45 protein-coding genes and 1 pseudogene (1 of these 46 running past the window's edge) are annotated in these 57,671 nt (G+C 59.6%); 20 read left to right on the top strand and 26 right to left on the bottom strand.

Annotation, left to right across the window (positions count from 1 at the left end; genetic code table 11):
* Positions 1 to 855, top strand: the 3' portion of a protein-coding gene (locus tag ACR1XU_RS21055; RefSeq protein WP_170808180.1) for a glycosyltransferase. 411 nt of this gene lie to the left of the window's left edge; 855 of the gene's 1,266 nt are visible here — the last part of the coding sequence; its start codon lies off the left edge, out of view; it ends in the stop codon at positions 853 to 855.
* A gap of 42 nt (positions 856 to 897) precedes the next feature.
* Complete coding sequence (locus ACR1XU_RS21050) at positions 898 to 2,010, top strand: formylglycine-generating enzyme family protein (protein ID WP_480915681.1); 1,113 nt, start codon at positions 898 to 900, stop codon at positions 2,008 to 2,010.
* Between the two features lie 13 nt (positions 2,011 to 2,023).
* Here the strand turns inward: ACR1XU_RS21050 and ACR1XU_RS21045 are convergent, their stop codons facing one another.
* The 5 genes from ACR1XU_RS21045 to ACR1XU_RS21025 all read right to left on the bottom strand — a co-directional run bounded on the left by ACR1XU_RS21045 (position 2,024) and on the right by ACR1XU_RS21025 (position 7,874).
* Positions 2,024 to 3,553 (bottom strand): GMC oxidoreductase, encoded by a 1,530-nt coding sequence (locus tag ACR1XU_RS21045; RefSeq protein ID WP_480915680.1) that lies wholly within the window; start codon positions 3,551 to 3,553, stop codon positions 2,024 to 2,026.
* Between the two features lie 18 nt (positions 3,554 to 3,571).
* Positions 3,572 to 4,543 carry an NAD-dependent epimerase/dehydratase family protein gene (locus ACR1XU_RS21040; protein WP_480915679.1) on the bottom strand — a complete coding sequence of 324 codons (972 nt, stop codon included), beginning with the start codon at positions 4,541 to 4,543 and terminating at the stop codon, positions 3,572 to 3,574.
* A 94-nt stretch (positions 4,544 to 4,637) separates the two neighbouring features.
* Positions 4,638 to 5,381 (bottom strand): polysaccharide deacetylase family protein, encoded by a 744-nt coding sequence (locus ACR1XU_RS21035; protein WP_170808184.1) that lies wholly within the window; start codon positions 5,379 to 5,381, stop codon positions 4,638 to 4,640.
* Between the two features lie 3 nt (positions 5,382 to 5,384).
* A complete protein-coding gene (locus ACR1XU_RS21030; RefSeq protein ID WP_480915678.1) occupies positions 5,385 to 6,824 on the bottom strand; it encodes a protoporphyrinogen/coproporphyrinogen oxidase in 1,440 nt (479 codons plus the stop codon).
* A gap of 132 nt (positions 6,825 to 6,956) precedes the next feature.
* On the bottom strand, positions 6,957 to 7,874 hold the full coding sequence (locus ACR1XU_RS21025) for a glycosyltransferase family 2 protein (RefSeq protein WP_170616935.1): 918 nt from the start codon (positions 7,872 to 7,874) through the stop codon (positions 6,957 to 6,959).
* Between the two features lie 270 nt (positions 7,875 to 8,144).
* Here ACR1XU_RS21025 and ACR1XU_RS21020 point away from each other — a divergent pair, with 270 nt between their 5' ends.
* Positions 8,145 to 9,620 (top strand): lipopolysaccharide biosynthesis protein, encoded by a 1,476-nt coding sequence (locus ACR1XU_RS21020; protein WP_480915677.1) that lies wholly within the window; start codon positions 8,145 to 8,147, stop codon positions 9,618 to 9,620.
* A gap of 53 nt (positions 9,621 to 9,673) precedes the next feature.
* Here the strand turns inward: ACR1XU_RS21020 and ACR1XU_RS21015 are convergent, their stop codons facing one another.
* A complete protein-coding gene (locus ACR1XU_RS21015; protein WP_480915676.1) occupies positions 9,674 to 11,179 on the bottom strand; it encodes a PepSY-associated TM helix domain-containing protein in 1,506 nt (501 codons plus the stop codon).
* Positions 11,180 to 11,407: 228 nt separating this feature from the next.
* Here ACR1XU_RS21015 and ACR1XU_RS21010 point away from each other — a divergent pair, with 228 nt between their 5' ends.
* A complete protein-coding gene (locus ACR1XU_RS21010; protein ID WP_480536754.1) occupies positions 11,408 to 12,406 on the top strand; it encodes a glycosyltransferase in 999 nt (332 codons plus the stop codon).
* Complete coding sequence (locus ACR1XU_RS21005) at positions 12,403 to 14,454, top strand: glycosyltransferase family 39 protein (protein WP_480915675.1); 2,052 nt, start codon at positions 12,403 to 12,405, stop codon at positions 14,452 to 14,454. The genes ACR1XU_RS21010 and ACR1XU_RS21005 overlap by 4 nt, the downstream gene beginning before the upstream one ends.
* A 24-nt stretch (positions 14,455 to 14,478) precedes the next feature.
* On the opposite strand, the gene ACR1XU_RS21000 is transcribed toward ACR1XU_RS21005, so the two are convergent.
* The 6 genes from ACR1XU_RS21000 to rfbF form a co-directional block, all read right to left on the bottom strand.
* The gene (locus tag ACR1XU_RS21000) at positions 14,479 to 16,515 is read right to left on the bottom strand and encodes a B12-binding domain-containing radical SAM protein (RefSeq protein ID WP_480915674.1); all 2,037 of its coding nucleotides are present in this window, start codon (positions 16,513 to 16,515) and stop codon (positions 14,479 to 14,481) included.
* Between the two features lie 104 nt (positions 16,516 to 16,619).
* Complete coding sequence (locus tag ACR1XU_RS20995; RefSeq protein ID WP_170617056.1) at positions 16,620 to 17,021, bottom strand: GtrA family protein; 402 nt, start codon at positions 17,019 to 17,021, stop codon at positions 16,620 to 16,622.
* Positions 17,018 to 17,896: an NAD-dependent epimerase/dehydratase family protein gene (locus tag ACR1XU_RS20990; protein ID WP_480915673.1), complete on the bottom strand. Its 879-nt coding sequence runs from the start codon at positions 17,894 to 17,896 to the stop codon at positions 17,018 to 17,020. The genes ACR1XU_RS20995 and ACR1XU_RS20990 overlap by 4 nt, the downstream gene beginning before the upstream one ends.
* A complete protein-coding gene (locus ACR1XU_RS20985; protein WP_480915672.1) occupies positions 17,896 to 19,128 on the bottom strand; it encodes a methyltransferase domain-containing protein in 1,233 nt (410 codons plus the stop codon). The genes ACR1XU_RS20990 and ACR1XU_RS20985 overlap by 1 nt, the downstream gene beginning before the upstream one ends.
* Positions 19,125 to 20,210, bottom strand: coding sequence for an NAD-dependent epimerase/dehydratase family protein (locus ACR1XU_RS20980; RefSeq protein WP_480536750.1), 1,086 nt, complete (start codon positions 20,208 to 20,210; stop codon positions 19,125 to 19,127). The genes ACR1XU_RS20985 and ACR1XU_RS20980 overlap by 4 nt, the downstream gene beginning before the upstream one ends.
* Positions 20,192 to 20,965, bottom strand: a complete 774-nt coding sequence (rfbF, locus tag ACR1XU_RS20975) for a glucose-1-phosphate cytidylyltransferase (RefSeq protein ID WP_170617050.1) — start codon at positions 20,963 to 20,965, stop codon at positions 20,192 to 20,194. The genes ACR1XU_RS20980 and rfbF overlap by 19 nt, the downstream gene beginning before the upstream one ends.
* A 657-nt stretch (positions 20,966 to 21,622) precedes the next feature.
* On the opposite strand from rfbF, the gene ACR1XU_RS20970 reads away from it, so the two are divergent.
* From ACR1XU_RS20970 to ACR1XU_RS20960, 3 genes are all read left to right on the top strand, one after another.
* Positions 21,623 to 23,122 (top strand): NAD(P)/FAD-dependent oxidoreductase, encoded by a 1,500-nt coding sequence (locus tag ACR1XU_RS20970; RefSeq protein ID WP_170617048.1) that lies wholly within the window; start codon positions 21,623 to 21,625, stop codon positions 23,120 to 23,122.
* A gap of 420 nt (positions 23,123 to 23,542) precedes the next feature.
* Positions 23,543 to 25,507, top strand: coding sequence for a hypothetical protein (locus ACR1XU_RS20965; RefSeq protein ID WP_480915671.1), 1,965 nt, complete (start codon positions 23,543 to 23,545; stop codon positions 25,505 to 25,507).
* Between the two features lie 65 nt (positions 25,508 to 25,572).
* On the top strand, positions 25,573 to 26,382 hold the full coding sequence (locus ACR1XU_RS20960; RefSeq protein WP_170682287.1) for an FkbM family methyltransferase: 810 nt from the start codon (positions 25,573 to 25,575) through the stop codon (positions 26,380 to 26,382).
* 50 nt (positions 26,383 to 26,432) lie between these two features.
* Here the strand turns inward: ACR1XU_RS20960 and ACR1XU_RS20955 are convergent, their stop codons facing one another.
* Genes ACR1XU_RS20955 through ACR1XU_RS20945 form a run of 3 tightly spaced genes read right to left on the bottom strand, consistent with a single transcriptional unit; the run spans position 26,433 to position 29,936 of the window.
* Positions 26,433 to 27,458, bottom strand: a complete 1,026-nt coding sequence (locus tag ACR1XU_RS20955; RefSeq protein WP_480915670.1) for a glycosyltransferase family 2 protein — start codon at positions 27,456 to 27,458, stop codon at positions 26,433 to 26,435.
* On the bottom strand, positions 27,455 to 28,966 hold the full coding sequence (locus ACR1XU_RS20950; RefSeq protein ID WP_170808194.1) for a hypothetical protein: 1,512 nt from the start codon (positions 28,964 to 28,966) through the stop codon (positions 27,455 to 27,457). The genes ACR1XU_RS20955 and ACR1XU_RS20950 overlap by 4 nt, the downstream gene beginning before the upstream one ends.
* Positions 28,967 to 28,973: 7 nt before the next feature.
* Positions 28,974 to 29,936 carry a UDP-glucuronic acid decarboxylase family protein gene (locus tag ACR1XU_RS20945; protein WP_170682311.1) on the bottom strand — a complete coding sequence of 321 codons (963 nt, stop codon included), beginning with the start codon at positions 29,934 to 29,936 and terminating at the stop codon, positions 28,974 to 28,976.
* A gap of 243 nt (positions 29,937 to 30,179) precedes the next feature.
* Here ACR1XU_RS20945 and ACR1XU_RS20940 point away from each other — a divergent pair, with 243 nt between their 5' ends.
* Positions 30,180 to 31,097 carry a VPLPA-CTERM sorting domain-containing protein gene (locus ACR1XU_RS20940; RefSeq protein ID WP_480814000.1) on the top strand — a complete coding sequence of 306 codons (918 nt, stop codon included), beginning with the start codon at positions 30,180 to 30,182 and terminating at the stop codon, positions 31,095 to 31,097.
* A gap of 65 nt (positions 31,098 to 31,162) precedes the next feature.
* Here the strand turns inward: ACR1XU_RS20940 and ACR1XU_RS20935 are convergent, their stop codons facing one another.
* From ACR1XU_RS20935 to ACR1XU_RS20920, 4 genes are all read right to left on the bottom strand, one after another.
* Complete coding sequence (locus ACR1XU_RS20935; RefSeq protein WP_170682284.1) at positions 31,163 to 32,032, bottom strand: glycosyltransferase family A protein; 870 nt, start codon at positions 32,030 to 32,032, stop codon at positions 31,163 to 31,165.
* Positions 32,013 to 32,843 carry a CpsD/CapB family tyrosine-protein kinase gene (locus ACR1XU_RS20930; protein WP_480915669.1) on the bottom strand — a complete coding sequence of 277 codons (831 nt, stop codon included), beginning with the start codon at positions 32,841 to 32,843 and terminating at the stop codon, positions 32,013 to 32,015. The genes ACR1XU_RS20935 and ACR1XU_RS20930 overlap by 20 nt, the downstream gene beginning before the upstream one ends.
* A 31-nt stretch (positions 32,844 to 32,874) precedes the next feature.
* Positions 32,875 to 34,344, bottom strand: coding sequence for a GumC domain-containing protein (locus ACR1XU_RS20925; protein ID WP_170617032.1), 1,470 nt, complete (start codon positions 34,342 to 34,344; stop codon positions 32,875 to 32,877).
* Between the two features lie 73 nt (positions 34,345 to 34,417).
* Complete coding sequence (locus ACR1XU_RS20920) at positions 34,418 to 35,194, bottom strand: ExeA family protein (RefSeq protein WP_480442077.1); 777 nt, start codon at positions 35,192 to 35,194, stop codon at positions 34,418 to 34,420.
* Between the two features lie 749 nt (positions 35,195 to 35,943).
* Between ACR1XU_RS20920 and ACR1XU_RS20915 the strand changes: the two genes are divergently transcribed.
* The 5 genes from ACR1XU_RS20915 (at position 35,944) to xrtD (ending at position 43,231) form a co-directional block, all read left to right on the top strand.
* Positions 35,944 to 36,633: a sugar transferase gene (locus ACR1XU_RS20915; RefSeq protein WP_480442079.1), complete on the top strand. Its 690-nt coding sequence runs from the start codon at positions 35,944 to 35,946 to the stop codon at positions 36,631 to 36,633.
* Positions 36,634 to 36,700: 67 nt separating this feature from the next.
* On the top strand, positions 36,701 to 39,160 hold the full coding sequence (locus tag ACR1XU_RS20910) for a tetratricopeptide repeat protein (RefSeq protein WP_480915668.1): 2,460 nt from the start codon (positions 36,701 to 36,703) through the stop codon (positions 39,158 to 39,160).
* Positions 39,161 to 39,274: 114 nt separating this feature from the next.
* Positions 39,275 to 39,889 (top strand): polysaccharide biosynthesis/export family protein, encoded by a 615-nt coding sequence (locus ACR1XU_RS20905; RefSeq protein ID WP_170682281.1) that lies wholly within the window; start codon positions 39,275 to 39,277, stop codon positions 39,887 to 39,889.
* Positions 39,890 to 39,901: 12 nt separating this feature from the next.
* On the top strand, positions 39,902 to 41,479 hold the full coding sequence (locus ACR1XU_RS20900) for a hypothetical protein (protein WP_480814003.1): 1,578 nt from the start codon (positions 39,902 to 39,904) through the stop codon (positions 41,477 to 41,479).
* Between the two features lie 132 nt (positions 41,480 to 41,611).
* The gene (xrtD, locus tag ACR1XU_RS20895) at positions 41,612 to 43,231 is read left to right on the top strand and encodes a VPLPA-CTERM-specific exosortase XrtD (protein ID WP_480915667.1); all 1,620 of its coding nucleotides are present in this window, start codon (positions 41,612 to 41,614) and stop codon (positions 43,229 to 43,231) included.
* Positions 43,232 to 43,290: 59 nt separating this feature from the next.
* Here xrtD and ACR1XU_RS20890 read toward each other — a convergent pair whose 3' ends face one another.
* Both ACR1XU_RS20890 and ACR1XU_RS20885 read right to left on the bottom strand, forming a co-directional pair.
* Positions 43,291 to 44,547, bottom strand: a complete 1,257-nt coding sequence (locus ACR1XU_RS20890) for a glycosyltransferase family 4 protein (protein WP_480814004.1) — start codon at positions 44,545 to 44,547, stop codon at positions 43,291 to 43,293.
* On the bottom strand, positions 44,534 to 45,796 hold the full coding sequence (locus tag ACR1XU_RS20885) for a nucleotide sugar dehydrogenase (RefSeq protein WP_170682279.1): 1,263 nt from the start codon (positions 45,794 to 45,796) through the stop codon (positions 44,534 to 44,536). Before ACR1XU_RS20885 ends, ACR1XU_RS20890 begins: the two co-directional genes overlap by 14 nt.
* A 423-nt stretch (positions 45,797 to 46,219) precedes the next feature.
* On the opposite strand from ACR1XU_RS20885, the gene ACR1XU_RS20880 reads away from it, so the two are divergent.
* The 5 genes from ACR1XU_RS20880 to ACR1XU_RS20860 are packed head-to-tail and all read left to right on the top strand — an operon-like array spanning position 46,220 to position 51,483.
* Positions 46,220 to 47,716 carry an oligosaccharide flippase family protein gene (locus tag ACR1XU_RS20880; RefSeq protein WP_480814006.1) on the top strand — a complete coding sequence of 499 codons (1,497 nt, stop codon included), beginning with the start codon at positions 46,220 to 46,222 and terminating at the stop codon, positions 47,714 to 47,716.
* Positions 47,717 to 47,773: 57 nt separating this feature from the next.
* The gene (locus ACR1XU_RS20875; RefSeq protein WP_480915666.1) at positions 47,774 to 48,838 is read left to right on the top strand and encodes a glycosyltransferase family 2 protein; all 1,065 of its coding nucleotides are present in this window, start codon (positions 47,774 to 47,776) and stop codon (positions 48,836 to 48,838) included.
* 5 nt (positions 48,839 to 48,843) lie between these two features.
* Positions 48,844 to 49,779 (top strand): sulfotransferase, encoded by a 936-nt coding sequence (locus tag ACR1XU_RS20870; RefSeq protein ID WP_480915665.1) that lies wholly within the window; start codon positions 48,844 to 48,846, stop codon positions 49,777 to 49,779.
* On the top strand, positions 49,779 to 50,801 hold the full coding sequence (locus ACR1XU_RS20865) for a lipid II:glycine glycyltransferase FemX (RefSeq protein ID WP_480915664.1): 1,023 nt from the start codon (positions 49,779 to 49,781) through the stop codon (positions 50,799 to 50,801). Before ACR1XU_RS20870 ends, ACR1XU_RS20865 begins: the two co-directional genes overlap by 1 nt.
* 1 nt (position 50,802) lies before the next feature.
* Positions 50,803 to 51,483 (top strand): polysaccharide deacetylase family protein, encoded by a 681-nt coding sequence (locus tag ACR1XU_RS20860; protein WP_480915663.1) that lies wholly within the window; start codon positions 50,803 to 50,805, stop codon positions 51,481 to 51,483.
* On the opposite strand, the gene ACR1XU_RS20855 is transcribed toward ACR1XU_RS20860, so the two are convergent.
* Entirely contained in the window at positions 51,475 to 52,398 is a 924-nt protein-coding gene (locus tag ACR1XU_RS20855; RefSeq protein WP_480536782.1) for a sulfotransferase domain-containing protein, read from the bottom strand. The two genes, ACR1XU_RS20860 and ACR1XU_RS20855, sit on opposite strands and share 9 nt — an antisense overlap.
* Position 52,399: 1 nt before the next feature.
* Entirely contained in the window at positions 52,400 to 53,641 is a 1,242-nt protein-coding gene (locus ACR1XU_RS20850; RefSeq protein WP_480915662.1) for an O-antigen ligase family protein, read from the bottom strand.
* Positions 53,642 to 53,692: 51 nt separating this feature from the next.
* On the opposite strand from ACR1XU_RS20850, the gene ACR1XU_RS20845 reads away from it, so the two are divergent.
* Positions 53,693 to 54,898 (top strand): capsular polysaccharide synthesis protein, encoded by a 1,206-nt coding sequence (locus ACR1XU_RS20845; RefSeq protein WP_480915661.1) that lies wholly within the window; start codon positions 53,693 to 53,695, stop codon positions 54,896 to 54,898.
* Between the two features lie 12 nt (positions 54,899 to 54,910).
* Here ACR1XU_RS20845 and ACR1XU_RS20840 read toward each other — a convergent pair whose 3' ends face one another.
* The 3 genes and pseudogenes from ACR1XU_RS20840 to ACR1XU_RS20830 form a co-directional block, all read right to left on the bottom strand.
* Positions 54,911 to 55,807, bottom strand: coding sequence for a hypothetical protein (locus tag ACR1XU_RS20840; RefSeq protein ID WP_480915660.1), 897 nt, complete (start codon positions 55,805 to 55,807; stop codon positions 54,911 to 54,913).
* Positions 55,808 to 55,839: 32 nt separating this feature from the next.
* Entirely contained in the window at positions 55,840 to 56,631 is a 792-nt protein-coding gene (locus ACR1XU_RS20835; RefSeq protein ID WP_170817325.1) for a sulfotransferase family 2 domain-containing protein, read from the bottom strand.
* 160 nt (positions 56,632 to 56,791) lie between these two features.
* Positions 56,792 to 57,671: pseudogene (locus ACR1XU_RS20830) on the bottom strand (hypothetical protein); the annotation flags it as partial.

The raw sequence follows: 57,671 nt of genomic DNA, 5'->3' as shown, positions 1-57,671 counted from the left end.
TGTCCCACCCATGTTCTGTGGCGGCACGGGCGCGAGCTGTGCGAGGATCGCCAGTGCCTGCGCTGTGTGCTGAATTACAAACGCCCGCCGCAGCTGTGGCGGTATACCGGCGCGCTGGACCGGGCGCTGGATCATATGGATCTGATCATCGCCAAAAGCGAATTCAGCCAGACCAAGCATCGCGAATTCGGATTGCGTCAGGACATGCAGGTGCTGCCCTATTTCCTGCCCGATCTCGACCAGGACGCGCTGCCGGAACCGGCCACGCATGAGCGTCCCTATTTCCTGTTTGTCGGACGGCTGGAAAAGATCAAAGGGCTGCAGGACGTGTTCCCGGCCTTCGACCGCTACCCGGATGCCGACCTTCTGATATTGGGCGATGGCGACTACGCGGATGAGCTGAAAAAACAGGCTGCGGGCAATGACCGGATCAAATTCCTGGGCCGAAAGACGCCTGAGGAGCTCAACGCCTATTACCGCGGTGCTATCGGGCTGATCGTGCCGTCGGTTTGCTATGAAACCTTTGGCATCATCCTGATCGAAAGCTTCCGGTTGGGAACGCCGGTGATCGCCCGCCGCCTGGGGCCGTTCCCCGAGATCGTCGAACGGGCGGGGGGCGGATCGCTTTTCGAAACCCGGGACGATCTGATCGCCGCCATGCGCGCGTTGCAGCATCAGCCGGATCGCCGCGCGGCGCAGGCCGCCGCTGCACGCAAGGCTTTCGTGGACATCTGGCATGAAGCCCCGGTGCTTGAAGCCTATGGTGCAGCGCTGGCACGCGCGGCGCATGAGAATGGAAATCAGGCGCTGGCCCGTGCGCTGGAGGCGGGGGCCTTTGAAACCGGAACCGGATAGTCGGACAATTACAAAGTTGCCGGGCCGTAAGGGGGGATTTTTATGCAGCTCAATAACGCTTCGAACACACGGGATGGCGGGTCCTGGCTTGGACGTATCGTCCGATGGACGCTGCGGTTGTTTGGGACAATGCTGTTCGGGGTTCTGCTGATTGCACTGCTTGCGGTCGTCGTTGTTGCGGCGGTCGTGATCGCCAATACGGCGGTGCGCGATCTCAATACCACCTTACGGAAAACCGAAGAGCACGAGGAACTGCCCGAGCCGGATCTGTCGGGGATCCAAAGCGCAGCCCTTTTTGCAGCCGCCCAGTTTTTTCCGCTGCGCCAGCCCGGGGATGAGACGGTCGGACCGGGGCGTGTTTTCCGCGACTGTGCCGACTGCCCGGACATGGTCGAGATTCCCCGGGGCTATTTCCTGCTAGGCTCTCCGATTTTTGAGGACGGGCGGTTTGTGCATCTTTTTGATTACCCGCCGCTTCGGCGCCAGTTGAAGCATGCCAACAGGGAAGGTCCGCGACGCCTTGCCCGTATCCCGCGCCCTCTGGCGTTTTCGCGCTATGAAATCACCTATGGACAGTGGCAGCAGGCCCAGGCGGACCCGGACTGGCAGACGATCACCGGGCGCGAACCCTACTCTCCCGACCTGGGGGTGGATTATCGGCCCGATCAACCCATGACTATCGTCGACTGGAGCGATGCAAAGGCCTATGCCGCATATCTGAGCGCCAGAACCGGCCAGACCTATCGCCTGCCAACGGATGCGGAATGGGAATATGCCGCCCGGGCGGGCACAGTCACCCGGTTTCCATGGGGAAACGATATCGGGAAGAACAACGCCGCTTGTGTCAACTGCTCGTCCATATGGACCGAACGCGGGCCGGGGCCCGTTGGCCTTCACCCGCCCAACGGGTTTGGATTATATGACATGCACGGCAATGGGTTCGAATGGGTCGAGGACTGTTTCGAAGATTACCATGACCCCGTAAAGATCGACGGTTCCGCTTTTGTCGAGGACGAAGAGTGCGAGTTCCGGACAATTCGCGCAGGCGGTCCGTCTGCACCGGCATGGCAGAACCGTTCCGCGTTTCGTGTCGGCCCGCATTATTATAACCGAGGCCATGGGCATGTGATCCGTCTGGTGCGGGAACTGGATTGACCGGGTTATGATCTCAGGGGGCCAGTGTCCCGATGCGATGGGCGTTGGCCATGACCGAGAAGGTGATGGTTGTGGCCGGGATGCTGGGCAGGCTTGAGGCATCGACCAGATGCACCCGTGACAACCCGTGCGGCCGCCCAAGGATGTCGGATTGTCCGGACACGGGCGCCTTGGCCATCGGGACCGAGCCGCCAACATGAAAGCTTGATCCCACATCACCCGGACGCCGGGCGAAGCCAAGCGGGACAAGCCCCGCCAGCTTCAGGGTTTGGGCCAGCCGGGATGTTGCCCGTTCCATGACTTTTTCGGTTTCGTCATTGCCCTGCACGGTCGGGGCCAGCCGTCCGTCTGCGGCCAGTGTCAGGTCGATCCGGGCGGAATGGGCCGAGTGCAGAAACGCTTGTGCCACGACCAGCCGTTGCGCCAGCCGCCGCCACAAAGGGGCCGATCCGGGCAGTTTAGAGCCATAAGTGCTGATCAGATCATGGGCGTAGAACTCGTTCCAGGTGTAGACCTGCGCATGGACCAGATGGGGCGAGATTTCGTGGTCATCAAGTTCAATAAAGATCTGCGGCAGAGTGTGATAGGGCCTTCGGTCCGGACGACGCGGCGCGCGCCAGCGGTGCAGGCTGGGCAGAAAGAAATGCTGGCTGTCCTGCAGTTGCAGCCGCGCTGCCGGGTCCGGAGACGACGCCAGCATCAGCCGTGCCGTTTCAAGAACCCCGGCGGCGACAAAGATGCGGTCGGCTTGCAGGGTTTCGCCATCGTCCAGCGTGACCGTGACCTGATCGGGGTGTTCATCGAAGCGGCGGACAAGGCCGGTGCGGTATTGAAAGGCCGAGTGGTGGCGCAGAGTGTCGAGCGTTTGGCCGGATGCATAGATCAGCCTCCAGGGGCAGCCATGCAGGCACTGGCCGCAATACCGGCAGCCGGTCCCGACAGCCAGCCGCGCAGCTCCGGCATGGGCACCCAGTTCCGTCAACCGGGTTTTGCGCCGATCCAGATGCGCCAGCAGCCGCTCGGCCTGGGGCGACGGGGGCAGGGGCGCGCGTTCCTGCATGGAAAGGGCGGGGAACAGGGTTTGCAATGCGTCCACCCGACCACTTATGGGAAGGAATTCCGCGACCGAGCGGTAATGCGGTGACAGGTCATCCATTCCGATCGGCCAGTCTGCGATATCTTCGGCGCGGTTGGGCAAAACCGCCGACCCCCAGAGGTTGGACAGCCCGCCTGTGGCGTGCGAGGCGCGCAACCCGATCCGCTCGGGCGACACCAGCGTCTCTGCCCCCGGAACCATGGCGAAATCCGATCCGAACCGGCGCACCTGTCCGGGCGGGGTGTCGAATTGCGGCGCCTGCCAGCTCTGTACATCGGCAGCGGTCCAGGTATCCGGGTCTTTGGCGGCCAGCCTGTCGCGCCGTTCCCGGGCGGGGGCGTCCAGCCGGCGGCCCCCGTCCAGCATCAGAACCTGACGGCCCCGGCTCAGCAGGGCCATGGCCACGGACACGCCCGACGGCCCCGAGCCGATGACCAGGTCAGTCACGGGACAGGACCTGACCGCTCATGCTGAAACCGGATGCTTCATTTCGGCGACAATGTCATCGATGATCTGCTGCAGCGTCCGCATCGGACGGAACCCGGTGACCCGCTGCAGTTTCGAGACATCGGGCAGGCGGCGCTGCATGTCCTCGAACCCTTCGGGGTAGACCGTGTCGTAAGGCACGCACTGGATTTCCGAAGCAGACCCGGTTGTCCGGATGACCTGTTCGGCCAGAGCGCGGATCGTGACTTCCTGATCGGTGCCGACATTGAAAACATCGTCGCGCGCTTCGGGAAGCGTCATCAGCCGGCACATGGCCTCGACCACATCGGCCACATGGCCGAAACAGCGTGACTGCTCGCCGGTGCCGTGCACCATCAGCGGCGCGCCTTCCAGCGCGGATTTCACGAAGTTCGGCAGCACCATGCCATAGCGCCCCGTCTGCCGCGGGCCGGTGGTGTTGAAGAACCGCAGGATCGTGACCGGAAGGCCGGATTCACGCGCATGGGCCAGCGCCAGAAACTCGTCCAGTGTCTTGGCGCAGGCATAGGACCAGCGCAGGTTGCGGGTGGCACCGATGGTCAGATCACCCTCTTCCTGAAACGGGAAGTTCGTGCTTTTGCCGTAGACCTCGGAGCTGGAGGCGATGAAGGTATGCGTCTTGTCCACCAGCGCGGCATCCAGCACGTTCTCGGTGCCTGCAACATTGGTCAGGATCGACCGGCTGGGTTCGTCCATGATCAGCTTGACCCCGACAGCCGCCGCCAGATGGAAAACGATATCCGCCGGGCCAACCAGATCGGCCACCAGCTGACGGTCAAGGATGCTGCCTTCGACAAAGGTAAAATCCGGGTGATCGGCGACGGCACCAAGGTTGGACATCAGCCCGGTCGACAGGTCATCAAGAACAGTGACGGCATGACCATCCCCGATCAGCCGTTCCGTCAGGTGAGAGCCGATGAACCCGGCGCCTCCGGTAATCAGAATATGCATATGTTCGTACCTGTCACTTGTTGAGAACCGATATGCCGGATCGTACATCCCGCCCTGCGCATCCGGCCATAGCCGCAGGTGGAAAAAGACCTGTTCACCACGGGTTCCCGCGTATTGCCGCGCGCACGCCCCGCATCAGTTTGCGCGCTGCAAGATACGGCCCGCCGCGCCCGTCAAGATGCGCCCGCCAGCGGGCAATGTCGGTGAAATAAAACATCTCGAGCCGGGGCAGGTCGTGGATGTCATCCTTCGGCCCGGCAACGCCCAGCCTTGTGCCGACCGACGTGTCGTAATGCAGCGCGATTTGCCGGCGCACGCTTGTGCTTGTCGCACCGTAAGGCGGCGCGAAATGCCGGATGGGCTGGTCCAGCCGGGCGGCGATATCCTGTCCCGATCCCGAGATCTCTTCTTCCAGCGTTTCCGGATCCAGCGCTGCAAGATTGGGGTGGTTGATGCTGTGCGCGCCAAAACGGACGCCTTCACCGGCCAGGGCTTCAACCCGGTCCCAGCCCATCAGGGGGCGGGCGGGGATGTTGCCTCCGGCCCAGCTGTCGGTGCCGCCCATCAGGCCCGATGGCAGATAGACGATCGGACAGAAGCCGTGATCGCGCAGGATCGGCCATGCGGTATCGGCGAAATCTTCAAACCCGTCATCGAAGCTGATGATGACCACGCGGGGGGCAGGCGGGTTGGCCAGCGCATCCGGCGTCACCACCGGCAGGCCCGATGCGGCCAGCGCCTGCATCTGCGCGGCAAAGATGTCGGGCGCGATCGAGGTGGGCCCCGGCGCATCCGAGATCGAATGGTACATCAGGATATCGGCCTGCCAGGCGGACATGGGTCAGTCTTCCACCACATGGGTGGCAAAGAGCTCGCGATACCGGTTCCATTTCGCGCGATCGACACTGCCTTTGCCGTCGATGCAATCCGCCGCGCCATAGGCCATGGCAAAGGCGTGGTGCGTATTGTCGTGGGCAAACAATCCCTGCCTTCCAAATACGAGCAGTCCGTCCAGATCCGAGAGCCACTGATCAACCGTATCGAACCGCGCCTCGTAACCCACATCGTAAACCGGATAGGCATGGCTCAGCCGCCGGGTTTCGCAGCGGCGCACCGGTACCGTGACGGGCAAGCCCAGCTGGCCCAGCCATTTGGTGAACTCCTGCCCCAGCTCTTCGTCGGACATGGACCACCATTTTTCATCCGGGTCGCAGGGCAGTTCGGCACACAGCACGGTAACGCCTTTCGGCTCGCCACTGGCGTTGTAGTTCTTGGGTTCCGACATTCGGCTGATCGGGATCGAGAGTTCCGGGAAATAATGCGCGTCGAACTCGGTGAACTGGTCGGTTTCCAGCACCAGATACAGCAGGATCATGCCCCTGAAGCGGATCGCGCGGGCAGCCTCGACCACTTCCGCCGGAGGGGCGTCGATCAGGCGCGTCAGCCCGGTCAGCGGAATGGTCGACAGGATCAGATCGCCGGTCAGGTGCCGCTCGCCATCTTCGTCGCGGATCGTCAGGCCGGTGATGCGGTTGCCGTCCCGGTCGATGGCGGTGATTTCGGTGTTGAACAGGAAGGTGGCGCCATTTGCGCGCGCGCTTTCCAGCATCGCGCCCGAGATTTGTCCGAACCCCTTGCGCGGGTAAAAGAACCGCCCCGCAGTTTCACTGCGCAGCCCCGGCAGCAGGCGCAGCATCTTCATCAGGATCTTGCCGACCGAACCGCTGCCGACCCGCCGTTCGGCCAGTGTCACTGCCAGTTTCTCGGGGTCCAGCCCCCAGAGCTTGCGCACGTAGGGAAAATAGAAATTGTCCGAAATCGTCGGCCCCAGCCCGTCGTAAAGCACGGTCGAGAATGTCTCGGGCCCCGTGCTTTTCTTGCGAAACGGCTTCAGTACCATGTCCCCGATCAGCGATGCGGCAAAGGGTTTGGGCAGACGCATCAGCGCATCGGTCAGTTTCAGCGGGAAGTGAATCCATTTGCCGCCCAGCCGGATACGCCCGTGTCGGGGGCGCAGCAGCAGATCATCGCCCAGCAGTGTTTTCACATCGGCCAGAACCTCGGGCTCTGCAGCCGGGTGAAACCGGTGCGAGCCATAATCGCAGATCACGCCTTCGATCGGGAACGAGGCGGAGTTGCCGCCCGCGATGGCGGCGCGTTCGATCACCGTGATGCGGGCCTGGCCAGTCAGGGCATGGGCTGCGGCCAGACCGGCAGGTCCGGCACCCAGAATGATGATATGAGGCTTGTCGCCCCCTTCGGGTCGGGAAACATCCGTCACTTGCACTTTTCCTTTTGGGAATTTTTCGGAACGCCAAACCGCATTCCGGACATTGTCAGACCAAGAGCCGATCCGGCGATCCGGGTCAGCCAGCGCTGTCGGGTTGAATCGAAACGCATTCTGCCGCTCACCTCACGGTCTGAGATGCAGCCGCGAGATCATGTCGGCGATCAGCCCCAGCGACCAGATCATGATCGCCGCCAGGAACGAGAACACCGCCGTTTCGCTGAGGTTCCAGTACGTGATGTCGATCAGAAGCTTCACCACGCCCAGAACAAAGAACGCCAGTCCCAGCGGGATGAAAACGCGCAGCGGGTTGAACAGCGTGCTGATGCGCAGGATCAGGATGATGAAGTTCAGAAAGTCGATCGGCCGGATCTTCGATTTACCCACCCGTTTGCCATATTCGATCGGCGTATAGATCATCCGCTTGCCGTTCGATGTCATGCACAGCGTGATGGTGGTGGTGAAGGAAAAATTCTGCGGCAGCAGCGGCAGGAACGGGATCAGCTCGGATTTGCGGAAAACGCGCAGGCCCGAGTTGAGGTCGTTGATCTTGCGCTCGGCCAGGAACGAGGCAAAGGCGAACAGGAATTTCTTGGCCGGTCTGCGCAACAGCGGCACGTTCTTCATCGCAGCCCCCCGGTCGCCCACGACCATATCCTGATCGCGGCACATGGCCAGCATGCCTGGCAGATACCGCGCGGGGTAAGTGCTGTCGGCATCGAGAATGGCCACATATTCATGCTGCGCCATCCGCACACCGCGCTTGAGGCTGGCGCCATAGCCGGAATTGACGTCGTTATAGGTGACGGTGGCACCGCTGGCCTTGGCCTCGGCGCGGGTGTTGTCCTGGCTGGCATCATCGACCACGATGATCTCATAAGGAATACCCAGCGGTTCGAGATGCGCCCGCACATCCTCGACGGTATGGCGGACGGCGTTTTCCTCGTTATAGGCGGGGATGACCACGCTCAGGCTCATGCCCGATGTGTCCGGCGCACCGGTTGTAGCGTTGTCCGGGGTGATCTGCTCGGCAACCTTGTTCATGAAAATGGAAACCCTTTACGTACTTAATATATTCTGCCCGTTCCCATCCGCATGATATGTGTGGCATCCGGAGCGCTACGAGCCTAATTCCCTCTGTCATCTATAGTATTCAAACACAGATGAGCTGAACATAGACAAAAAATTTGACCACATTCGATCGTTTCAGCGTCAGGTTTTGTATTTATTCTTACTGCGTGCAGCAGGTGTGAATGTACTGAGACAGATATCCCCCCGGCAGGCGGCCGGTTTCGGGCGATGGGAAGGAAACTGATGTCAGGGCGGCAGAGTTTCAGCAGCGGAGTTGCCTGGATGTCGGCCGGTATCTGGGTCGAGCAGGCGTTCAACTTCATCATTTTTGCCATTCTTGCCCGCATATTAGGGGTCGAGGCCTTTGGCTTGCTGGCGATGGTTGCGGCGTTTGTGCTGTTTTCCGAATTCCTGGTGCGCGAGACGATCTCGGACATTCTGCTGACCCATGATGCCCTGTCACCCGAGCGGCTGAATTCGGTTTTCTGGCTGTTGGCGCTGTTGGGGGCAGTTCTGACAATTGTGCTTTATCTGGGCGCGGTGCCGGTCTCGAATTTCTACAATGAACCGGTTGCGGGAAGATTGTTGATCGGATTGTCCCCGACAATACTGATGATCTCGCTGACGGCGGTGCCGGTGGCGATCCTGCGCCGCGAAATGCGGTTTCGGGTTCTGGCCATCCGTGCGGCGCTGGGGGCGGCGGTCGGCGGGGTCGTGGGCATTGGCATGGCACTGGCGGGATATGGGGTCTGGAGCCTGGTCGGCCAGCGGCTGGCGATGACGGCCACCAATATCGTGATGGCCTGGGGCGCGGTGTCGTGGCGGCCGGCCTTTGACGTGTCACGGGATCACATGCGCGCCATCCTGCATTTCAGTCATCGGATCCTGGGACTGCGCGCGGCGGAACTGGCTGCGGTGCAGTCGCCCGCGGTGATCATCGGCGCGATGCTGGGGCCGGTGCAGGCGGGGTATTACGCGATTGCCTGGCGGGTGATCGAGATTGCCTCGTTCCTCATGATCACTCCGCTGCGTACCGTCGCGCAGCCTGCATTCGGAGCAGTGGCGCGGGGGGGCGGTCGGGCTGCCGATCTGCTGCTGGATGTCATGCGTCTGACCGGGTTTGTGGCCTTCCCGGCCTTTGCCGGGCTCGCGGTTCTGTCAGAGCCCGCGCTGGTGTTGTTGTTCGGCCAGAAATGGGCCCCGGCGGCCCCGGTTCTGAGCCTGATGTCGGTGTTCGGCATGTACCTGTGCGTCGAAAAGGTACAGCAGACCTATTGCCTGGCCGCGGGGCAGGCCGGGCGTCTGGCGGTTCTGTCCTGGGTCGAGGTCGTGCTGGCCGCAATCGTGATCGCGGCAACCGCGTCTTATGGCCTGACGGTGGTGACCGCAGGTTTCGTTCTGGTCTTTCTGTTGGTCTGGCCGTTCAAGTTCGCCAATCTGGGACAGATCGCCGGATTGCCCGCCCCGCTTCTGATGCAACAGCACCTGGCACCGCTCCTGCTGTCGGCGGGAATGGCGATTTCGGTGCAGGGGGTGGTCTGGAAGCTGGGGGACGTCTCCGGAGTCCTGATCCTGCTGGTCGGAACCCTGACCGGGATTGCGGTCTATTGCCTTCTGGCCTTCCTGTTTCAGCGCAACAGGCTGCACCTGTTGGTATCGATGCTGCGGCCGGGCGACGATGTGAATCGGGAATCCGATATCCGTGAGGCGGAAGGATAGAAAGCCCGGTCAGGTATCTGTTCCGACAAGTGAGGAGGGGCGGAAAGCCGCCCCTACCACAGCGGCTGCCCCAGCCGGAAAGTGACGGTCTTTTCGGTTCCATCCGGTTTTTGCAACCGGGCGACAATGTTGTTTTCCACCTCCGAGGGGGTCATCCGGAAATGGCCGCTGATCCTTTTGCCGCTTGGCGCAAGATCGACCGGCTGTGCCTCGCCTTTGTTGATTACTACCACAGCGGCACTGACATCCGGCTCGCCGATGCGCAATTCGATATCGAGGGGCGTATCGCGTCTGAGCGGTGCCCGCATGATCAGCCGGGCGACCGAGACGGGGGCATCGACCGGATAGGCTCTGGTCTTGTCATAGGTGTCGGGGCCATAGCGGTAGAAGGCGGTGAACAGAATGCCCGCCAGCAGCAGTAGATAGCCCCACCGGGTCCATCCCAAGCCACGCCAGATGCGCCGGAACGGGCCATGATGTGCCGCTTGGGGGGCCAGCCGGGCGGCAAAAATCAGGGCACCGGTATAGGCAAGGCCGGTGGCGATCAGCCCGAGTATGACCCACAAGGCCATTGAAAACGCGCCGCCCCAGGTGCCGAAATGAAGCATGTTCATCAAGGGCCGCCAATAGGCGAACACTCCGGCTTCGCCCGGGGCCGAGGTGCTCAGGACGTCAAGCGTCACAGGGTCGATCGACACGCTGGTTGTTCCGAAAAGTTTCGAAGATCCCTCCACATACCCGGCAAACACGAGGCCATCGGTCTTCTTGCCGGGCAGGAACATGTTGATCGGCTCGAACCCGGGCAGGGCGGCGCGGGCACGTTCCTCGGCCTGATCGATGAGGGCCGAATTGAAATTGGCGGGCAGGGCCGTATCGCGGGGGGTCGGCGGTTGCGGTTTCGGCGCTGAGCCTTCAAACCCCAGGGTACCCAGCAGGAAATAGAAACTGCTGACGGCGACCAGGACCAGCATCGGCGCCGACCAGAGCGCTGTCAGCCGGTGCGTGCTGCCGGCCCAGGCCCGGAAACCACCCGACCTGCTGGGCCATCGGAAAAACCCTTTCCAGAAGCGCCGGTATGTAATGAGACCGCTGACGATCTGAAACAGCAGCAGGACCGAGGTGGCGCAAACCAGCATGAAAACCACCTTCTGCTGGGTCAGGAACGTGTCGTGCAGATCGCGCAGGATACTGCGAAAACCCAGGGCCCGCGTTTCCGCGACAACGGCCCCGGTCGCGGGGTCTGTCCAGACACTTATGCTTTCGCCCCAGCCCGTGCGGCTAAAGGCGCGATGCGCAAACCACGGGGCCTGATGCTTGAGCACCGTGACGACATCGCTTTCGGGGTGGGCCTCTTTGACGCCATCGTAGATCATGCCGAAACTGGCGGTGCGTTCTTCCTGTGGGGCGGTGGTCCAGATTGCCGGACGGGCGATCGATTCAAGCTCGAATCCGACGACAAGCAGCGAGCCGGTCAGAAACATGAACGTGAAGAAAAGCGACAGATGCAGGCCCAGCCAGGTGTGAAATTTGAAGAGCGAATTACGGATTTTACGATTCATCTGAACAACTGTCGGTTTACAATGCCCGGGCATACTAAACGGAGTAAATGCACAAGAAACAATAGCAGGGCGGAATAGTTGCCGGACAAGGAGGGATTTAGCCCTCTATGTGGCAGTTCGCATACATTATTTCACGATATTCCTGCAGGTTAGGTGTTGTGCGAATCCCGAACTTCGCGGGATGTTATGATTATACCCGGGTATTGGTGGGGTAAGCGGTGCTGTTTGATGTTAAATAAAGCTATGAAGACAATTTCCATTGTTTCGCCATGCTTCAACGAAGAAGACAACGTGGCGAATTGTTATGAAACCGTAAAGGCGATTTTCGACACGGAACTGCCGGGCTACAGGCGCGAGCATATTTTCATCGACAATGCCTCCTCTGACCGGACCGTGGACATCCTGCGCGAGATCGCCGCAAAGGATCAGGATGTGAAGGTGGTGGTCAATGCCCGCAATTTCGGGGTGTTCCGGTCAACCTTCAACGGGCTGCGCTATGCGACCGGTGACGGGATCGTCGTCATGCTGCCGGTCGATCTGCAGGACCCGCCCGAGCTGATCCCGGAATTCGTCGAACTGTGGGAAAGCGGCTATGACGTAGTGGCCGGTGCCCGCAGCACCCGCGAGGAAGGGTTCGTGATGCGCAATGCGCGTGGGCTTTTCTACCGGATCGTCAACGGTCTGTCGGATGTCTGGCTCGAGCCGTCGGTCGGAGAGTTCCAACTGATCGACCGCAAAGTTCTGAAGGCGGTGCTGGCGCATAGGGATCACTATCCCTACATCCGCGGCATCATCGCAAGCTGCGGTTTCCGTCGGATCATCAAGCCTTATGTCTGGAAAGCCCGTGCAAAGGGGCTGTCGAAACACAGCCTGATGGCGCTGGTCGATCAGGCGCTGAATGCGATCTTCTCCTTCACGCGGGCCCCGATGCGGTTCTGCACGATCAGCGGGCTGGTGATCGCGATTGCCTGTATCCTGTTCTCGCTCATCTCTGTGGTGCTGTTTTTCGTCAATCCCGATCAGGCGCCGCGCGGGACAACGACCATCATCGTATCCCTGTTCTTCCTGTCGGGTATCCAGATGCTGTTCATCGGGATGCTGGGGGAATACATCACCTCGATCCATAATCAGGTGCGCGGCGGTCCCATCGTTACGGAACAGGAACGTATCAATATCGAAGGTCCCGCACGGGATCCGGCCCTGGCCAAAGAAGAGCATCTGGCATGATCGCGCAGACAAACCGGTGGCAATGGCGTTGCCTTGCGCTTGTGTTCTGCATTTGCGCAGGTCCCGCCTGGGCCATGGACGCGCCTGTTACCAATGCCACGCTGGCCGAGTTGCGCCTGTGGTTTACGGTCATGGCGGCGGCTGCGGTGGTTCTGATCGGGGTCTTCTGGTTGCGCGGGCTGCCCCTGTTCGGGGCGCTGGCCGCACTGGTTCTTCTGGGCAGTTCCGCCCGGTTGTGGCTGACCCAGCCGCTTTGGTTTCCGCGGCTTGAGATTTCCGCCGACCCGCCTGAGAACCTGATCATGCTGATGATACTGGCCGCGCAGGCGGTGCTGACGGGCGCTGTTCTGATGCGCCCTGCCGGCCGCGAGGCTATCAGGGGTCTTGTTGCCGGGGCGGGGATTTTTCGCCTGTTTGTTCTGATGGTTCTGGTCGGTGTCTTCTGCCTGTCCGCAACACCTTATGTGGCCTATGGCTATCACGTGGCCTTCGGGCTGCAGGTCGGTGTCGGCGGTGCGCTGTCCCTTGTTCAGATGGCCACGCTGGTCGCCATGTTCGCCGTGGCGGGTCCCGATCACATGCCGCGTATCCCGGTTGCCGCTCTGGCGGTCTTTGCTGCGGTGGCCAGCGCAATCCTTGCTTGGACGGCGTTCGACCGTGTGCCCCATGTCGAGGATGAACTGGCCTATCTTTTTCAGGCGCGGACCTTTGCGGCGGGTACGCTCTGGGCTCCGGCCCCGCCCGAAGCGGCGCAACCGGCGCTGGAGTATTATCTTCTCGAAGCGCATGAGGGCAAATGGATCAGCGTTCCGGCGCAGGGCTGGGCCATTGTTCTGAGCCTGGGTGTTCTGATCGGAGCACCCTGGGTGATCAATCCGATCCTGACCGGAATATCGGTCTGGCTGGCCCATGATATTGTCCGCCGTGCCGTCAGCCGGGAACGCGCGGATCTGGTCGCGCTGCTGATGGCGACCTCGCCCTGGGTGCTGGCCATCGGGGCCACGCTGATGACGCATTCCGTGATGCTGGTCGTGGTGCTGCTGGCCTGGTGGTGCCTGATCCGCGCCAGAGAGGCTTCGGCGCGCGGGGCGATCCTGCTGGCGTTCATTGCCGGGCTTGCGCTGGGATGGGGTTTTGTGACCCGGCCGCTGGACGGGCTGATCGTGGGCGGGCTGACGGGCCTGTGGCTGCTGCGCCGCCTGCCTTCAGGGATCGGTCAGGTGCTGGCCTGCGCCGTGGGCGGTGTCCTGTCGGGCTCCGTCTTTTTGCTGCTCAATTACGGGATCACCGGTAATGCGCTGCTGACCCCGCAATCCGACTACCTCAGCCGTCTCTGGCCCGACACGCAAAACGCGTTCGGTTTCGGACCCAATGTGGGGCCACCCGCCAAAAGCTGGGGCGCGCTGGATATCTGGGTTGGCCACAGCCCGGCCGAGGGCCTGCTGAACCTGGTCAACGGGATTGCCTCGCTCAACCTCGAACTGCTGGGCTGGACCTTCGGATCGCTGGTGCCGATCTGGATCGTGTTCATCTGGCGCAAGCACCTGACCGGGTTCGACCGGGCCATGCTGGTGATCTTTGTGGCCCTTGTGGGTGTGCTGTTCTTCTATTGGTTTACCGGCACGTTCTATCTGGGGCCGCGCTACTGGCATACGGCATTGCTGCCGGTTCTGGTGCTGTCCGCCGCCGGGATCGAGGCGGTGAACGACCGACTGCCGGACCGGTATCGCGGTCGCCTGCACTGTGTCGTTCTGCTGCTTTGCGCGGTCTCGGTTGTCAGCTTCACCTCGTGGCGCGGCGTTTCGAAATATGACGGATATGGCGGGTTTACCGGTGACATCAGACGGCTGGCACAGGCCTCAGAACTGGGTAACGCTCTGGTCTTCGTCTCGACCAAAGGTGATATCGGGTCAGCACTGTATCTGAACGATCCGTTCCTGCCGCAGGACAAGCCGATCTTCCTGCGCGATCTGGGGGCCGATCAGAACGCAGCCGTGATCGCGGCCTTCCCGGGGCGCGAGGTCGTCTATCTGGCGGATGCCGAGTAGCGCGTTCAGCGTTCTGTCCGGGGCCTATTCGGCGGCGTGCTGGTTTTCGGCATTCACGAAGTTGCGCCTGAAGTCATTGGCAAACATCGTCCGCGTAAACCGCCCCAACCCCGAGGCATGTTCGCCAAAGGTTTCGATCCGGGACAACAGGGTCGTTTTCACACGCGGATCGACCTGTGTCTGGAACTCGCGCGGCGCGTCGAACTGATAATCCTGCAGTACGCCTTCGTAGCCCGAACTCCGCCAGGCTTCGACATCGAAGGACGAACTCCAGACGGGTTCGTGTTCCAGGGTTTCGGAAAACGGCACGTGCAGCATCACGGCGCTGTAGTAATTGATGATCGTGTCGAGCATCGCGTGCGCTTCGTGGTCGTCCTTGTTCAGAAGATCGCTGATGGACCGTTTCAGGAAGGCAAGCGCTTCGTCCAGCACGATGAACCGGCCAATCATCGAGTACTTGCTGAGCAGATTGCCCCCAAGTTCACCGCTGATCAGACCCTCGTAGTTTTCCTGCGCCCAGGCAACGCAATCGGCGCGGGTCTCGAACAGTTCCTGCTGGTTCTCTTCCAGATAGCCGGCCACCGCATCCCGGAACGGTTCCGGGGCCTGATCGAGAATGTCCTGCATGTGCTTGACGATCAGGAAGGGCCGGATGCCGCGGGACCGCGCCAGCCGGAACGCTTCTTCGAAATTGTCCTCGTAGTAGAAGATCGTCAGCAGCAGATGGAAAACGCGGGTGTCCAGATAGTCCTGGAACGAGAAGTTTTCGGACTGAACCACCATCTCCTCGGTTTCGACGACCGTCGGGCCGGTATACTGGCCCAGGCACCGGGCAACCACGCGATGCAGCGTTTTGAAACCGAATTTCTCGCGGCTGTCCGGGTTGGCCAGCGGTGCGCCATGCAGCAGCATCAGCTGATGCGCGGCCACCCGGCTGACACCGGTTTCGATCAGCTGATCCACCGCGTCCATAAAGGATTCCCGGGTCTCGCCCGGCATGCACAGGATCAGTTCGCCATAGGATTGCATACCGTTGGCGTGCAGTTCCTGCTGCACCTCGGTATAGGTATCCAGGCTGATGTTGTCGCGCTTGATGTTCTTCAGAACCTCCGGATTCAGGGATTGCACCGACGAGGTCATCGGCAAGCGGCCCTTGGCCTTGCGCATCACCTTGATGATCCGGTCACCCCGGTTCTTGCCCGTGGTCGTGCGGATGTATTTGGGCCAGTCGTATTTCTCCATCAGATGGCCCAGATAATCGGCCACCTCTTCATCCTGCAGGTACATGCCGAAATTGTCGTCGGCAAAACAAAGCGGGCTGGCATGGTTGATGCGGGCCACGATGTAGTCCAGATCGGCCTTGGTCCGCTCGAACGAATGACGGAACACTTTCGAGTTCGATTTGACCGCCGAATTGCAGAACGCGCAGGTGAACGGGCAGCCCCGCGCCAGTTGCATCAGCGCAAACAGGCCGGTGTCAAAGAACTTGTCCATCAGCCCGGCAAGATAGGGCGAGGGGATTTCGTCCAGATCGCGGATGCGGGGCGGTTCGCCGCCGCGCAGGATCTCTCCGGTTTTGGGATGTACGTAAAGCGCGCCGTCGACCGCTTCTTCCCACATGCCTTCGCGGCGGCCGCCGACATCGATGAAACGTTGCAGCGTGCTCAGGAAAGCGCGCTCGCCTTCATAGGTCGGGCCGCGCACATGCATGTCGATCTGCGGCATGGTCCGGATCCAGCTTTCCTGCTCTTCCTCGGTCAGCGGAAAGTTGGGTCCGCCCATCAGGGTCAGGATGCCGGGATCGACCGCTTTCACATAGTCGGCGAAGGACAGGGCCAGATGGTGGTTCCAGGAGTAACTGGAAAAGCCGACCACGTCCGGGGTGGCCGTGTCGATCGCGACCTTGAGCTCCTCAGGGTCACGAAAGATCGCGACCTCGATCGGGGTCGGGCTTTTCGCATAGGCTTTGGCAAAGGTCGCAAGATTGCCGACACCCAGCGGATAGGTGTCCGACGTTGCGGTAACGAGGTTGTGGCCGAGATCGGCGAGATAAAGACGCATCTGTAAATTATCCTTGCGGGACAGTGTCTATGTCAAATTTTCAGACTCCACGGTCGGGTTGCTCTTTGATGGCAGAGGTGCCGGGGTATTGTTTTCACGCATTTTCAAACCTCCGGCTGCCAGGGGAAACGGTCTGTCAGCACCCGGGAAATCAGGATGAAGGCCAGAATGGCGGCGGGCAGAACGATCAGCCCCTGCGCAACGATCGGTTGCAATCCCATGGACAGCAGACCCTCCAGCGACAGGGCGTTGAAGGCGTACACCACCAGGTAGGACAGGATGTAATAAGGCAACCGTCCCATGCCCCTGGTGTCGAACACAAGCCGGGCATGGGTCATGAAATTCCACAGAACCCCGCCGGAGAACGAGATGATCAGCGCGATCTGCGGGGGCAGGCCGGACAGGCTGAGAACGGTGAACAGCGCATAGCCGAACGCCGTGTTCAGAACGCCGACCATGGCGAAGCGCATGAAAGACTTCTTTCGGGGGACAAGCAGTTTCTTCACGTCTGTCCCCCTTCGGATCTGAGAATATCAGCCACGCCCGAGGCGATGTCATGTTGCGGCGCAAAACCGGCCTCATGCCGCAACCGGGTCACATCCGCCGCCAGCCGGGCAGGGTCGTTTGCCGCGCGGGCGATGGCCCCCAGCCGGATCAGGTCGGGGTGATGCATCTGGTTGGCGACCTCTTCAATCAGCTTGCGCACCGGGATTGCGGTGCCGCTGGCGACATTGACCGTGCCGGTCACATCGGTTTCCAGCAGGTGTGACAGCGCGCGCGCCAGATCACCGACATGCAGGAAGTCCCGCTCTTGCAGGCCGTCGGTGCAATCCACCGGCCGACCCGCCCTGAGGTTTGAAATCAGGTCGCCGAACAGGCGTCCCGGTGGTTCACCCGGCCCGTAGACGAAAAAGATACGTGCCCAGACCAGTGAAAGGCCAAGCGCGTCCTGCCCCGCGCACAGCGCCAGCCCGGTCCCGGCCTTGGCCGCCCCGTACAGGGTGTGTGGCCGCAAAGGCGTTGTCTCGGACAGTTCCGGCACCGACCAGTCATATTCCGCGCAACTGCCGGCGCAGAGCGCCCGCTGCCCGCCGGTGCGGGCGAATTCGCGCACCAGATGCAACGTGGCGGCCATCCAGTCCAGATTGGCCGGAGACGTCCATCGGTCGCGGGCGCCGTCATGCCAGGCCAGATGCAACAGGTGGCTGGCACGGGCGCCCTCAAGGGCCGTGGTGACCGCTGCGGGGTCCAGCAGATCGCAGGTGATGTCGCTTGAGCCTGTCCGGCCCAGCGTCACCACCTCGTGCCCGGCTGCCGCCAGGGTCGAAGCTGTCGCGCGACCGATCAGTCCGGTCGCCCCGGTCAGCAGAACCCGCGCCATCAGCTGATCCTGACCTCCGGCACGGCGGTCGCGAACCGGGTGCCATGGGCCTTGAGGTCGGCCAGTTGGTCCGTGACCTCGTCCCGAATGTTCCACGGCAGGATCAGTACGTAATTGGGTGGTGCTTCGCGCAGCGCCTCAACCCCGTGCACGGGAATATGGCTGCCGGGCAGCAATGTGTTCTGCTTGGCCGGATTGCGGTCGACGCAGTAGGAAATCAGCTCGGGGCCGATCCCGGCATAGTTCAGCAGCGTGTTGCCCTTGGCCGCCGCGCCATAGGCGGCGATGGTGTCGCCCCGGGCTTTGGCCTCGCGCAGGAAGGCAAGCAGCCCGTCGCGCAGCGCCTCGACCTGAGTGGTGAAGTTCATGTAGCCTTCCGGGCGGTCGAACTGTGCCGCAACCTCATCCGCACGGACCTTGGCCAGACCGGGCCCTTCGGGATGGCTGGCCCCTTCAAGACAGGCGAACACCCGCAGCGACCCGCCATGGGTGGGCAGTTCTTCGACGTCAAAGACGCGCAGGCCCGCCTTGGCAAAGATCTTCTCGACCGCCAGCAGCGACAGATAGGAGTAATGTTCGTGATAGATCGTGTCGAACTGCACTTCGTTGATCAGGTTCAGAAGGTGCGGAAACTCGACCGTATAAACCGCATCACCCGTCAGAAGCGTGGCGATGCCCGCAACGAAATCGTTGATGTCAGGCACATGCGCCAGCACATTGGCCGAAGTGATCAGCGCCGGAGGTTTCTCGGTTGCAGCAACTTTTTGCGCCAGCGCTTCGCCAAAATAATCAACCAGCGTGCGCACGCCCTTTTCTTCGGCGGCCGCCGCCACGCTGCCCGAAGGTTCGATCCCCAGAACCGGAATGCCCTTTTCAACGAAATACTGCAGCAGATACCCGTCATTCGAGGCGATCTCGATCACCAGGTCATCCGGCCCCAGATCAAGCCGGTCGACCATCTTCTCGACATAGGCCCTGGCATGGGCCAGCCAGCTGTCCGAATAGCTGGAGAAATAGGCATAGTCGGCGTTGAAAATCTCATCCGCAGGCACGGCGTCTTCGACCTGCACCAGATAGCAGTCGTTGCAGACCCAGGCATGAAGCGGGTACCGCGGGCAGGCCGTGTCCGCGCGTTCGGGCGGCACATAGGAATTGGCCAGCGGCGATAGCCCCAGATCGACCAGCGTCTGGGTCAGGGCTGCACCACAGCTCCGGCAAACGGGTTGTGTCATTGCGGCATCCTCCAGCGCAGATCCTCGCTCAGCGTGCCATTGCGGATATGCTCCTCAAGCGCCTTCAGCCGCATCAGCGGTGACGATCTGAAATCGGCGTCGCCAAAGTTGATGTCATTCAGCAGTTGCAGCAGATCCCGGATGGTGCCTTCAAGCGTCTGAACCGGCTGATGCGCAGGCGCGAGCTGCTTATAAAGCGAAAAATCGACCCGGTAGGAACGGCTGTCGGGCGAGGCGTCGGGATTGATCGAATAGCTGGCCCCGGGGACCGCCTCGGCCACGGCCTGGGCCAGATCGCGGATCTGGTAATTCCACACATCCGACCCGGCATTGACCGCCAGCCACTGGCCCCCGGCATCTTCGGTCCGGGTGATCGCCCAGTCGATGGCCCGCGCCATGTCGCGCACATCGATCAGCGGGCGCCACGGGCTGCCGTCGCTCAGGACGGTGATCTTGCCTGCGGTGATGGCGCAGGCGGCAAAATCGTTCAGGACCAGATCCAGCCGCAGCCGGGGCGACGGGCCGCAGGCGGTGGCAAAGCGCAATGCGGTGCGCAGCATCCCCGGCGTATTCATGGCCTCAAGCGCGCGCTCGGTTCCGATCTTGCTGCGCGCATAGGCGGTCAGCGGGTTCAGGGGCGCATCCTCGGACCGGGCATCACCTTCGGCGAACCCGTAGACCGAACAGCTGGAAGCGAACACAAAGCGCGATACCCCGGCCTCGGCGGCCAGATGCGCCGCCTGGACGATGGCGTCCTGATTGATTTCCGTGGTGACGGTTTCAAACCGTGCGCCCATCGGATCGTTCGAGATCGCCGCCAGCGCGACAACCGCATCGGCCCCCTGGAACAGCGATGCGTCGATGTCGCGGATATCCGCGATGATCTGCTGGTTCAGAACCCGTTCAGGCCACGCGTCATGTGTGGTCAGCCGGTCCGAGAAAAACCCGGGATCAAGGCCGATCAGGTTGGCGTTGGGATAAGATTTCCGCAAGGCCGACGCCACCACCGGGCCGATATAACCCAGATTGCCAAGCAGGATGATTTTCGGAGAGGAACCCAGCTTCATTCCCAGACCTTCCATGGAGCATTGCCTTCCTGCCAGCGCGCTTCAAGCTGGCGACGGTCGCGGAGCGTATCCATCGGCTGCCAGAAGCCTTTATGGCGGAACGCCATCAGATCGCCGTCTGCGGCCAGTGTTTCAAGCGGGGCGCGTTCCCAGATCGCGCCATCGTTGTCCAGAAGTTCACCGACCGAAGGATGCAGTACAAAGAACCCGCCATTGATAAAGCCACCGTCACCGCCCGGCTTTTCGGCGAAACGTTCGATCTGGTCGCTGGCCAGTTCCAGCGCGCCAAAACGCCCTGGCGGCACGACCGCTGTCAGAGTGGCGCGTTTGCCGTGGCTTTTGTGGAACGCGACCAGCGAGCTGATGTCGACATTCCCGACCCCGTCCCCGTAGGTCATGCAAAAGGCCTCTTCATCCTTGAGCAGATGCATGACGCGGCGCAGCCGCCCCCCGGTCTGGCTGTCCTCGCCGGTGTCGACCAGCGTCACGCGCCACGGTTCCGACTTGCTGTTGGCAATCTCAAGCCCGCCGCTGGCCAGATCGATTGTGACATCTGAACTGTGCAGGAAGAAATTCGCGAAATATTCCTTGATGACGTAACCCTTGTAACCAAGGCAGACGATGAAATCGGTGATGCCATGGGCGGCATAGATTTTCATGATATGCCAGATGATCGGTTTGCCTCCGATCTCGACCATGGGTTTCGGGATCCTGACGGTTTCTTCGCTGAGCCGGGTTCCCAAGCCGCCGGCCAGAATAACGCACTTCATAAAATTGCTCCCTCGTTAACAACGAAGCCAGCCACCAATCTTCAGGCCCCGAACCCGGACCCGATGTGACTTGATCCTACAAACACTCGCAAGCAGTAGGACGGGAGCGCTGCGCCCATGTCAAGATTCACAAGGCTCCGAGTCATGATGCATCCGATTTCCGGACACTCTGGCACTTGGGCATGCACAATATGACGGATGGGGCGATATTGTTGACGCCCCTTTCCGCGCCGGGATCAGGGGCAAATCGCAACACATTCCGCGGCCCGAATGGGTGGCGGTACAGGTCGGATATGTGATGCCCGCCGCAGGTGCGTTTCGGGATTGGCAAGGGCGGATTCAAAGAGCGTGTAAGCAACTTTTTGGGATGAATAACTATATTACTATTCAATATGTTGGGTGTCTCATCTGTTACCTGAAAGGCGGCAGGGGCTGCGCGCCCCGCACGCCGGATATCCGGTTTCACAAGAGGTGGTCGAGGCCTCCCGGTGTTCCGGCCCTTTGGGTTCGGACACCGCCACCGCCTGCTTATTCATGCCCCCGTTTTCCCCGTCCGAGAGGGAAAGACATGGCGGGCGGGGTTTGCCTTTTGGGGCCCATTAGGAATTTGTTGTGAATCGACGGTAACCTCTTGTACCCTGAGACAAGGGTTTTTGTATGGATGTTAGTGATTTGCCAAAAGACATTGTTCCAGTCGTAGTCATCGGAGGTGGACCAGCCGGTCTGACAGCTGCCTACGAACTCCAGAAACTGAGTGATACACATGTTCCCCGGGTCTTTGAGGCCTCGGATATGGTGGGGGGTATTTCGCGAACCGAAACACATAAAGGATACCGCTTCGATATTGGCGGGCATCGGTTCTTCACCAAGGTGCGCGAAGTCGAGGATATGTGGCACGAGGTGATGGGGGATGATTTCATCACCGTGCAGCGCCTCAGCCGCATTTTCTACCGCGGCAAGTTCTATGATTATCCGCTGCGGATTTTCAACGCTTTGGGCAATATCGGTCCCTATGAGACCTACAAGATCATTGGCAGCTTCATCAAATGGAAGCTGCGCCCCAAGCCGCAGGAAGACACGTTCGAAGAATGGGTGATCAACCGCTTTGGCGGGCGGTTATACATGCATTTCTTCCACAGCTATACCAAAAAGGTATGGGGTATCCCGCCCTCGGAAATCCGCGCTGACTGGGCCGCGCAGCGGATCAAGAACCTGTCCCTGCCCAAGGCGGTCTGGAACGCGATTTCGGGCGCCAATGACACGGCCAGCCTGATCGAGGAATTCCAGTATCCCCGTCTGGGGCCCGGCATGATGTGGGAAAAGACCCGCGACCTGATCCGGGAAAAGGGTGGTTCGGTCGAAACCCATTCCGAAGTGACCAAGGTGAACCGCGATGGCAATCGCGTCACGTCGATCGATGTATGCCACTGGACGGAAGATGGTGAAAAGCACACCGAGCGTGTTGAAGGCGCAGAGTTCATCAATTCGATGGCGGTGCGCGACCTGATCCACGCCTTCGACCCGCCGCCGCCACCCGAAGTGATCGAGGCTGCGGACCGGCTGCGGTATCGCGATTTCCTGATTGTGACTCTGATCCTGGATCACGCCGACCCGTTCCCGGACAACTGGATCTATATCCACAGTCCCAAGGTGAAGGTTGGCCGTATCCAGAATTTCCGGGCCTGGTCCAAGGAAATGCTGCCCGACCAGAACACCGCTTCGATCGGGATGGAATATTTCTGCCAGAAAGGCGACGGGCTGTGGTCATCTGCGGACGAGGATCTCAAACATCTCGCCAGCGAAGAGCTTGAAAAACTCAATCTGGCCAAGGCCGGTGACGTCATCGATTGCGCGGTCATCCGGCAGCCCAAGGCCTATCCGGTCTATGACAGCGAATACAAGGATGCCCTGGACACGGTCAGCGGCTGGTTGAAGACGCTTGAAAACTTCCAGACTGTCGGCCGCAATGGCCTGCATCGGTACAACAATCAGGATCACTCGATGCTGTCGGCGATGTATGCCGCCCGCAACATCATGGGTGAAAACAACGATGTCTGGGATGTGAATGTCGAACGGTCCTATCACGAGGAGTTCGAGGCCGACAGCAAGAAGAAATCATCTCTGAAGAAGGGTTTTCGCAAAAGCACCGCGCTCTGACCTCCGGTCGGGGCGGACGTGATGTGCATCTTGCCCGGCACAGAAGCCGGAATTGTTCGCCGCATCATTTCTGCCGATGAATGATCCCGTCCGGAACCCGGCCCCGTTCCGCTGTTTTGCGATCAGCTTCGGGAGGGGGCAGAAGGCCGGGGTAGGCTGCCTGACCGGATCAATGAGCGCCGCGAATGGCCAACCCAGCCGATTTGTTTCCCCATATCCGCCAATGCCAACCGGTTTGCTGTATTGATGTCGTATCAGACGCGCAATCGATCCAATTGAGATAAAACTCGCAACCAGATGAGAATTACATGTTATCCGTAAATTGGTTGATTGAAGTGGCTTACATTCAGCAGGAAACCGGTATGGTTTTTACAGGGCACTTTGTGCCTGCTGTATTTTGATGAGTTTGTATAAGACGTGATGGTATTGCGCCTTTCAATAGTCCTGATTGTACTGACCGGCATTGTGCTGGCTGGTCAGGATGCGGCGGCGGTACTGGCGGCAAAGACTGCTCTGGCGAACGGGCCATCGCCATACTTCATTCCCGGTGACGCTCTGTTTTTGTATATCTGGACACCACTGGTCGTCCTGTCGGCGTCAGCGCTATTTGTTGCGCCGGGTCTGCTTCTGGCACTGGGAATTGCCGCGCCCGGGGACCGTTTCGAACACTGGCTGCTCAAGGGGTTTACGTTTTCCCTGTTTGGTGTGCCCGCCGCTGCCGCGGCGGTGCAGGCCATCAGCAACATTTCCATGACGGGGGCGGCCTTCAGCTTTCTGGTCGTTCTGCTCTGCCTGCCCGGCATTGGCCTGGTCTCGGCCCGGTCCGGTCTGGATATTTTTCGGGGCAGGGGATGGGATGTCACCGGGATGATCATGCTGCCGCTGGCGGTGCTGATCCTGATGACACCCAAGTTCTATTGGGAGGCACTGAATGATGACGGGGCCCACAGCTTCCTGAATGCGATGCTGTTCATTACCCGCGGGCTGCCGTTCTGGCCGCCGGATTCCGGCGGGATCGGCGGGTATCCGACCCCGAAGATGGTGACGGAAACCTTCCTGCAAACCGGGTTCATGCGGTTCTTTGGTCCTTACGAAGCCTCCATCCGCTTTGCCTATCTGCCGGGCGTCTCGATCCTGTTCGGGGTCATGCTGGGCTTTGTGCGCAGCCCGGACGGGCGCACCGATGTATGGGCCGTTCTGGGGCTGGGAATGGCGCTGCTGCTGTTCTCCTTCGTGATGGCGTTCAATCCGTCCTACAACCCCTATTTCGCCGATATCGCCCTGCCCATGACGCGCGAACCGATGATCCTGCTGGGGGTGCTGGGCTATATTCTGTTCTTTACCGAGCGGAAATTCGGCTGGATGGCGGTTGTGTCCACGCTGGCGTTGCTGACCGCGCCGAACGGCCTTCTACTGATTGGCTTCTTCCTGATTTCCTGGTTCCTGCTGACCCGGCCCCTGCCGTTCCGGCAGATGATCGCCGGAGGAATGATCGCCCTTGGCGTCGTGGTCCTGGCATCGCTGCTTGAAATGGTTCTGCGGTCGTCAGGACTGACCAGTGCGTCCAGCGAGTTCAACACGGGCAGCATCCTGCGCCGCCTGCGGTTTGTCACGATCTTTGACACCGGGCGGTTCCTGTTCTGGCTGCTGCCCTGCGGGATATTGCCCGGGCTGGCCCTGCTGGCGTGGCGCTGGCAGGACAAGCTGTCCAAAGCCCTGACCCTGACCGTTATCGCCTATGTTCTGTTCTTCTATGTTCAGGCCTATCGCATTCTGCCGCACCATTTCGCGCCCGCCGCAGTCATTCCGCTGATCATTTTCTGGCGGTTGCGTCCGGTTCAGGCCGCGCCCGCACCGGCGCTGGCCTGTGCTTTGGCCGGGCTGGCGGTCAGTGCCTGGATCAGCTGGCCGGAAACTCTGCGCCCGTTTACCCAGACACGGGATCTGGGGCACCGCATCGCCATCGAGACCGAGGCCGCCCCGTTCCCCGACCTGGACGAGATGCGCGTCGTGCAGGCGCTGCTTGGTGAGGCCTTCCCGCCGATCTGGACGCAGGCCGAGATTGAAAGCCGTTACATGGCCGGCGGGCTTTCGGTTTACGTGCATGCCAGAATGCCGGCACCGGCCGACACCGCCAGCGACTATTTCATACGCCCCGCATCCGAACCCCCGCAAGACGGGGAAACCATGATCGGTGAACCGGTCGAAGGCCGAATCCTGGTGGTACGCGATCGCGCGGCTTACGAAAGCGACTTTGGGACCACCGACGTTCCGGTCAGCATTGCGCGTGTCTATCACGTGCCATTCGACACAATTTTCGGACGCGGAACGCGTGAAACGCTGTACCCGGTGTGGGATATCGCGAAAATTGCAGGGTTAAGATAGCCGATGTCTGTGCAACAATGTTTTTGCCCGAAAAGCCAAGAGCGGGCGGTTAAGTGGAGAACTTTATGAAGCAGAATCTTACCAAGCTGGTTGAAACCTATCCGCTCCTCCAGAAACCAGCCTATTTCGCGTATATCGGCGTGGTCAGCACCCGGAATTTCAGCCGCCGGTTCGCCATGAACAATCTTGGCTATCTGCCCAAGCGCGTCTCGGACCGGGGACAGGACATGTGGGTGATCAACGAGGTCTTCAACGGCAAGCGCAACGGGTTCTTTGTCGAGCTTGGCGCCGCTGACGGGTTTTCCGATTCAAACACTTTCGCTCTGGAAAAACACTATGGCTGGACCGGGCTGCTGATCGAGCCCAATCCGGTCAATTACAACAAGATCATCAACTGGCACCACCGTTCGGCCACCCCGGTCCCGCTGGCGGTCGACCCCGAACCGGGTCAGCTGGAATTCATGATCGACGGCCAGCGCAGCAGCCTGCTGGTGGATGAGGCCGACAACATGACCGAGCGCCGCGCCGCAAAGCTGGCCCGGTTCCGGGAAAAGGGCAAGGTCGTCACGGTCGAGGCCGTGCCGCTGGACGAGGTGTTCGATCGTTACAACGCCCCCAAGGACATCGACTATTTCAGCCTGGATGTCGAAGGGTCCGAGACGCGGATCATGCGCAACTTCCCGTTCGACAAATACCGTTTCCTGGCGATGACAATCGAACGCCCGACGCCCGAACTGAATGAGTTGCTGTTTGCCAATGGCTATCATTTCGTGCGCAATTCGCTTTACGACACGTTCTACGTGCACGAAAGCAACCCGCGTTTCGATCAGATCGAGAAGCTGCCGTTCGAACAGTTGCCCGCCAAGCAGTTCTGAGCCCGGCACGACCAATCAGCCCCGATTGATCGGCAATGTCACGCGATCTGTCAGTTTCGCGTGACGCGCAGCTTCTGCTTTTGTCCCAGCACGTGATATTCGAACAGGCACCAGACATAGACGGTGGCCGAGTAGACGTAATAGACCTGATGATAAAGCAGGCATTTGAATGCAAACCACGGGCCTCCGTGGCCCGACATCGTGCGCACCAAATCGAAATTGGCGACAAAAGCAGCGGCCAGCAGCAACACGGGCAGGGGCCACGACCCCGGCCAGAAGGGCAGCGCCAGAACCGACAGCAGCAACAGCCCGGCCAGCGCGGCCCGGATGCGTTCCGCCGTCGAGGTGTTCAGATCATCGGTCAGCCCCTCGCGTGAAATCATCAGCCGCGACCAGGGCAGGGCGCGGCAGAAGATATCGGTGCTCAGGCTGTTGCGCATGGTCCAGACCTTCAGGTGCTTGCCCTGCAGCCGGGGCTCGACAAGGATGCGCCGCCCGGTTCCCGCGATCCGGTAGCCCAGTTCGATATCCTCGATCGAGGGGACTTCGTAGGTTTTCACATCAAACCCGCCAACCTCGTTGAACACATCGCGGCGGATTGCGCCGCAGCCGGCCCAGAAGGTGCGGGCCTCGCGCTGTGCGCGCTGATGGTGATAGCGGTGCAGCAGGTTCTTGTAGCGCGAAAACCAGGCCTGCCCGTCCGGCGCATCGTCATACGAGCCAAACACCGCCCCGACATTGTCTTCGGACATCGCGCGGCGGATATGTTCGGCCCCGTCGGGCCAGGCGATGACATCGGAATCGACAAACCACAGGATATCACCCGTGGCATGTTCGGCGGCCAGATTGCGCGCCGCCCCCGGCCCGCCATTGACCGGCGTGGTCAGAACGCTCGCCCCCATTTCGCGGGCCAGCGCCGCGGTGCCGTCGGGGGACTGGTCATCCACCACCAGAACCTCCTGCACCTGACCGGTGTTCAGCATCCCGATCAGGGGGGGCAGGACACGGGGCAGCAGATGTTCCGCATTGTAGGCGGGCATGATCACGCTGATGGAAAGCGATTGGTCTGAAGTCACGTGGGGTCTCCGGCAGTGGCGCGCGGCGGTCCTGACCGCTGAACAAGAAGAAGAAAGGCCGCCGTAAAGGGCAGCAGCCACATCACGCGCGCACCATAGCGGTCCGCGGGTTGTGAAACACCGCCGCAAACCAGCGCATTGACGGCAATTCCGATCAGGATGAACAGCGCAAACAGTTTCAGCGGCGGGGCAACCCGTCCGGGCCACAGCAGCAACCCGATTACGACAATCGCCGAGATCAGGTAGATCGTCGCGTGGATGGAATTGACCGGGCTCAGCCAGGGCTGATCGCGGGTCAGAACAATATTGTCGAGAACCGCAAGCTGCGCCTCGGGCAGTCCCGAAAGCGATTTCGCATTTCGGATGACAGCCTCGTTCGGGATGGTCATCTTGATGCTGTTCATGCCCAGCTGCTCTGCCGCATTGCCGCCAAGGGCCAGGATCGTGCCAAAGGGACGCGCCGCCAGAACCTTCAGGAAGAAGGCACGCTGTTCGGCGGCCACGGCCTGCTGATCCTCGATCGGCATCAACCGGAAGGACCCGAGATTTTCGGAGCGTTCGAAAATGATATGGGTGGCGGTCAGGCGGTAAGGGTCATCGGACCAGGACAGCGCCTCGTGCAGAGCGCAGGTCGCCAGATCGTCCCGGGGGCACACATCGTTGAGATAGGCCAGCCCGGGACCATCCACAATCAGCCGCGCGGTGATGTGAGGGGTGTAAAGCACCTCTTTTTTGGTGACGGTCTCGGCCGCGAATTCGAACGCCTTGCGCTCGGCAATGGCCAGAACGACCAGCCCCGCGACAAACGCTGCCGCAAGCCACCGCCCCTGCCCAAGGCGCAGCAGGGCCGCCAGTACGGCAAAGGGTACCATCAGCACGGCAATCCCCAGATGCGAAGGGTGCAGCACAATGGCAAAGCCGGCCAGCGCCAGCGCCCCCAGCCATTCCAGCGGATGCATGTAACGACCCGCGACAACAACCGCCGCAATCAGGATCAGCATCACCGATGTGAAAATATCCGGCATGACATAGGCGACATAGAAAGGCAGCGCGGTCGTCGCGGCGGCCAACAGTGGAAGGCTCACCAGTTGAAGCGTGCTGCGCCCGGTCTGTGCGCTGCGCTGCAACACCCGCATCGTCAGCCAGACCGCAAGCAGCAGCATCGCCAGATGAACGATCGCAACCCCGCCCAATGCATCGGCACGCCAGAATGCGGCAACCAGCAGCGCATAGACCATCGAACGGGACCCGCCGGTCGTCTGGTCTTTTTTGCCGGACCCTTTGGTGCCGGCATTGCCAGTTCCGGCCTCCTCGCCATCCTGTTTCGGCTCGGGCAAAATCAAGGACAGCGCCGCATCGCCCTGCCGAAAATAGCTGCCGGTGTCGAAGTAGTAGAGCGGCCCCCGGTTGATCGCCAGAACCGACAGGCAGCCGATCACCGTCACGGCCAGCAGGACAAAGGCCCAAAACCGTCGGGACGATCTTTCTGAGGCGTCCTGTGCCGTCATTGCCGCCCTATACGTTCTTCACCGCCATGGCGGTCCGCTCGAAATAGGTGATCGTCGCCTTCAGCCCCTCTTCCAGCGGCACCCGGGGCGCCCAGCCCAACTGTTCGCGGGCCCGGGTGATGTCGGGCTGGCGCTGGATCGGATCGTCCTGCGGCAGCGGACGAAACACCAGTTCCGATTTCGAGCCGGTCAGGCGGATCACGGATTCGGCGAGTTCGAGGATGCTCAGTTCGACCGGGTTGCCTAGGTTGATCGGCCCGGTCACGTCCTTGGGCGATTCCATCAGCTTTACCAGCCCGTCGATCAGATCCGAGACGAAACAGAAGGACCGGGTCTGGCTGCCGTCGCCGTAGATGGTGATCGGTTCACCCGCCAGGGCCTGCATGATGAAATTGGACACCACGCGCCCGTCATCGGGGTGCATGTTCGGCCCGTATGTGTTGAAGATCCGCGCCACCTTGATCGGCAGGCCGTGCTGCCGGTTGTAGTCAAAGAACAGCGTTTCGGCGCAGCGCTTGCCCTCGTCATAGCATGAACGCGGCCCGATCGGATTGACGTGACCCACATAATCCTCGGTCTGCGGATGGACTTGCGGATCGCCATACACTTCCGAGGTCGAGGCCTGCAGGATGCGCGCACCCACCCGCTTGGCCAGCCCCAGCATGTTGATCGCGCCATGCACGGCCGTCTTGGTCGTCTGCACCGGATCGTGCTGGTAATGAAACGGCGAGGCGGGACAGGCCAGATTATAGATCTCGTCCACCTCGACATAGAGCGGGAAGGTCACATCGTGGCGCATGACCTCGAACCGGGGATTGCTCAGAAGATGGCGCAGGTTTCCGCGCCGCCCGGTAAAGAAGTTGTCGACACATAAAACCTCGTACCCGCGCTCCAGCAGGGTGGCGCAAAGGTGCGAGCCCAGAAACCCGGCCCCGCCTGTCACCAGGATCCGTTTGGCGTCGAGATGCATGTCGTTGGGATCAAAATCAGGCGCGTTCATCAGCGTCCCCGGTCACTTTCACCATCTCTGGCTCACCACCCATCCGCATCATCTCCTTGCTAATAGGCAGGCACTGTTTAAACAAACGGCCGAACTGAAATCCCGATCGAGAATGCGTGCCTGAACTTGGTACAATAACAGTTCAACGCTACACGAAACTTCCCGTGCGTCGAAGGAGAAATATGGCGGGCCGCACGCTTGGGTGAATTTTCCATGTCAGGCGTGATCGAAGGCGATCTGAGGGAATTTTTCCGTGGACAATTGACCGCTCTGGCGGCGATTGTTTCCCAACTTTTCCAAAAGGATACGATCCTCTGGTTCGGAAAAAAGTGCCGCGAACATCTGCAAAACCCGGCGGGCGCGATCCGACTCGGCGCCTCGCAAATGCCAGATTCGCCGCATATTCGTTCACACAAGAGAAACAAACCTAATCAAATAGTCGCATTATGTTACACGATGCGCCCTAATGCCCTAAAAAAGACACATTTTTTCAGAAAAGCCTTCGCAATCCACGAAAGTTACGGTAAAAATTTTGAAGTTAGGTGCCACGCCAAAGATGCGTGTAATTGTGTGTACAAAGGTCGAGGGTGGGAATTTATGCTTAAATCTTTGAAAATGATGGCTGCGGGACTGATCGCAGCTGTAATGATGGCCGGATCAGCCAGCGCGCTGACAGTGGTGTCAGCTGGTAACAGCTACGACATTACGTCCGATCAACTCTTTATCGGAACTGTCGGCACCAATGGCGGCCCCGGCATGTACTCGGTGAACTTCACATCGCCGGTCGATCCGCTGAAAGGGACCGCGAACGCCTCGGTGACGATCAACGTTCTGGGTACGTTTACCGGCCTGACGATGAGCTGGGTCGACGCGGCAAACCCTGCCAATGTTCTGGCGACAACATCGATCCTGGGTGGTGTGCAGACAACGCTTCGCACACTCTTCAGCAGCGTGAGCCCGAGCTCTCTGAGCCAGAACCTGGTGTTCAGCTGGGCCAATTCGCAATCGGCAACCGGTGGTCCGATCACGTTTGACTTCGATGTGTCTGCTGTTCCGCTGCCGGCCGGTGGTCTGCTGCTGCTGACCGCACTTGGTGGTCTGGCGCTGACACGCCGTCGCAAGACAGCCTGAATAAGGTAAACGACTTGACCTTATGGGAAGGGGCCGCAGCGCGGTCCCTTTTCTCTTTGGTCTGTTCAGATGTTGCCGCCTGCGGCCTGACGCAGCATCCAGAGCATGCGCTGGCATCTGAGGCGGAACAACGTGGATATTGCCCGCAAAACCTCACCAGATGACGCCAGCTTGTCGCTGGACAGGACTTTCGGCGTATGCGCGACCGCGCTGGCGGGCATGGCCAGTCCGCGAAGTGCCCATCGCAGACGCGCACCAACCCCCGTCCCGTTCAGCTGATAAGCCTCTTGCGTTGTCCGGCGCCATTTCGCCCTGAGCGCAGGCCAGTTCTGCCGGGACGGGTGACTGACCTGAAACCTGTCTTCGTAAATCAGGCTGTAGCCGCGGGCGACCGCCCGCATGGTCCATTCCCGGTCTTCCGATACGCCATTGATGAACCCACCGATTGCGTCGAACACGTCGCGCCGGGTCAGCAGGTTGCCGGCGCCGGAAAATCCCTGAACCTCGATATACCGGCGAAAGTTGAAGGCAAACACCGCCTCGAAGGCCTCGGCGCCATTGCGCGGCGGCGGGGTTTCATCAAAGACATCGACCCGGCCGCCAATCAGATCGGCCCGGTCGGCTATCTGACGCCCCACCGCCAGCCAGTCCGGCGCGGGAACACAGTCGGCATCGATAAAAAACAGCCGTGACGCGGTGGTCTCGGCCACACCGCGATTTCGGGCGTGGGCCGCGCCTTTTTGCGGCTCCACCACAAAGCGCACTTCGGGAAAGGCTTGCTGCATGTCATTCAGTGAAACGGGGGACGCATTGTCGACGACAATAATTTCCGTCCCCGTCAGATCATTCTCTCTGAGGGCCTGAAGGCATCTCTCCAGCCTGGGCAGATCGTTGTAATGGGGGATAATGACCGCGTCAGTAGCTGCCGTACTCATTGCCGAATGCCCCGCTGATATACCGGCATTTGTTCAACACGATCCCCATGACTTTCGTCAGCTCTGCCAGTTGCTGCTCGGCAACATCGATGTGGTCGATGCTGGTCTCTTCGGCAGCCGCCAAAAGCAGGGCGCAATCGACATTTCTCAGGAACCCGTGGCTGTCATCGCTTGCCATCAGCGGCGGCGTATCGAACAACATGATATCAGGCTGGTATTCCGCCTCGATCTGCTCCAACGTTTCGATCATTCGCTTGCTTTGCAGGATTTCCGCCGGGTTGTTTGTCGGCGTGTAGTTCAGGCCGAAAATCACGTTTTCCCCGTGGCGCAGAGCATGATCGTGAAAGGACACCTTCCCCTGAATGACGTCCGCCATGCTATGATTGCCGGTCTGGGCCAGGATCTCGGCCAGCCCCCGCCGCCGCATGTCGAAATCGATCACGATCGTCCGCAGATCGTCCTGCCGCCCCAGGCTGAAGGCCAGATTGGCCGCCGTCGTGCTTTTACCACATCCGCTGTAGGGCGAGGTGATGGCAACCCGGCGCCAGCCATTGGACCGGATCTGCTGCAGCATCTTGGTCCGCAGCATGTCATAAGGCGTGGCATCAGGACCGCCGCGATAGGACATCAGGCGTTTCCGGGATACTACGGAACGCGGATCAATTCTGATCTCGGGCACGGTCAGCCAGATATTGTCTCCGCTGCTTTCATCCGGATCAGGACCATGATCTTCGTGCGGCAGCTGCGGTTGATACTGGCGGCTTTCACGTTCCTCACGGGCTTTCTGAATCGCCTGTTGAAGACGTTCCATCACGCATCCCCCAATTTAGTCAGGACAGAAATCACCAATAAACCTCCAACTTTTCGATCACCCTTTCGGTAATCAGATCCAGGGGCAGATAGTAGGTATGCACGGCCCAGACCCCTGCGGACACGCTCACCAGGATCGCCAGGATGATGCTCACCCAGGTTGCCCGCTGTATCATCACTTCGCTCTTGGAGCGCACATAAGGGATGGTGGCGATCGGCCAGACATCCAGCTTGTTGATCAGATCCTCGGGCCGGCGCGCGGCCTTGTTCAGCAGCTCGAGCAGGACAACCAGCCCCAGCCCCAGCGCAATGCCGAACATTGTCCCCCCTCCCGCAATCATCAGCCGGTTGGGTTTGGTTGGCGAACTTGGCACGGCGGGATGTTCGATCACCGAAATACGCTGCCCCTGCGAGGTAACTTCGATGCGCTCACCGGTCGAGGCCGACGCCAGGCGGCTGACCGCGGAATTATACTGGGCCTGGATGTTGCTGTGGTCGCGCTGCAGCTCTGCCAGCGTGATCGCATTGGCCGGAGTCTGATCGATTGTCAGAGTCACCTTCTTAAGGTTCTCTTCGGTCACAACCCGTTGGTCTTCAAGCGTGGCAATTTGTGAATCAAGCTGAGCCAGCTGAAGGTCGAGCGTCGTATTTCCCGTCTGCTGGCCAGACGATGCGGCCGTGGTGGTCTGTTCCGCTGCAACAACCTCTTCCAGGCGGTTGATCCGGGCGCGCAATATCTTAATCTGCGGGCTGCTTTCGGAATAGATCCCCAACTGGTTGTCCAGCTGGTTGCGCAACTGGCTGAGCTGCTGCTGCGCCTGTGTCTGCGGCTGTTGCCCGACGGGGGTGATCTGACCGGTCGTGCTGTAGATTTCCAGCAGTTTTTCACGCTGATCCCGAAGCGAGAAAACCTGCTGATCGGTTTGCTGCAAATTCGTCTGTAATGATGCCTGCTGTGCCATCCGGAATTGCAGGCTTGCGGGCAGAGCACCCGAGTTTTCCTGCTGAAACTGGAGAATTCGCGCACTGCGCTTGTCGAGCTCGTCACTCAGGCGCTCGACCTCCTGTTCAAAGAATTCCAGCGTATCCGACGCCCGTTCCTTGCGGTAGGTCACGTCAAGTTTCTGGATTTCCGTCAGATATTCGTTCAGCACCCCGGCTGCAATCTGCCCGGTTCTGCCTTCGAATGTGATGGTCATCAGGTTCGCCTGATTGCGACCGGCCACGATACGGACATCGGTTTTTGCCCGCAGCTCATCGACGATCTGGTCCGGGCTGGCGTCTTCCTGATCTGCCAACACCTGGAACTTGCGTGATATGTCCAGAAGAACCGGCCGTGTCAGCAGGCGCTGTTCGACGATCTGCAGCTGCTCGAACGCCGGTGTGGTGACGGTACTGGCGGCCAGACTTCCCGGAATCTGCGGCGATTCCACGATCAGCCGCATCTGCGAGACATAAGTCGGCGGCAGGATCATCGCGACTGTGACAGAAACCGCAGACACGATCGTCGCCACAACGAGGAAATACTGAAACCGTCTCAGAAAAATAGATGAATAATAGCGAACCGGGCCCATCTCAGACTGTCAGCTCCTTCTCAAGCGAATTGCCACCAAAGAAAACACCGTCCTGGATCACCTGATTGACCACGTCTTCGCTCACCTTGTCCGTTTCATTGGTCCAGGCATAAAGCAAGGCGAAATCACAGAACTGATTCACAAGACGCGGGACGCCGCGGGTCTGTTCAAAAACGATCCTGCACGCTTCTTCCGTGAATTCCTCGCCTGACCCGCCGGCAATCTTCATCCTGTGCCTGATATAGCGCTCGACCGAGGCTTGATCCATGCGCTCCAGATGAAAACTGGCCGCCACCCGCTGTGTCAGCTGTCGCATCTTGGGGTCCAGAACCATATCGCGCAACTCGGGCTGCCCGACCAGCACAAGCTGGATCAGCTCATCCGTGTTTGCATTGATATTGGTCAGCATGCGTATCTCTTCCAGCCCTTCGACCGTCAGGTTCTGCGCCTCGTCGAAGATCAGAACCACGCGCCGCCCTTCGGCATATTCCGAGACCAGGAAGTCCTGTATCTCGCGGAACATCTGTACATAGGTCGCGTTTTCCTCGATCGGCAGCCCCAGCGCGTGCAGCACCCATTGCAGCAACTCTCCCCGGCCGCCCTGCGCATTCGAGATCAGCCCGACCGTGATGGATTGCTCCATTTCGCTGAGCAGATGCTGGACCAGCGTCGTTTTGCCGGCACCGATCTCTCCGGTCAGCACGGTAATGGGCGCACAGCTCATGACGCCGAACTGCAGGATCGAGTAGCCCCGTTTGTGCAGGGGCGACCAATACATGAATCCCGGGTCCGGAAGCAACGTGAACGGCCGCCGGTCAAGCCCAAAGAAATCTAGATAAAATCCATCGCTGGACGCCATTGCACCACGGTTGCCTTCTGCCTTGTCAAAACTAATACGGCCCCCCTGGAGAACATTCCAATACGCACTCTGAACCACCGGCAAACCTTTACGCAACACACATAATCACATGAACAAATAATACTTGGCTCTTACCCTGCCACAAAATCAAGACAGGGGGCACCACTAATACCTACTTGCCGTAAATTAACCCACCTACTGATCCAATTCGTCACATATAGGGCGATTGTTTCCCTGAAACCCTTGAAAACCTGCTCAAAACAAACGGCGCGGCAGCCCCACGCAAACCGATGATCAGAACCGTTCCACGACCTCTGATCGGCCCGTTTTCGGACCAAAACCCTTCAAACCTTCACATTGTTCTGCGTTCGCGAACAAATCTTCAATTCTCTGCGCCGGATTGCAGAAAAATTCTGGCGCCGGATGCCCCTTTCAGCCACTTATGATCGCACGGCAAGGGAGCTGATGCGCGAGATTAATGTTTTGCAAGCTGACTGGAATTTGTTAACACTTGGTTGCGGGTGTCTGCCTGATGCAGTTTGTGAAGGCGGAACCGCAACCGACATAAAAATATAAAGTTTTTTGTATATAAGTTGAGGTCGAGCGTAGTTAGTTCCTGAGTTGTGTAGGTGGTTCTTGGGTATTCGTGTGTGCTGGGGGTTTAAATAGTGACAAGTCATTCGAAAGAGGTGGCCAACGCTGGCGCGGGCTACCACAATATTGCAGTTATGTCGGCCCCGACAAATAGTCCGGGGTTCTACAGAAGCACGGGCAAGCGCATTTTTGACATCGCGTTCGTGCTGCTGACCGCGCCCTTTGCCGTGCCGCTGATTCTTTTTCTCGCGATCTTCCTGGCCTGCCAGGGGGTTGCACCGTTTTACTGGCAGGAACGGGTTGGCCGGAACGGCAAGGTGTTCAGGCTGCTCAAACTGCGCACGATGGTCCACGATGCCGAGGCGGTGCTGAAAAAGCACCTCGCCAACGATCCCGCGGCGCGCGAGGAGTGGAACCGGAACCAGAAACTGCGCAATGACCCGCGCATCATCAAATTCGGCACTTTCCTGCGGAAATCCTCGATGGATGAACTGCCGCAGTTCTGGAACGTGCTTATCGGCGAGATGTCCATGGTCGGTCCCCGCCCGATGATGGTGAACCAGCAGGAACTGTATCCCGGCAAACAGTATTATTCGATGCTGCCCGGCATCACGGGACAGTGGCAGGTTTCCAAGCGCAACAATTCTTCGTTCGCCGAGCGGGCCCATCACGACGCCGAATACTGGAAAAACATGTCTTTTTCCTCCGATCTTTCGATCCTGATGCGAACGGTTTCGGTCGTTCTGCGCGGCACAGGCTGTTGACACCGGGGGCTGCCCCCGAATGTAGTTGATCAGAACCCTGTATCTTTCGCCGCCGGAAGCCCGTGTCATGACCGTATTGAGTAAATCCCGCTTTCTGATCGGCAATCGTCTGGTGATTGCCTTTCTGAGCCTTTCGCTGTTCCTGAGCGCCTGCGACACAGCCGAGGAACGCGCCGAGGCGCATTTCCAGGCCGGGCTGGAGCATCTTGAAAAAGGGGATATCGACCGCGCGCGCGTTGAATTCAAGAATGTCTTCAAGCTCAACGGTCAGCACAAGGAGGCCCGCCTGACCTTTGCGCGGCTGGAGCGCGAGCAGGGCAATCTGTCTCTTGCCTATGGTCAGTATCTGCGGCTGGTAGAGCAATATCCGGACAACCTCGAAGGGCAGCGCAGCCTAGCCGAAATTGCGCTTGAGACGGGTAACTGGGATGGTGTGCGGCGTCACGGCGCCGCGGCCGCCGCACTGGCCCCGGACGATATCGAGATCAGGTCCATCAACAATACGCTGGCCTATACGGATGCGGTCAGAAATGGCGACGCTGCCGGCCTTGAGCTTGCCGTGATTGCGGCCCAGGAAATGCTGGCCACCCACCCCGAGCTTCTGACTGCCCGGCAGGCCCTGATCGACCACCTGATCCGTCAGCGTGACTGGACCGGGGTGCTGGAACAGACAGCCGCGGCCATGGAATTTGCGCCCGAACATCCAAATCTCTATTCAACCCGGCTGCGGGCGTTTCAGGAACTGGATCAGCCCGCTGAAATCGAGGCATTGCTCAAGCAGATGGCGCAGGTCTTCCCTGACGATCAGGGAATCGAGCAGGTGCTGATTCAGCATTACATCGATCAGAACAACCTGGACGCCGCAGAACGGATGCTGCGCGCCGAAGTGGAACCACAGGCCGAAGATCACATGCCGGCCCAGAGGCTGGTCGCCTTTCTGGACCAGCACCGCGACACCGCGGCCGCAATTGCCGAACTGGACGGGATCATCGCGCAGGACGGACCCAATGCCTCGCGGTTCAAGACCGTGCGTGCGTCACTGAAATTCCGCTCGGGCGATGAAGAGGCCGCCATTGCCGACATGCGGGATCTGCTCAAGGGCGCGGAACGGACCGAACAGACTCGTGAGAACGAGATAGAGTTTGCCCGGATTCTGTTCCAGGCCGGCCAATCCGAGGAAGCCCGGGCCCTGATCGAAAAGGTCCTTTCCGAGGACGCCACCCAGGTGGATGCGATCAAGTTCAAGGCGTCCTGGCTGATTGATGAGGACAATATCGGCGATGCCATCGTGCTGTTGCGCGAAGCCCTTGGTCAGGCCCCCCGCGACCCTCAGCTGATGACGCTTCTGGCGCAGGCTCATGAGCGCAACGGCAACCGGGAACTGATGGGCGAAATGCTGGCCCTGGCGGCCGAGGTGTCCCGGAATGCACCGGAAGAGACGCTTCGCTATGCGCAGTTTCTGATCGCGGATGGCGATCTGGAAATCGCCGAACGCGTTCTGGTCGATTCCCTACGTCAGGATACGAACCAGCCGGAACTGCTGTTCCTGCTGGGTGAGATTTACCTTGGAACACAGGACTGGGACCGTCTGGAAACGGTACAGCAGTCCATCAGCGAGCTTGATACCCCAGAAGCGCGGCGTCTGGCAAATGAGCTGAAGGCACAGAGGCTGGCTGCCCGGCAGCAGACCGATGACCTGACAGTGTTTCTGAACGAGCTGGCCGAGGATCCCGAATTCGGCCTGCCCGCCGATATCGCCCTGATCCGCCTGATGCTGGTGCAGGGCGAAATCGCAGAAGCATTCGCCCGGCTTGATCAGTTGCTCGAAGACGATCCTGATTCGTTACCGGTCCGGATGATCAAGGCCCATGCCCTGACCAGCAACGGAGAATATGACGAGGCCGCACAGATTTACCGTGCCGTTCTCGGGGAACGCCCCGACATTACCCGGGCATGGATTTCGCTGCATGCGCTGGAAGCCGAACACGGCACCCCGGACGCGGCCCAGAGCGTTCTGACCCAGGCGCTGGCTGCGCAGCCCGAAAATCCCGATCTGCTGATGCTGCAGGCAGCCGTTCATGAACGCGCCGGCGATCTGGACCAGGCCATTTCGGTTTATGAAACCCTATATCCGCTCAGCAACCAGTCTCTGGTCGTCGCCAACAATCTGGCAAGCCTGCTGACAACCCATCGCAGCGATCAGGAAAGCCTGCAACGAGCCCATATGCTGGCGCGGCGCCTTCGCGGCACCCGCAATCCCGTGTTCCAGGAAACCTACGGCTGGCTGTCCTATCGGCTGGGGAACTACGACGAAGCGCTGACCTATCTTGAACCTGCAGCACGCGCGTTTCCCGACCATCCCCTGGTGCTTTACCACCTGGGCAAGGCATATGTTGCCGTTGACCGGAAAGAAGACGCCTTGCGGGCGTATCGGGCCGCTCTGGAAACGGGGATTCCACTGGACGTTTCACCCTCGCTTGAGACTGAGATTGAGCAGATCAGCGTTACCGACAATCCGGGGCAATAGTGCCCCATGGCAGGCTTCGCTGCATTTCTGCCGCATCTCATAACCGTCGGACTCGTAAAGGATTGTTTCAGGCCCCACGAACAGGCATAAAAGAAAAAAACGAGAGATTTGAATATGCGGACAGTAATAGGACCATTGATCGCTTTCATCGCCGCCATGATTGTGGCGACCGGGGCGTGGGCGCAGGGCTCGTATCAGATCAAAGCCGGCGATGCGCTGCAGGTTGAAGTTCTCGAAGATCCCACGCTGAACCGAACCGTTCTGGTGCTGCCGGATGGTTCCATCAATTTCCCGCTTGCCGGCTCGCTTCGGGCAGCCGGTCGTTCGACCAGCGGGCTCAGCTCATCTCTCGCATCGGCGTTGTCCTCAAATTTCAATACACCGCCGACCGTCTTCGTTTCGGTCGCTTCGCTGGCGCCCCCTCCGCTTCTGGGCGGGCTGGCCGCAACCGGACCGACCATTGATGTTTTCATCATGGGTGAAGTCAACATACCCGGCAAACATCTGGCGACCGAAGGCACAACCATTCTTCAGGTTTTGGCGCAGGCCGGCGGCCTGACCAATTTCGCGGCCCGCAAACGCATCGAATTGCGCCGGGCTGACAGTAAAACAGGCGTGATGAACAAGTATACTTATAACTACAATGGCTCGGGCAGTGGCATCCAAGGCAGTACAGTGCTCAGACCCGGAGACGTTGTTGTCGTGCCAGCACGCCGCTTGTTCGAATAGGGGCTGATACAGGTGGGGAAATCGAAATTCAGGCTGTCCACCATGCTGGGGGGCGGGACGGCTCTTATAATTTCACTTACACCAGCGGTCGGGCAACAGGCCTCGACACAGCAGACAACACAGCAGACGCAGGCCTCGACGCAGCAAACGACCACGCAACAGTCGACGGTCGCTTCAACACTTGCACAGCAATCGCCCAGCCAGCAGCTTATTTCGCAGCAGGCGCTGAGAAACCCCGCGCGGCAGGTTGGCCTGCCGGCAGCGGGTCAGCAGACCGGCACCGGAACCGGCCTGACCGTCACGCTGGATTACCTGTCCTCGCTCAGGCATGACGACAACCTGCGCCTGACCGATCCGTCGCTTGGGTCCACCACCTGGTGGGAAAACACATTGGCGCTGGGGGTCCTGAACCAGACATCGGATTCAACGCTGAGATTCGATCTGTCGGGATTGTACCGGATCGCCAATGAACCGATCATCGGAACGGAATCCAGTTTTTCGGATCCACTTGCACGGCTGGTCTATCAGCGGACCCGCGCCAACAGCCGGCTTGGCCTGCAGGCCGAATACCGCGAGAGGGATCTGTCCTTCAACCGTTCGCTGACCGATACCAACCTGGATGGTGTCATCGATGCCTCCGACGTCATCGGTACCATCGGCGATCAAGTCAACACACGCGGGAACCTGGATTGGGAGACCGGTCTGACCGATCCCCTGGGATTCCGGTTCACCTATAATCACCGCGAACGCAGCTATTCGAACACAATCGATCCGAACCTGTTCAACAACAAATCCGACGACTACACGGCAGCGGTTCTGTTTCGGTTTTCTCCGACTTTACAGGGGAACCTGACCCTTGATTACAGGGATTTCGTAGCTGACGACAACGTCCGGACCGACCGGCAGACAACCGTTGTATCGGTTGGTGGAACCTACAACATTTCCGCCATCACCAGTGTCAGTGCCAATATTGGCTACAGCCAGGTTGACGACACGCAACGCGCGAACGGCACAAATGACGTGACCGAAGATTACGTCTGGAGCTTTGCCTGGAACAAGATACTGCCGGACGGAAACGCCGATATTCTGTTTGACCAGACATTCGGCGTGAACGGTTCGAGGATCAACGCAACCGCCGGCCGAACGTTCCGGCGCGCCAGCGGGGTATTCGGTTTCAATGCCGGCTTCACCCGGGGGCCGTTTGACGAGGTGACGCCGATCGGTCAGATCGACTACAGCTATCAGCTGGCCAGCTCACGGATCGGCGCAACGATTCAGCGCCGGGTCGGCACCAGCACACAAAGCGTGGAAACCCGGCAAACCCTGGCTTTCCTGACCTATGACTATTTCATCAACCCGGTATCCGGCCTGTCTTTCAGCGTCAATTTCATCGATCAGGAAGACGAAGGGACGGGTTCGGCCAATCCAAGACAGCGCGGCACGTTCAATGCCTCCTATACACGCGCGATCTCAAGGGACTGGGCGGTCAATCTGGGTTATCAATACGAGATGGACGACCAGAACGGCTTTAAGGCGACCTCAAATTCGGTCTTCCTGACACTTGGGCGGCGGTTCACCCTCAGACCCTGATTTTTCCGGGCCGGGGTCACACCGTCAACAAAGGCGCCGGCTATCACTTATTGTTTCGGCTCCGGATCAAAATCGCGGGAGCCCGGGCCGTCATGATTTCGGGGCATGTTTTATTATGCATGATAATCCGTGATGCATCGTTTCGATTCGAAAGACAGCCGCGGCAATCTCCTTGAGGCGGCCCGGGGCAGACTGCCGGCCATAAGCTCTGCCGGGTTGTTCTGGTTTGCCCTGTTGCTGCTTGGATCAATGCCCATCTTCTGGATCGGGATCGTCTCGCTGGGGGCTGCGTGGAGCACCCCGGAATACAGCCATGGCCCTCTGATCCCGATCATTTCGCTGTATCTGTTCCTGCGCGAATTGCGGGACATGCCGCCACCCAATCCGGTTGTTCATGACCGCTGGCCCGGTGTGCTGGTGATCGCGGCCGCACTGATCATCGCCGTTCTGGGCAATCTGGCCCGCATCCCCGATATCGTCACCTATACCATGATCATCTGGACCGGTGGCGTCATGCTGACCGTGTTCGGCTGGCAGCGGGGCAAATATCATCAGCTGCCTGTGCTGCATCTGGTATTCATGCTGCCCCTGCCGCAGTTCGTCTATTGGAAGCTCACGATCTTCCTGCAATGGATCTCGTCCGAGCTTGGCGTCTGGTTCGTGCAGCTGGCGGGCGTTTCGGTCTTTATCGAAGGCAATATCATCGATCTGGGGGTCTACAAGCTGCAGGTGGCCGAGGCCTGTTCCGGACTGCGCTACCTGTTCCCGATCCTCAGCTTCTCGTACCTCTTTGCGCTGCTTTATCGTGGCCCGATCTGGCACAAGGTGGTTCTGCTGGTGTCAGCCGCGCCACTGACCGTGCTGATGAACTCGGTCCGCATCGGCGTGATTGGTGTTCTGGTCAATCAGCATGGCATCGAGCAGGCCGAAGGGTTCATGCATTTCTTCGAAGGCTGGATCATCTTCCTGCTGTGCGTGGCCATTCTGTTCCTGATGGCCATCGGGCTGCAGCGTCTGGCCCCGAACCCGCAGCCCTTTGCCGAGACAATTGATCTGGACACCCAGGGGCTGGGCACCGTCGCATTGCGGGTTTTGGGCATCCGCGCCTCGGTGGCACTGGCCATCGCCGCCCTTCTGACGCTTGCGGTTTCGACCGCATGGACCCTGCGGCCCGCCTCGGAAGTAAAACCGATCGAGCGGGATCCCTTTGTTCTTTATCCGCGCCAGCTGGGCGAGTGGTCCGGCTCGACCACCAGCCTTGATCCCAATGTCGAACGGACGCTGGGTGCCAGCGACTATCTTCATGCCACCTATATCGACAGCGGATCGGGTGATTTCGTGAACATGTTCGTGGCCTTCTACAACAAGCAGACCGATGGTGACGGCATCCATTCGCCCGAGGTCTGCCTGCCGGTGGGCGGCTGGGAAATCTTCAGCCTTGAGCCTTATGAGATCAACCCGGGCGACACGCCTTATGGCAGCTTCACCGTCAACCGCGCGGTGATCCAGAAAGAGCTCTCAAAGCAGCTGGTCTATTACTGGTTCGAACAGCGCGGCAAACGCATGGTCAACGATTTCCGCGCCAAGATGAGTGTGGTTCAGGACGGCTTTACCATGGGGCGCACCGATGGCGCGCTGGTGCGTTTTGTGACCCCGATCCTGCCTGGCGAAACCGAGGCGGACGCGGATGCAAGGCTGCAACGGTTCATGGAACCCAGCCTGAACCGCCTGCCGCAATTCGTACCGTTCTAGGCTTTTGAAGTGACGCGCAATGTGATCCGAAAACCGGTTCCCACTTTTCGGATTGCGCTCTAACCCTTCCAGATCCGCTTGTAGGCCGCGATCAGCGCGGGCACCTGATGCGGCCAGGCCATCTCGGATTCGACCCGGGCGCGGCCATAGCGGCCCATGACGGCCCGCCGTTCATCATCCGCCAGCAATTCGGCGATCCTGTCCGCCATATCCACCGGATCGTTGGCCTTTGCATAAAGCGAAGCCTCCTGCGCCGAAAATCGCCCTTCGGTCACGTCGAACTGAACGATGGGCTTTTCGAACGCCATGTATTCGAGGATCTTGTTCATGGTGGACTTGTCGTTCATCTCGTTCACCCGGTCCGGGTTCACGCAGACATCGGCGGTCGACAGGATTTCGAACAGATCATGGTCCGGGGCCCGGCCAGTGAAGGTGACGTAGTCCGACAGGCCCATATCGACCGATTGCTGTTGCAGCTTCTCAAGGCTGGGGCCACCGCCGACAAGGCAGAACTGGATATCATCGCGGCCCTGCACCTGCACCAGATGCGCCACGGATTCCAGCAGCAGGTCGATACCCTCCTGATCCCCCATCACACCGACATAACCCACCATATACTTCCGACCATTGCGCCAGGCGGGGTTCGGCGGCAGGTGCTGCAACCGGCTGAGGTCGGGGCCGGAACGGACGACAAAGACATCCTCGGGCGCCATGCCGCCGCGTTCGATGGCAATCTTGCGATAGCTTTCATTGGTCGCAATCGACACCCGCGCCGAGGCAAAAGTCAGCCGCTCGAACGTCTTCATCAGCTTCCAGAAGAACCCGCGCTTGTTGAACTTGGCCTCATAAAGCTCGGGGTTGATGTCGTGGTGATCGAACAGATAGCGCACGCCAAACAGCTTGAAGGGCAGCGCCACCAGAAAGATCAGATCGGGCGGGTTGCAGCCATGGATGACGTGAAAGCCGCGCGTGAACTTGATCTTCAGCGCCAGCCAGCTTTCCCAGAACAGCGCCGCGCCATATTCCAGCAGATACCCCAGCGCGCCACTGGCATCCAACGGCAGCGGGTGGCGATAGACCTTAATGCCCTCGTCTTCCCACACACGTTCCTCATGCCCCTTGCCGGTGGGACAGATGACCGAGACCAGCGCGCCTGCGGCGGCCAGCGTGCGCGCCTCCATCCAGACGCGGCGGTCGAAGGGCACCGGCAGGTTCTCGACCACGATCAGAACCTTCAGCCCTTTCAGAGGCTGGCTCTGGCGCAGCTCCTCGAACGAAACCGGCTGAACGGCGGGCACGGGGCTAGTCATATTCATAGGTTCGCACCACCTCTGTATCGCCCAGGTTCAGCTCGTTGATGATCCGGTTCGAGCCGATCACCAAGTCCCATGGCCCGGCCTCGGCTGTGGCGCGATCGACCAGCAGGCTGCCCACCGTCGGCAGGTGGGTAAAGGTATAGCCCAGGTTCTGACCGCGCAGATCGGCGGGCCTGATGGCGGGGTCGTAGACCGACAACTGATACCCTCCCTGCAGCAGCCGGCGGGCGATGTCGACATTCGGGCTTTCGCGCAGATCGTCGGTCTCGGCCTTGAAGGCCAGCCCCGCCATCAGGACCCGGCCCCCTTCGGGCAACCGTGCCATGATGTTCTGCACCTGATGGGTCTTGTGCGCCTCGTTGGTGCGCAGCAGGCTGTCGATCAGATGCGTATGCGCGCCCACCTCGCCCGCGATATGCTGCAGCGCGCGGACGTCCTTGGGCAGGCAGGACCCCCCAAACGCCCCCCCGGGGCGCGTGTAATAGGCCGAGATGTTCAGCTTGGTGTCCGAGACGAAAATCTCGTGCATGGTCTTCGCCGAAACTCCCATCTGCTGGCAGATGCGGCCAACCTCGTTGGCAAAGGCCACCTTGGTCGCGTGCCAGGTGTTGTCGACGAACTTGGTGATCTCGGCCTCTTCATAGGCGGTGTAGAAAACCGGCGCATCCAGTCCTTCGTGCATCTCATCCATCACCTCGGACCGGCCGCCGTCACTTGTGCCGACGACGATCTTGGGCGGGCTGAAGAAATCATCCACCGCTGACGCCTCGCGCAGGAATTCCGGGTTATAGACGATCTCGACCGCCTGCGCGGTCCGGTCGCCCAGAGTGCTGCGGAAAATCGGCTCGATCAACTGGCGGACGGTACCGGGACGGAAGGTAGAGCGATAGGCCACCGTCAGGGGCCGCGCGCGGTCGGGCGAGACGGCCCTGGCGATCTGGCGTGTCACCTCGGCCACGAAATTCATGTTGTGCGAGCCGTCGGTCGAGCTGGGCGTGCCGACACAGACGATGGCCAGATCGACATCGGACAGATCCGGCATTTCAACCACCGCGCGGATCAGGTTCCGGCCAAGCGCATCCGTCAGCAGATCGGCCACCTTGGGTTCCTTGATCGGAGGCTGCCCGGCGTTGATTTCGGAAACCTTGTCGGCATTCACATCGACGCCGACCACCTCATGCCCTTCGCGGGCCAGACAGCAGGCTGCCGTGAACCCCACATACCCCAGGCCAAAAATCGCAATCTTCATACTGCTTTACCGTTTTAAAACTGGCAGGTGGCGTTCCTGCTGCTGCTCATACAAATATCAGGTGCCCTGTATTAAGCGCCCTTGCACAATCAGAGATCAATCTGGGAAACTTACAAAAAAATTACCCTGCAAAGTGCTGCATTTTTTTGACACGGAACAAGGGTGCACATTAGAAATCGGTTCAACATTCTGACTCAAAACGAAAATCATGCAATTTCCACTCGCAACGCACCAACATTCGTTTGAATATCAACTCAATCACCGGTTTACCAGTGCGGCGACTCCGTATGTTCAGGCGCAGCCTTGGCGAAAGAGGAAAGCGAAACATTTGTCTGCTATGCTGGTATTTGTCTCCAAAATGGAAAGATAGCGCTTTTGGAACACCCTAATGAACCAAGGTCAAACCGCAGCTCCGCCCTGGCGGTGGGTGCGGCGACTCTGCTTGCTTCGGGCTTGTTTCGGCAGGGGCTTGGGTTGGTCACGCTGGCCATTACGGCACGGCTTCTGACGCCGGAAGATTTCGGTGTGGCCGCGTATTTTCTGATTGCGACGGCCTTTCTGGAGATGCTGCAACGCCAGATCGCCATTGTGCTGATCCGGCTGGATGACGTCACACAGGACCACCTTGAGACCATTTTCACCTTTCAGGTGATATTTGGGGTGACGGTCGCACTTCTGTTCTACGCGTCCCGGCCTCTGGTTGCCCTTATCGGTATCCCTGAACTGGTTCAGCTTACGCCCGCACTTTGCCTGCTGGCCATTACGGTCGCCTTCAGAAGCCCGCGTTTCATACTTTTTGAAAGAACGCTTCGCTTTGGTTATGCGGCGGGCGAAGAAACTCTCATTCGGGTCATCTATTCGGTTACCGCGATTGCCCTTGCCTGGATCTGGCGCGACTTCTGGGCAATTGTCGTTGCCAACTTCTGCGCCCTGACAGCCCGCGGCGTCTGGACATTCAGCATGGCCCCGATGGTGCCGCGGTTGTCGCTGGCGCGGTGGCGCGACAGCCTGTCGTTCTCCACCTGGTCCCTGGGCGCCCAGATCGCGCAGTTCTTTTCCAAGAACATGCCGCAACTGATTATCGGCGCGACCCTGGGGCTGGCAGATGCCGGGATTTTCCGGCTTGGAAACCGCATCAGTACGCTGGTGACAACCCAGCTTTTTGCACCCATGCAGCGGGTAATCTATCCGGGTCTTGCAGATATCGCCCGCCATACGGACCGCAAGGACGAAGCGTTTATCCGGCTGAACGAACTACTCATCGCGATCGTACTGCCCATGTCCGTCGGCATGGCTTTGGTCGCCAATCACATCATCCTTGTTGTCTTTGGCTTCAAATGGCTTGCGGCCACGCAGGTGATATGGGTCCTGGCTCCGCTCAAGGCCCTTGAGACCCTGCAGGCCAATGTTCGGGCGGCAGCTTATGTCGAAGGATCAACGAAACTCCTGTTTGTCCGAAATTCCGTTCTGTTGATGCTGGTGTGCATTTTCATGTTGGTCGGCGTCAATTTCGGTTTCACCGGCGCACTGATCGCCGCTGGTGCGGCAAGCGTTGCCGCCATTGCAATGACACTGACGATCGCCAAGCGACACGGAACCCGGACTTTCTTCGGCCCGCTGACCGTGGCCTGGAGAAGCATCATCTCGTGTCTTGCCATGGTTGCGGTGGTTCTGTTCATTGGCAGCGCGTTTGGAACACCCGCCCATGTTGGCTGGGCTTTCGATTCCTGGGATGACGTCCCAAGGCTGCTTGTCATCTTCCTGACAAAGGTGCTGGCGGGAACGTTCACATATATCGCAACGCATCTGCTGCTTTGGCTGCTTGTCGGTCAGCCCGACGGCGTTGAAAAAGTCCTGCTTAAGTTTCCAAAGCGCCTTCTGAAGCATTACTTGGATTCAAAACCGGCAAAGCAGCGTTAGACCGATCCCAGGCCGGGACCCTGTGAGTTAAACTAGTAAATTGTGACAGATCATTCGATGTACATAGCCAGAGAACCGGACAGGATGGAACACGAGCAAAACGGTCAGAAGCCGGAATCATCGGTTTCCGATACGCCGCCCGCCCGTCCTGAACTGGATCTCAGTGTCATAATCGTGAATTACAACACCCGTGATGTGACGTCCAAGGCAGTACAGTCCGTGCTGGATCATTGCGGGGGTCTGAACCTCGAAGTCATTGTCGTCGACAACGATTCAAGCGATGACAGCGTCACTGCCTTGCGGACGGCCTTTCCCGAAGCGAGGATCCTGGCGGCGGGGCATAATGGCGGCTATGCCTGGGGCAACAATATCGGCATCCGGCAGGCGCGGGGACGCTATCTGCTGATCCTCAACCCGGATGCGCAGGTCTATGACGGAACGCTCGAACGCGCCGTCTCATATCTGGAAAACAATCCCGATATTGGCATCCTCGGCGGGCATGTCTCACTTGAAAACGGTGCACAACAACCCACCCTGTTCCGTCAGGTTTCCCTGAGCAGCCTGTTCTGGAACATTCTGGTACCGAACCGCATCATCCGCAAAACCCGCATGTTCGGAGATCAGCGCTATGCCTCGCGCGCCCGCGACACCGTACAGGATGTCGATGTCGTCGCCGGGTGTTTCATGATGGTGCCAAGGACCATCATCGACGCTGTCGGTGTGATGAATGACCGCTTTTTCATGTATAGCGAGGAATCCGAATGGTGCTGGCGGGTCCGGCAGGCCGGTCTGAAAGTGCGCTACAATCCGGATATCCGGCTTCTGCACTACGGCGCGGTTTCCACCGGGCAGACCTCGCCCTGGAAATCCGTTGAAATCGCCAGGGGGCATATTCTGTTTCTGCGCTTCTCGCGTGGCCCCCTGATCGCGTGGTTGGGAACCGGCCTCATGACAATCGGTGATCTGCTGCGGGGTGTCTGGTTCCTGCCCGTAAGCCTGATAAAGCCCCGCCACACAGGCGCCCGGGCCTGGCGGGCGCGGCTTGCGTTCTTGCTGGGGGCCCTGATCAGACCTCCGCAGGGGCAGGTGCCGCCGCAACCCGCCCCGGACATGATGACATGAAGAGCATGGCGAAGCCCGTGTTGCGCGGCATTGTCCACACCGTTCTCACCCCGCTTGAACGCCGGATGCTTGCACGGCAACCGGCCGCACGGTGGCCGCATGTCTTCATTCTCGGCGCCCCCCGATCCGGCACCTCGCTGTTTTACGAGCTTATGGCAACCGGCTTCGATTTTTCCTTTTTCTCCAACCTCGCACACCGGTTCTACAAAACCCCTCTGGCCGCCACCCGGATCGGAGGGAAACTGATCTCAGATCACACGCCTGTCTACCAAAGCGACTATGGTCACATTTCGGGGTGGGCTGCCCCGAATGAAGGCGGCTGGATCTGGCAGCGATGGCTCGAGGACGGCCCCTGGGTGGATGAACGGCACCTTACGTCCCTGCCCGTCGAGGAAATCAGGGCAACGCTGGCCGGCATGTCGGCCTTGTCGGACGCTCCGTTCATCAACAAGAACGTGATGAATTCAAATCGTGTGCGATTGCTGGACGCGTTGTTTCCCGGTTGCCTTTTCATCGAAGTGCGCCGTGATGCCAGGGACACGGCCAGATCCATCATCCGGGCCCAAAGGCGAAACAAGGGACCCGAGCGGGACCATGAGGAATGGTGGTCCGTCCGCCCCTCGAATGCAGGTGGTGATACCGACATCGAACGCGCCTGCCGGCAGGTTGTCGGCGTTGCCAATGATATTGAACGCGATTGCGCCCATATCGGATCAGACAGGCATTTACAGGTCGAATACGAGGCGCTTTGCGCCGACCCGAAACGCATCCTGACCAGTGTTGCGGCATTCCTGGAACAACACGGCGTACCGGCCACGCCACGCCCCGAGGGGCCGGTTCCCGAACAGTTCACCCTGCGGGCCTCCAAACCGCTTGAAGCGGAAGAAGAGGCCGCTTTGGACCGGATGCTGACCCCCCGTGCGGAAACCGCGGCGATCTGATGGGGGCTGGCACTCTCTCTCTGCGCCGGGTCGAGGCGGAAGACTGGCCCCGCCTCAGCGGCGGGTTCGAAGACCTCACCTATGAACAAAGCCTGACCTATGCGGAGGCCGCAGCCAGGCGCATAGGGGCAACCGCCGAATTTGTCAGCCTGCATGATACGCAGGGAACACCGGTGGCTGCGGCATGCCTCAGGATCAAGCGGGTTCCGGTTCTGAAACGCGGGGTCGCCTGGATTGCCGCCGGGCCATTGATCCACCCCAAGGGGGGCGACGCCCCCGATGCAGCCATGATCCGCGCAATCCTCTCGGACCTGCGCCAGCACGTACATGCAAGCGGTCATGTCCTGCGCCTGCGCTTCCCGGTCATGGCCTCCCCCTCAGACGACGCAATAACAGGGGCAGGGTTTCTGCCCTCCGAACGGGCAAGCTCATACCGGACGGTTCTGATCGACCCCGATCAGGACGACGATACCCTGATGCGCGCCCTGCACGGCAAATGGCGCAATCCGCTGCGCAATGCGCTGAAAACGGGAATGGAGTTTGAGACCGGCCCGATTTCGGACCTGTCCGGGCGATTTCACAAGCTTTACGAACAGGTACAGGCTGCCAAGGGATTCCAGCCCGATATTCCGCCGGATTTCTACTATCCGCTCGCGGGGCCGGATTTCGAGCACGACGTTCTGATCGCGCGCAAGGACGGTGCCGATATCGGCGCAATGACCATCGGGCGCACCGGCACAAACGCTGTCTATCTGTTCGGGGCAACCTCGGACGCGGGGCGCAAGCTCAATGCCGGGCACTATCTGATGTGGCACGCCATGTTGCATTGCCGGGAACATGGGATCAGGTGTTTTGATCTGGGTGGCATAGATCAGGATGCAAATCCCAGCGTCACCCGTTTCAAGTTGCGCACCGGCGGCACCGACACCACGGCCGCAGGACCCTTCGAGGCCTGGCCCAAGGGCCCCATGGCAAGCCTGATCGGCCTGGCCGAAACGCTGCACGGGAGGCTGAAGCGCTGAGATGGCACGACGGATCGGTCTCAATTTTCACGGCATTGGCTCTCCGGCCCGCGACCTCGAAAAGGATGAGGCCCCCTATTGGTTGTCCGAGGCGCAGTTTACGGCAGTTCTTGATCGCGTCGCCGCAGCCCCTGATCCGCAGACCTTTGTTCTGACCTTCGATGATGGCAACCTGTCGGATTATGACATCGCACTTCCGGCTTTGGCCGAACGGGGGTTATCCGCAAGTTTCTTTGTGCTGACCGGACGGCTGGACCAGCCCGGGTCCCTGGGTCGTAGCCACATTTCGACCCTGCTGGATGCGGGGATGCGTATTGGCAGCCATGGCATCGCGCATGTCGGCTGGCCGGGGCTGGATCAGGATGCGCTCGACCGGGAGCTTGGGCAATCCCGCAGTGTACTGCAGGACATTTGCGGCCTGCCCGTTACCGAGGCGGGCATCCCCTTTGGCCTGTACAACGCCCGTGTCCTGCGCGCGCTGCGCCGCAACGGATATACGGTCGCATTTTCCAGCGATGCAGGACGAATGAACGACCACAGCTTCCTGCGCGCCCGCACGTCCCTGCGTGGCGATATGACACCAGCTCAGTTCGACGACATTCTGGCTGGCCGTATGCCGCCGGCAAAGCGGTTGCGCCGTACGCTTGGAATGACAAAGAAGCGGCTTTTGCCGTTAACCTGATCGGGCATACCCGAACTTGTCCAGAATATGCCCGAGCTCCTGCTCGATATAAGCGATATGTTCGGGCTCCAGTTCATCCTTCCACTGGCCGCTGCGGCCACTGCGGATATGCGCGCGTTCATTTGGTTTCGTCGCGGACACCTTGCTGCGCTTGCCCGCCTCGAACAGACGCATCAGCCGGACACCCAGCTCATGCGCCCTGCCGGTCAGCCCGAGGAACGCGAAAATCTCCGCATAGATTTCGTCCCGGCGGGGGCCCATCAGATCACCATACTGCACTTCGAGAACATCCGGGTTGGACAGATCCCAGTTCTCAAGATTCTCGCGGCTGAAATAGATGAAGTGGCGGATCTCCATGAACAGCCCTTCGGTCTTTCCGGCAGCCTGCAGTTTTTCCTGATAGGTCTTGCCGGTCTCGTCCGGCACATGGGCCCAGAGTTCGTTGGTCCACAGATGGTAGTGATAGGACGATACGATCATGTCGCGCGGATCGCGCATGATATGTATCCCCCGATACGGTCCGATCTCGGCCAGAGGCGTCCGGCTGTGCGGCGACAGGAAAACACGGGTTTCCGGTTTCGGAGGACCCTTGGAAATATCCTCGAACCGCACCCCAAGTCCAAGAGCCAGCAGCTTGAGCACCGCCTTGAAATAGGTGGTCATGGCCTTGTGGTGCGTTCCGACAAAGATCCTGGTCCGGCTTTTGGCAAAGGCCCGTTCACTGAACCTGCAAACCAGCAGCAGCGGCAGCATCTGCCAGAATTCCGGATTCTTCAGCAGCCCGTAATTCTTGCGGATCGAAATGGGAACCTGAGTAACCTTCTTGCGCAACCGCGAGCGTTTCGGTTTATGCCCCAGACCGGCATCCGTCATCACCTTGCTGTCCTGAACCGTCATCTGGCTGGCATCCCTCATCTTATTCAAACCGGGTATACCTGATCCGCCGCTCGCGCCCGGATACAGGCTCTGACTGCTCCACATCGCTTTCGTCCCTGGCATCAATGAACCAGATGCCCGCCCCCAGAATGAACATCAGCAGACAGAAGATCGCGTCCCACAGGTGCACTGAAATGGCCGCAACGCACATGCCAGCCAGTGAAAAAAGGTACCCCAGCCGATAACTTGCCAGCCTGCCGGTCAGAGGTGCCCGACCGACATCGCGAAAAATCAGAATGACCGGGGCCAGCAACAACACAAACCCCAGGATGCCATTGCGCATCGCAAGCACCAGCCAGAAATTATCCACACTCGCAAGCATCCATCTCGGGCGGGTCCAGTCATTCAGACCAATGCCAAACACAGGGTTGCGCATGATGTCATCGGTGACGTTGTTGAAGATGTGAATCCGGTTCCATGCCGTTGACGGCTTCAACGTCAAATATGATGCAAATATCTGTGCCGGAGACCGGTTCGAAAAAATTTCAATGAACACGTACATGCCCGCAAACATATAAAGCAGCAGGTTCCATTTCTTTTTGACCGCGGCAAGAACCGTCGACCACATCATCAGTGCGAACTGTACCGCCACCGACAGCCATGCTCCCGAAGACAGCGATGAGAATACGGCCAGAGCAACAAGGCCCACTCTTGGGAGTTTGTAGAAAATGCTCCGGTCATACCCCAGAACATACCACGCCAGGGCAAATACCGGGCTACAGAACAGGCCATACAGGATCGGATGCGGCAACGATCCCTGTGCGCGATACAGACCCAGTCTCGGCTCATGTTGGACGGTTCGGTAAACATCACCGAAATTGCCGAAGAAATCCAACAGGATGGACCGGTTCGTATTGTTCTGGTGAATGCTGAACGGGAGCATCAGAAGGACGGCAATAAACAACCAGAGGGTAAAGAACCGGAACGCATCCGCATCCCTGATCACCCAGCGTGCAATGAAGTAGGGGGACAGCGTCTCGATGATCCGGATGCCGATAAATTCCCATTGCGAAAATCCGTGATTGACCAGAATGGCCAACGCGCCCCACAGCGCAAAACATACCATCAGGATATCGATTGCGCGGATCCGGTCGCTTCCGTCGAGCCAGCGGATGATCGCCGGGAAAAACAATAAAATCAATATGATGCGGTATCCGCCTAGCCGCAGCCCGGCCACATCAAAATAATAGGGCAGGATAAAGCCAAGGATCAGGGCGGGCACAACGAAAAGCGCAGGCCCGGTACTTTTTGCACCGCGCCCTTTCCGTGACCTATGCTGTATTTCTGCCTGCGTTACCAAAACGCATCCACTTCCTGTATGAGCTGCTCGTTTCGGTTCCACTCTGATGTCCAATGCGCCCCGGACACCCGCATAAGAGTATACCGACACCACCGTCCCGCTCGCAACGCAGAACTGAATCGCGCCGCTTACGCCCGATCATGCCTGGAACAATGGCCATCAAATCACCGTTTTGTTTCCAGTTTATACCTGCAAAGCAACAGTGTCCGTGAATGGTATTTCACTTTTCGACTGACGTCTGGCGCCACATCAAATTGGCAGCTAAAACACCAGCGGGGGACGATAGGAGCGATTAAATTGGCGAGAAACCCTTGGATTTTGTTTTTTGTATCTCTGGTTAAAGTTAAAAAGCTCCGCAGCCTGGTGCGCAAGCTCACCCGAAAAATCGGAAAAAAACAGCCAGATGGCTTTGAAGCCGCAGTCCCGCGAACAATTCCGCGCAACATCTGGATGTTCTGGGACAAGGGCATCGACGAGGCGCCGGAAGTCGTCAAAATGTGCATCGCGTCCTGGCAGGAAAAAAACCCGGATTGGACGATACGTGTTCTCGATCGGAATACGGTCAAGGATTTCGTCGATCTGCCTCCGTTGTCGCCAGAAATGTCGATTCAATCCTATTCCAACATCCTCCGTTTCAAGCTGCTGAAAGATCACGGCGGCGTCTGGGCGGACGCGACGGCCTTCTGCATCAAGCCGCTGGACGAGTGGTTGCCGATTGTGGGGCAGCGAGGCTTCTTCGCCTTCTTCTGGACCCCGGAAACCCGCTGGTTCACCTGGCCCGGATATACCCGCGAGGTTGCAACCTGGTTCCTGGCCTCCGAGCCCGGAAGCCCGATCATGGCGGACTGGTACAGTTACAGCATCCGCTACTGGGAAAACCGTCAGAAACCGCATCTCTATTTCTGGTGCCAGACACTCTTTGAGCTGTTGATCTACATGCGTCGCCCCTTCCGCCGGGCCTGGCGTGAAGTTCCCAAAATCGGTTGTTTAGGGCCGCATCTGGTCCATGACTGTATCATTCGCAACCGCGACATCGCCCGAATAGCCCGCATTCTGGACAACGGCGCGGCACCGGTACAAAAGCTGCGCTGGCAATGGGATGAGCAGAAACTGGCAATTGCGAAATCTCTGCTGCATGTTGATGAAACCGAGCCTGTGAAACATCCAAAGGCCGTTTGACCTTTCAGCAGCTCAGGGCATCCGGAGCAGCATCCCCGGATAGTCACGTTCGATCCGCTGCAGGTCCTGCGCATATTTCTGCTGCAGGGCGGCGGCGGTCTCGGGTCGGTATGGGTGGAACGGAGCCCGGCCGGATCCCGCGGGCAGTTCTTCGTAGTAGATGCGTTTGACGCGGGCGCGCCGATCCTGAACCGACAGGGACCTGTCCAGATCTTCCGCCTTGCGGATCGCCTCGTGTGATGGCGAGGTCGTACGTGCCGGCGGGGGCAAGTCCGGGAAAGCTCCGACATCCCGACCCGCGAATTCCGTCAAAATCTCCTGCCAGTGGACCCGGTATTCCTCGTGCTGCCAGACCTGAAGGCTGGCGTTGGGAAAAGCACTCAGAAGCCGCTCGATGAGGTCGGGCCAGCTGGGCGGCGCATCAAGAACTGCGTCACCGATCCGAGATGCCCATTCCGGTCTGGGCGCGAAGGTCTTCAGCATCTGCGCATAAGCAGATGGCAGCAGCTTGTCATAAGCCCGGATACCGAGAAAGAGTTTGACCGAAGCCCCCCGAGACAGCGCATTCACAAGATGCGCACCGCGAAACGACGGGTAGAGACCGGGTGCAAGCAGATCGTCGGAATATCCAAGCAAGTCTTCATCCGACAGCATGACCGTTTCAGCGCCATTGCGCAAAGCATCGATGTGACGCCGGAACTGATAGGCCAGCGGCGCGGACCAGAACCGCCGCCGCCAGTGATTTGGGTTGGCATAGCGCCGTTGCAGCGGGCCGAACACCTCTCTGGGAATATAGTCGATGCCCTTTTGCGTCAGCTGATCCCGATGCGCGAGCAATGTGTCCTGCAGATGCGTCGTCGCTGTCTTATGCGCCCCCAGATGTATGCGCCATTCCTGTACCGGTCGCACCCGCCCGCTCCAATTTCTACCCGAACCTCAAGTCACGCAGCCACATCTGACAGAACCTCCTGATACAGCGCAATATCAGCGGCGTAATATTCCCGCACAAAGTCCTGCAGATCGGATTCGTGGAAAACCGGATGCGGCTGCGCGCTGCCCGGTTTCATCAGCACGCGCCGGGCCGAAACGCGCAAGGTTTCATGCACCGGGGCCGGCAGAATCCGCCGGGCCAGCGCACTGCCCTTGTATGTGGCGTGTTTCAGGGCCGGATGGCGAAACACGGTCGTCTTGTTTGCGTGCCCGATTTCCAGCGCGTCTGTGCCGATATGCCGGGACAGTGCCTGAACCAGAAGATCAAGACGCTCGACCGGGTAGAGGTGCCGCACCAGCCGTTCCCCATTGAGCCTGATGAAATCGGACTGCCGCGAAAAGTGAACGTAATCGGGCGCGATCACCTTGGGGCCGGACTGCAGATAGGCGATGACCTTTTGGGTTTCGCCGCGAATTTCCTCATCGCCGAGTTGGGCGAATTCCTTGCCCAGATACATCTTGGCCCGCTGCGACATCGCAGACTGGAACCGCCGGAACGGATCGCGCAGCAAAGCATAGCTTTCGTATTCCTGCAGTTTCCGGAACGCCTCGGGGTCCAGATCACGCAAAAGCGCAAGTGGCAGATGGCGGTAATCGACCTCGCCCAGTTCCGGGTGGCTCTCGACCTCTTTCAAAAATCTGACATCTGCGTCGTGAAAAGGCAAAACCGCATTGCGCACCGATGTGCCGGCGCATTTTGGTATGTGAATGAACACAAAGCGGTGACGATCAGATAAAATCATAACTCAAAAACCCAAAACTCTCTGCACTGTCTGAACCCGTTATCCTGAACGCACAAGTCCACACTGCGCATACCCTTGAATGCTATTTTGGCCGGGTGCAAGTTTACACCCGGCCAACACGCTTTTTTCTGTCTCTGCACGCATGCAAGACAGTGTATTTTTAGGCGCCCAGCCAATCGTCAGGTGTAACCGGCGAGTCGATGAAGGCAACGTCGTCATCAACGGCAAAGTGGCTGATTTCACCATCCACGTTGTACTTGCGCGTTGAGCCGAGGTTCCATCCCCATTGCTTGCCACCATGCGCATCGACAAAGTCGAAATCCACGGAGGTTTCCTCCAGGACCAGAACATCGTCGACCAGAACCTGCAGACGATCCGCCGTTTCATCGACAATGAGTGTGATCTGATGAGTATCGGTGTCATTGAGACCGATATTATCGACCCGGAACCCTTTGCTGAACTTGGCGTCATTGTTCTGAACATGCGCAATCAGTCCGTCATCATCCAGGGTCAGACCCACGCGGCCCTTGTTCCAGACCAGGCGCTGCTCGCTGCCATCCGCCTGATCGCGGGTAAATTCGACGGTAAACGCCAGCTTATCCGAAGACTCAAACTGCTGAAGGCGGCCAAGTTTCACGGCATCGCCCTGCCCGTCAAAATGAATGGCCGGGCCAGAAGCCGTGTTCACGACCGAGGCATCCCCCAAAAGATCCGCTTCGCCATTGCCGGGCAAACCTGCGATGTCCAGGATAAAGTCATCGCACACCGCCAGCAGGTTGCTGCCGCCCCCTGTGCCGCCGCTATCGGGCTGGGTTGGTGTCGTTCCGCTATCGGGTTGAGTGGTCCCGCTGTCCGGCTGAGTGGTCCCGGTATCGGGCTGAGTGGTCCCGGTATCCGGCTGAGTGGTCCCGCTGTCCGGCTGTTCTGTTCCGCTATCGGGCTGAGTTGGTGTCGTCCCGCTATCCGGCTGGGTCGGCTGTGTTGGTGCCGGGGCAGGATTGCTTGACGCGGGTGGTGCGTTGACCCCGGTGCTGCCAACC

The sequence above is a fragment of the Ruegeria sp. D1(2025) genome (assembly GCF_056536425.1).
This window is presented reverse-complemented; position numbering and strand designations above follow the sequence as displayed.

Bases quoted from the DNA above. Each gene is read 5' to 3' on its own strand.
- ACR1XU_RS20950 (WP_170808194.1), bottom strand. From the start codon at position 28,966: ATGACGGCACAGGACGCCTCAGAAAGATCGTCCCGACGGTTTTGGGCC.
- ACR1XU_RS20845 (WP_480915661.1), top strand. From the start codon at position 53,693: ATGCTGTATTTCTGCCTGCGTTACCAAAACGCATCCACTTCCTGTATG.
- ACR1XU_RS21000 (WP_480915674.1), bottom strand. From the start codon at position 16,515: ATGCGTCTTTATCTCGCCGATCTCGGCCACAACCTCGTTACCGCAACG.
- ACR1XU_RS20865 (WP_480915664.1), top strand. From the start codon at position 49,779: ATGGGGGCTGGCACTCTCTCTCTGCGCCGGGTCGAGGCGGAAGACTGG.
- ACR1XU_RS20885 (WP_170682279.1), bottom strand. From the start codon at position 45,796: ATGAAGATTGCGATTTTTGGCCTGGGGTATGTGGGGTTCACGGCAGCC.
- ACR1XU_RS21005 (WP_480915675.1), top strand. From the start codon at position 12,403: ATGATCGCGCAGACAAACCGGTGGCAATGGCGTTGCCTTGCGCTTGTG.
- ACR1XU_RS20990 (WP_480915673.1), bottom strand. From the start codon at position 17,896: ATGGCGCGGGTTCTGCTGACCGGGGCGACCGGACTGATCGGTCGCGCG.
- ACR1XU_RS20930 (WP_480915669.1), bottom strand. From the start codon at position 32,843: ATGGAACGTCTTCAACAGGCGATTCAGAAAGCCCGTGAGGAACGTGAA.
- ACR1XU_RS21035 (WP_170808184.1), bottom strand. From the start codon at position 5,381: ATGTCCGCCTGGCAGGCCGATATCCTGATGTACCATTCGATCTCGGAT.
- ACR1XU_RS21015 (WP_480915676.1), bottom strand. From the start codon at position 11,179: ATGAATCGTAAAATCCGTAATTCGCTCTTCAAATTTCACACCTGGCTG.
- ACR1XU_RS21010 (WP_480536754.1), top strand. From the start codon at position 11,408: ATGTTAAATAAAGCTATGAAGACAATTTCCATTGTTTCGCCATGCTTC.
- ACR1XU_RS21020 (WP_480915677.1), top strand. From the start codon at position 8,145: ATGTCAGGGCGGCAGAGTTTCAGCAGCGGAGTTGCCTGGATGTCGGCC.
- ACR1XU_RS20970 (WP_170617048.1), top strand. From the start codon at position 21,623: ATGGATGTTAGTGATTTGCCAAAAGACATTGTTCCAGTCGTAGTCATC.
- ACR1XU_RS20905 (WP_170682281.1), top strand. From the start codon at position 39,275: ATGCGGACAGTAATAGGACCATTGATCGCTTTCATCGCCGCCATGATT.
- ACR1XU_RS20960 (WP_170682287.1), top strand. From the start codon at position 25,573: ATGAAGCAGAATCTTACCAAGCTGGTTGAAACCTATCCGCTCCTCCAG.
- ACR1XU_RS21025 (WP_170616935.1), bottom strand. From the start codon at position 7,874: ATGAACAAGGTTGCCGAGCAGATCACCCCGGACAACGCTACAACCGGT.
- ACR1XU_RS20980 (WP_480536750.1), bottom strand. From the start codon at position 20,210: ATGGAAGGTCTGGGAATGAAGCTGGGTTCCTCTCCGAAAATCATCCTG.
- ACR1XU_RS20855 (WP_480536782.1), bottom strand. From the start codon at position 52,398: ATGAGGGATGCCAGCCAGATGACGGTTCAGGACAGCAAGGTGATGACG.
- ACR1XU_RS20935 (WP_170682284.1), bottom strand. From the start codon at position 32,032: ATGAGTACGGCAGCTACTGACGCGGTCATTATCCCCCATTACAACGAT.
- ACR1XU_RS20945 (WP_170682311.1), bottom strand. From the start codon at position 29,936: ATGCATCTCGACGCCAAACGGATCCTGGTGACAGGCGGGGCCGGGTTT.
- ACR1XU_RS21040 (WP_480915679.1), bottom strand. From the start codon at position 4,543: ATGCATATTCTGATTACCGGAGGCGCCGGGTTCATCGGCTCTCACCTG.
- xrtD (WP_480915667.1), top strand. From the start codon at position 41,612: ATGCATCGTTTCGATTCGAAAGACAGCCGCGGCAATCTCCTTGAGGCG.
- ACR1XU_RS20835 (WP_170817325.1), bottom strand. From the start codon at position 56,631: ATGATTTTATCTGATCGTCACCGCTTTGTGTTCATTCACATACCAAAA.
- ACR1XU_RS20890 (WP_480814004.1), bottom strand. From the start codon at position 44,547: ATGAATATGACTAGCCCCGTGCCCGCCGTTCAGCCGGTTTCGTTCGAG.
- ACR1XU_RS20910 (WP_480915668.1), top strand. From the start codon at position 36,701: ATGACCGTATTGAGTAAATCCCGCTTTCTGATCGGCAATCGTCTGGTG.
- ACR1XU_RS20860 (WP_480915663.1), top strand. From the start codon at position 50,803: ATGGCACGACGGATCGGTCTCAATTTTCACGGCATTGGCTCTCCGGCC.
- ACR1XU_RS20965 (WP_480915671.1), top strand. From the start codon at position 23,543: ATGGTATTGCGCCTTTCAATAGTCCTGATTGTACTGACCGGCATTGTG.
- ACR1XU_RS21050 (WP_480915681.1), top strand. From the start codon at position 898: ATGCAGCTCAATAACGCTTCGAACACACGGGATGGCGGGTCCTGGCTT.
- rfbF (WP_170617050.1), bottom strand. From the start codon at position 20,965: ATGAAGTGCGTTATTCTGGCCGGCGGCTTGGGAACCCGGCTCAGCGAA.
- ACR1XU_RS20940 (WP_480814000.1), top strand. From the start codon at position 30,180: ATGTCAGGCGTGATCGAAGGCGATCTGAGGGAATTTTTCCGTGGACAA.
- ACR1XU_RS20920 (WP_480442077.1), bottom strand. From the start codon at position 35,194: ATGTATTGGTCGCCCCTGCACAAACGGGGCTACTCGATCCTGCAGTTC.
- ACR1XU_RS20875 (WP_480915666.1), top strand. From the start codon at position 47,774: ATGTACATAGCCAGAGAACCGGACAGGATGGAACACGAGCAAAACGGT.
- ACR1XU_RS20870 (WP_480915665.1), top strand. From the start codon at position 48,844: ATGGCGAAGCCCGTGTTGCGCGGCATTGTCCACACCGTTCTCACCCCG.
- ACR1XU_RS20985 (WP_480915672.1), bottom strand. From the start codon at position 19,128: ATGACACAACCCGTTTGCCGGAGCTGTGGTGCAGCCCTGACCCAGACG.